This window comes from Microvirga sp. 17 mud 1-3 (genome assembly GCF_003151255.1).
Taxonomy (GTDB): domain Bacteria; phylum Pseudomonadota; class Alphaproteobacteria; order Rhizobiales; family Beijerinckiaceae; genus Microvirga.
The window spans coordinates 288,358-346,028 of the sequence record NZ_CP029481.1; the positions used below are offsets into that span (position 1 = coordinate 288,358).

Consider the following 57,671-nt stretch of genomic DNA (forward strand, 5'->3'; position numbering starts at 1 on the left):
GCCCCCCAAATCTTGAGCGCGCCCAGAAGACGGTGGAGCGTATCATTCGTGATGCAAACTCCGCCGCTGATGTCGTGAGCCGTATCCGCGCTCTGTTCAAACAATCCATGGGAACAAGAACGAGCACGACGCTTTCCAGCCTCATCGCCGAAGCGCACAACCTCATGGCTGAGGAGGCGGCGCGGCGGCGTGTTCGGATCGGCGTTGCTGTCGATAGCAGCCTTCCTCTTGTCGCTTTGGATCGCGTCCAGCTCCAGCAGGTTCTTGTCAATCTTATCCGTAACGGCATGGATGCAATGGATGCAATGAAGGGTGATAAAGCTCTGGAAATTCGCGTTCACCGAGCAGGGGACATGATCCAGGCCGAAATTAGTGATTGCGGCGGCGGCATCGAGTTTCCTGAAAAGATCTTTGAGCCGTTTTTCTCGACGAAGGAGCACGGCATGGGTATGGGATTGGCGATCTGCCGATCGATCATCGAGTCTCATGGCGGACGATTGTGGGCGGAGACGAACGAGCCGCGCGGCGCGAGGTTCATCTTCACATTGCCGATCAACGCGCAGCCAGGGTCCTGACGCCTACCGCATTGTCCTCATAAGCGACAGGCGCGTGCCGGGCTGATACTAGCGAAACCGCAACAGGTTGAGGCAATGCATGGATTTCCATAGGGTGCACCGGGAGAACGACAAGACTAACATGGGATGTGAGTTCAGCAGCCAGGTTGAGATGAAGTTGACAATCTGCTGGTCGAATATCGCGCCTTATGGCGGGCAGTTGTGGTCGGAGGCGAACGAACCGCAGGACATAATGTTCAACTTTGCATCGCCCGTGGGAGTAAAAGCGGCGCTATGACGACGAATGACCATATTGTCTTCATCGTCGATGACGATGAACGCGTTCGTGACGCACTCAGTGAGTTGCTCGCCTCGCATGGCATGCGTTCTATCGCCTTCGGATCAGCCGGTGAGTATGTTAAAGCGGACAAGCCGGATGTTCCTGCCTGCCTCGTCCTCGACGTTGAGCTACCGGATATCAATGGGCTTGAGCTGCAGAGGCAGATTGCCGAAGGCGACCATCCAGTGGTCGTCTTCATAACAGGTCATGGCGACATTCCATCTTCGGTCCGCGCAATTAAGCGAGGTGCGGTGGACTTCCTGACTAAGCCTTTCAGTGAGGCGGATTTTATGGCCGCGATTCAGGTCGCACTTGCTCAGGATCGGACCGTCAGATCGGAGCGCGCCGAATTGAATGCCTTGCGACAACGTTACATAAATCTGACGCCGCGCGAACGTGACGTATTTCCACTGGTAGTAAGCGGCCTTCTCAACAAGCAGGCGGCCGCTGAGCTGGGCATCAGTGAAGTCACGCTGCAAATTCATAGAAGGAATGTGATGCAGAAAATGGCAGCGGCATCCCTCGCCGATCTCGTGCGCATTGCGGAGAGATTAGGCATCCCGATTACTCACTCGCGCTGGACGGGAGGGAGTGGAGTGTGACCAGGCAAAGGCCCGTAATCGCGGTCGTCGACGATGATCCACGGATCTTGGAATCGTTGGAGGATCTTTTGGAGTCGGCGGGTTACGCAGCCTGTGGCTTCTCCTCGGCCCAATTATTGCTCGTCAACGGGCTGGCAGGCGTCGACGTCCTCATCACTGACATTGGGATGCCTGGCATGGACGGCTTCGAACTACGTGACTTGGTGAGAAAGACGCGTCCAGATCTGCCGGTATTCCTGATTACAGGCCGCCACGAGATTGCCGACCAAAGTCGAGTCCAGGGTATCAGCGGGTTCTTCCGCAAACCTTTCGATTCGCACGCGCTGCTGGCGGCGATTGGCGAAGCATTGCCAGAATCGAGAACCGGAGGATGAGCATGAGAGTCGATCAGCCGAATCCACGAGAATTGGCGGTACTGTCGCCCAAACGGATAAGAGATGTAGGGCAGCCGCTCGTTATTATCGTCGATGACGATGCCTCTGTTCGAGAGGCGCTGTCCGACTTGATCCTATCCGCAGGCTTCCAATCAGTCAGCTTTGCTTCGGCGCATGAATTGCTTGACGCGCATGTCTTGGATAATCCGGGCTGTCTGATCCTGGATGTGCGCATGCCGGGAGTGAGCGGACTCGATTTGCAGCATTATCTAGTCCGAAACGGAAGACCGAAGCCGGTTATTTTCCTTACTGGACATGGCGACATTCCTATGTCGGTTCAGGCCATGAAGGCCGGAGCAATCGACTTCCTCACAAAACCGTTTCGCGACCAGACCCTGCTCGACGCCGTGACCATTGCCATCGAAAGGGATATCGCGCAGATGGAAGAAGCCCAGCGTGCCAAGGAGCACTTTGACCGGTTTGCAACGCTGACGTATCGTGAGCGGCAAGTTATGCGTGAAGTAGCGCTCGGTCGCCTCAATAAGCAAATTGCCTTTGATCTCGGCATCAAGGAGATCACAGTCAAGCTCCATCGCAGCAATGTCATGCGCAAGATGCAGGCGGCTTCCCTCGGTGAACTCATCCGCGCATGGGAGACGCTACCTGCCGACCTACGTGGCCAGCGCGGACTCTAATGTTCGTGCGCCGCTAGCACACCCCTCTCACCAGACCAGGGTATCAGCTACGACGCAACATGCTTCGCTCTTCGGATACGAGAGGCCATAGGCTCACAATGAACGCTACGAGGTACAAGGACTGCACTTGTACCCACTTCAGAGCGAGATCCAACTATCACGAACAGGAATCCTCTTGATGGGTGACAGTGTTTTTTCACCACGTGTCGGTTGTGGGGCAGCAGTTTTGCATGAGGGCAAGCTCCTGCTTGTGAAACGCTGCAGGCCACCTGAAGCCGGTCACTGGGGGCTGCCTGGCGGCAAGGTCGATTGGCTCGAGCCCGTTTCTGCGGCTGTTGCTCGAGAGATTTCTGAAGAACTCGGGATCGTCATTAGGCCGCAACAGCTTCTGTGCATTGTGGATCAGATCGACATTCATGGAAACGAGCATTGGGTCGCCCCCGTTTACCTGGTTGAAGATTTCATTGGAGAACCGGAGCTGCGGGAGCCGAAGGCACTGTCAGAGTTCGGCTGGTTCCATCTCGACCAAATGCCAGCGCCTTTGACCCGCGCGACCGAAGTCACGATCGCTGTTCTCAAGGAGAGTCGAACAGAATTATACAGTGGTTGTTCGTCGTAACCGATCGTAGTGGATCTGATTTCTTTCTCGGCTTTCGTGATGCGGTGTTGGCATAAATTATGTGCCGACGCGCATCCTCATTTCCGGTTCCCCTAGTCAGGCGCTGCCAAAGGACACAAAGACGAAAAAGTCACTATAGATAATTCTATGATCGTCGCCCCCAGGTTCAACAAGTAAATCATACAGACTTGAGGGTGCGCATTAATGAAAGTGGTGTCCAATAGGAAGTGACATTTCACAGGCTTAAAGATCGCCCTGAAAAGTTTGGCTGTCAAACTCAGCAGTTCATGAGCGCTTACAAACCGTGTGGTCAGGCAAGACGACATGCGGCCTCGCGTCACCTACGGGTATATCCTCAAAGCGAGACATGCTCGCAGGGCCTTTCCGGGAAGTAGGGAAAGGCCGTGCCTATGCGCCGTAGAGGTCGGCTTATTGCCGCCTATATCCTATCGCCTGCTCGGCTGCAGGGTCATCCTAAACTTCAGTTTAGTCGTCGTAGACTAATCGAGATATCACCCGATCCATCAGGCTAATAGCGCGAACATGCCTGGGACGACATGCTTCGTTGGTGATGTACGGACAATGACGGTTAAGGAAATAGGGCATGGATACCGCGACCCCAGAAAATCTTAAGTCATATCGAGAAAGCGCTCCCGCCCTGCGGGTGAACTATGCAACGCAATCGCCCGACCTCTTCAAGAAGCTGCTCGACCTGACGACTTCCATAAGGAAGAGCGGCCTTGAGGAGGCAATCATTAGCTTGATTGAAATCCGCGCATCTCAGCTCAACGGCTGCAGCTTCTGCCTCGACATGCATGTGAAGCAAGCGAAGCTCCACGGTGAGCGCGAGCTGCGGCTTTACCATGTCGCAACCTGGCGTGAGTCCCCTCTGTTCGAGCCGAGGGAGCGTGCTGCCCTCGCGTGGGCCGAATTACTCACCAAGCTGCCGGATGGTGGCGTGCCTGACGACCTCTATGAGCGCGTCCGCGGTCAATTCTCCGAGAGAGAATTGTCCGATCTGACATTTGCGATCATGGCAATTAACGCCTGGAACCGCGCAGGTGTCGCGTTTCGGGCTGTTCCAGGATCGGCCGACAAGGTCTACGGCCTCGACAAGGCTGGCCTAAACTGAGGCTGGAGACCTCGGCACACGACTACTCGACGTCACGAATGGCGCTGCAGTGGTTCTACGGGAGAATATTTATCATGAAGATCGTTATCAACGGCGGAACCGGCCTCATCGGGTCAAAGACAGTTGGACGGTTGCGCAGCGCCGGGCACGACGTAGTTGCAGCTTCGCCGCAAAGCGGCGTGAACTCCGTTACTGGGGAGGGCGTGGCGGATGCGATGAAGGGCGCGCAGGTCATCGTCGACCTGTCGAATTCGCCTTCGTGGGAGGATGCAGCTGTTCTTGAGTTCTTTCAGAAGTCGACGAGCAATCTTCTTGCTGCCGCTATGGCGAACAATATCAAGCACTACGTGGCGTTGTCGGTGGTTGGAACGGACAGGCTGCAGGCGAGCGGTTATTTTGTCGCCAAGCTAGCACAGGAGACGTTAATCAAGAAGTCCGGTGTCCCCTATACCATCGTTCATGCGACGCAATTCTTCGACTTGTTGGATTTCTTGGTCAGGTCCTGGGGCCTTGGCAATAAAGTGGTTGTGCCCGCTGCACTGATCCAGCCGATCGCCCCCGATGATGTCGCCGACGTCATGGCGGAAGTAGCACTTGCCGCGCCTCGCAACAGTACGCTTGAAATCGCCGGCCCGGAGCGGTTCCATATTCGCGATCTGGTTGTGAAGTACTTGGCCGCGACAGGGGACGATCGAGTTGTCGAGCCCTCGGCAGACGCCCCCTATTCCGGTGCCAAGCTCGAAGAGACGACACTGGTTTCTGACAACAATCCACGCGTTGGCAGGATCGATTTCGATCAATGGTTCCAATCCAGAACTCAAGCCTCCTGACGCGCCGGCCCACCGCGATCTGACTGCGTTCAAACTCGAAAGGTATACGTGATGTTTAGAGGATTATACAATGCCGCGACTGTGCTGGTTCTGAGCGCGACCGCCGTCGGTGCTCACGACAACCGCTCGAGCGGCGAGTCATCGAAGGTTACACTCGTCTACGAACACAAACTCCCAAACGCGCCTGGAAAAAGCATCAAGGGCGTACTGGTGGAATATGGGCCTGGAGCCGCCAGCGAGGCCCATACGCATCCGTCGTCGGCGTTCATCTACGCGACTGTCCTAGAAGGAGCGATCCTAAGCCAGGTTAACGACGGACCGATCAAGACGTACCGCGCGGGCGAAAGCTTTTCGGAATACCCAGGCGATCGTCACGGTGTGAGCGAAAATGCCAGCAGGACAGAACCCGCTCGGTTGTTGGCAGTGTTCGTTGTCGACACCAATGAGACCGAACTAGTTCTCCCAATCAAGTAATGGATCTGCTCAAGGATCACACAGCCTCGGTCTGAGGGGGCAGTTCTCGGGTGGTCGATGACAGTCGTGAGACATAGGGCAAAGGCCCGGTGATCGTTGGACTTTGAGTTTTCAGGGAGCTGAGCCTTTCGCTATTATTCTTCCATCATTGGAGCCGCCGATGACCAAACCAAAAATGTTCAATCCTGCCCGTCGAGACGTGCTCGGGTACGGCCTGGGTGCGGCGCTGATCGCCGGATTGCCCGCTATGCCTGCTGCCGCTCCACAGAAATTCCGCGTTAATTCTCTAGACGAAAAGGACACATCCATGAGTACTGTTACCACAAAGGACGGTGTTGAGATCTTTTACAAGGACTGGGGTCCTAGGAATGCCCAGCCGATAGTCTTCCACCATGGATGGCCGCTGAGTTCCGATGACTGGGATGCTCAGATGCTCTATTTTGTGAGCAGAGGGTATCGTGTCGTTGCCCATGACCGGCGCGGCCATGGCCGTTCGGCTCAAGTCGGCGATGGTCACGACATGGATCATTACGCTGCCGACGTTGCTGCTGTGGTCGAGCATCTCGATCTTAGGGAGACTGTCCATATCGGCCACTCGACCGGGGGCGGAGAAGCGGCGCACTATGTCGCGCGCCATGGACAGGCTCAAGGCCGCGTCGCCAAGCTCGTATTGATCGGCGCCGTGCCGCCGATCATGGTCAAGACTTCGGCTAATCCCGGCGGGCTGCCGCTCGAGGTATTCGACGGGTTACGAGCGCAACTCGCAGGGAACCGCTCGCAGTTCTATGTCGACTTCGCGAGTGGGCCCTTCTACGGCTATAATCGTCCGGGAGCGACACCATCGCAGGGGATCATCCAGAATTGGTGGCGCCAAGGCATGGCGGGTAGTGCGAAGGCTCACTACGATGGCATTAAAGCCTTCTCCGAGACTGACTTCACTCAGGACTTGAAGGCTATTGCTGTTCCGGCACTTGTCATGCACGGCGACGACGATCAGATCGTGCCGATTGCGGATTCCGCACTGCTTTCGATCAAGCTGCTGAAGAACGGCCTGCTCAAGGTCTATGACGAGTTCCCACACGGCATGTGTACCACGCACGCTGATGTGGTGAACTCCGACCTCCTCACCTTCATCCGAGCCTGAAGACTATTGACCGCAGGGACTGCCCGGGTCGGCCGGATATTCGGCCGACCCACAATGGCCAGCAGTGATGTCGTTAAAAAATTGACTCTGCTTTTACAGAGTTTCTTTGACGCTGGGCGCAATGCCAATCCGATACGTGAGGTATGATGATGCCTAGGACGCCTAGCAGAGCGCTTGCCGGTGTTACGGTTCCAGATACACCGATTGTTGATCGTGCACTCGAATACGCTCGGCAGAGATGCGAGCCATACCTGTTCAATCATGTTGTTCGTTCCTGGCTCTTTGCCACCCGGCTCGGACAGTTGCAGGATATTGCGCACGATGCTGAGGTCATCGCTGTTGGAACTTTGTTGCACGACATCACACTCAATGAGCGATTTGCCGGACCACGGCGCTTCGAGGTTGAAGCAGCCGATCTTGCCATTCGCTTCGCAAGGGAAAGCGGATTCGACGAACGCTGCGCCCGATTGATCTGGGATAGCGTCGCCCTTAACTCGACCCCCTCGATCGGCCTCCATAAGGAGGCCGAGGTCGCTCTATGCACCGCCGGCATCTGCCTCGATGTCGTAGGCTGGCAGTTTAACCGCATTCCGCCTGAAGAGGTGGAAAGAATTGTCGCGGAGTTCCCGAGGCTAGGAATGAAGCGGCGAATGACGCGATGCTTCTGCCATATTGCGGAGGTAAAGCCAGAACTGACCTATGACAACTTTGTTCGAGACTTCGGAGAGCGATTTGTCGCGGGCTATAAGGCGCCTTCAGCTGCCGATTTTGTGGCGGATGCGCCATTTCAAGAGTGACGCAGCCGGATCTACTGACGGAGCGCTGTCCAGCCGATCAAGGGAATAGCACGCAGGTCGTCTCGACTGAGATTCATGAGCCCTCATTCATGTTGGGCCGTCGGAGTCGAAGTGTATGGGACGAGACCAAGCGTTCTGTCGGCGCCAACGCTCGTGCCCAAGTTGATAATCGATACGTCACGGCGTGCGAAGGGTTTGCGACCTCCAATGCCAAGCCACGACCCGTGCTCAAACCACTGCGTTGACCGAAACGAGGTGAGCGGTACGCATATGGTTCGCGACGTAGCACGCCAAACACGGCATCGCCGGTCCGAAGCGCCTTGAGGGGAGAGATCAGTGTCTGAACGGATCAATCAGGATCGCCGTCACTTCTTGAGCAGTGCGGCCATGACCGTTGCGGCGGCCGAACTCGCCTCGATTGGTTCGGTGGAGGCCCAACCCAGCCGCGGCGGATTGTCAGAGCTGCCCGCATTCAAGCCGGGGACGAACAGGTCGTTCGGTTCGCTGAAGGAGATCGACGCCGGCGTCCTCAACGTCTGCTATGCGGAGGTCGGCCCTGCCGATGGTCCTGCGGTCCTTCTCCTGCACGGCTGGCCCTACGACATTCAGACCTATGCCGATGTGGCCCCGTTGCTGGCCTCGGCGGGTTATCGGGTGATCGTACCGTATGTGCGGGGCTGCGGCCCGACGTGCTTTCTGTACAGTGAAACATTCCGGAACGGCCAGCCGTCGGCACTCGCCCTCGATGTGGTCGCGTTGATGGATGCGCTGAAGATCGACACGGCCACACTCGGCGGGTGCGACTGGGGCGCGAGGACAGCCAACATCGTCGCAGCGCTCTGGCCGGAGCGGTGCAAGGCCATGGTGTCCGTGAGCGGTTATCTGATCGGCAGCCAGGAGGTCGGCCGGATGCCGTTGTCCCCCAAGGCCGAACTCGAATGGTGGTATCAGTTCTATTTCGCTACGGAGCGCGGCCGGATCGGCTATGACAAGCACCGGCACGATTTTGCCAAGCTCATCTGGCAACTCGCTTCGCCGAAATGGCGTTTCGACGATGCCACATTCGACCGTACAGCAGCATCGCTCGACAATCCGGATCATGTCGACATTGTCATCCATAACTACCGTTGGCGGCTCGGATTGGCGGAAGGCGATCCGAAGCTCGAGGACCTGGAAAAGCGCCTTGCCGCATTCCCGCCGATCGGCGTTCCGACGATCACTCTGGAAGGAGATGCCAATGGCGCACCCCACCCGGACCCAGCAGTCTATGCCCGGAAGTTCTCGGGCCGGTATGAGCATCGGCTGATCACAAGTGGCATAGGCCACAATCTGCCGCAGGAGGCGCCTCAGGCCTTCGCCAGGGCGGTGCTCGAGGTTGCTCGCATTTGAGCGGTGTCAAGTTGATGTTGCCAATGGATCTCTGGCGTAATGCTAGCTGAGCAGCCTGACTGAATCGTGAGCGGAAGCAGGCAGGGTGGCGGAGTTCCGACCAGTAGCCATACCATCAAAGGCGGCGCGGGGCTGCCAGTCGGCCATCGTCTCACAGAAGGATATGAGGAAGTGTCGGAAGGCGCGATAGATATTGCATGATCAGCAGGCCGCTTTAGACCGGGCAACTGACGATAAGCTTAGTCATTTTGCCAATATCGGCCTAGGGATCGAACGCTTCGCAAGACTTCGGGATGCTTCTGCCACATCGCTGAAACGATGCCGGGAGCGGCCTCTGGAAACGTTTTCCGAGATTTCGGAAGGCAAAAGTCACCGGCGATAGGGTTCCTTTAACTGTCCATGTTGTGGCGCATACTTGTTTGCCAGATTCATACGGCGTTGTTGCTGACGTTTGACGCAAGGGAAGTCGGCGCGAGGCGCCTCCCGGCCTGCTCCGAGTGCGCTGGTGGCGCTCACCTCGACGCCGCTTGTCCGGTCGGCACTGCGGTTTTGCCTGACCGCAGTGAGACGTCTTCGCCGAAGCGGGCGGTATACGGAGCCACGTTCTATGCTTCCGATATGTGACACGCGAGAACAAGTGATTGGCTCAATGGAGGACTAACTGCGTCGTTGGAACAGAGCCAAATAGGCCTTTCTATACAGGAGACAAAAATGAAAAAGCTCAAGGACAAGGTTGCGGTTGTCACTGGCGGGAACAGCGGCATTGGGCTCGCCGCAGCCAAGGCATTCGTTACGGAAGGGGCCAAAGTCGTCATCGTCGGACGGCGTGCTGACGCCGTCTCCGCAACCGTCGAGGAACTTGGCTCTGACGCAACAGGGTTAACCGGTGACGTAGCTGAGCTAACCACTCATGATCGGCTGGTGTCGCTCATTAAAAACCAGTTTGGGGGCATTGATATCTATTTCGCAAACGCTGGCACAAACACGATCACACCAACGGAGGCAGTGAGTGTCGAGGAGTTTGACACCCAGTTCGCAACGAACACGCGCGGAGTTTTCTTCGGCGTTCAGCGTGTTCTCCCGCTGATACGTGAAGGAGGCTCCATTATCCTCACAAGCTCAATCGCCAGCGAGAAAGTCCTTGAAGGACATGCGGTTTATGCTGGCACCAAGGCTGCGGTCGAAGCGTTTGCACGAAGCTGGGCGCTGGAGCTGAAGGATCGCCGTATTCGCGTGAACGTGCTTAGCCCTGGGCCAGTTGATACGCCGATTCTCGCTAAACTGGGCGTTGCTGCCGAGGCGCGGCTAGAATTTGAGGCGCAGACGGCGCAGGCTATTCCACTCGGGCGCCTTGGTCGTCCGGACGAACTCGCAAGTGCTGCATTGTTTTTGGCCTCGGACGACAGCAGTTTCGTGACCGGCGCCAACATCCGCGTCGATGGTGGCATAGCGCTAACCTAACAGATGACTCTGCCGACAACCAATGGATTTCCCTTCGGAATAGCGGCGCACGGGACTTCGGCTCCGCTAGCTTAGAAGGGTGCAACGCACCGAAAGGAGACGCGGTGAAAATTGGAGCGCTGAGAGAAATCTCACCAGGCGAGAACAGGGTTGCGATGACACCCGACTCTGCCATTCTATTGAATAAACTGGGACACGCCTGCGTTATTCAGGCTGGTGCTGGCATGGCAGCGGGATTTACCGACGCCGTCTATGCTGCAGCCGGTGTCGAGGTGTTCCCTTCTGCCGAAGCTGTGTTCGCAGCCGCCGATGTGGTCGTCAAGGTACGTGCTCCCGAGATGACCGAGGCTGAAATGCTCCGCCAGGAGCAGACGCTGATCTCTTTCTTCTGGCCAACGCAGAATCCGGATCTCCTGGAGCAGGCACGGGCGCAGGGCGCCACCGTCATTGCCATGGATATGGTGCCGCGCATCTCCCGCGCCCAGAAGATGGATGCGCTCTCCTCCATGGCCAACATCGCCGGCTACCGCGCCGTGATAGAGGCCAGCAACGCGTTTGGCCGCTTCTTGACCGGCCAAGTTACTGCCGCCGGCAAGGTGCCACCGGCCAAGGTGCTGGTGGTTGGCGCGGGCGTAGCCGGTCTGGCGGCCATAGGCACCGCCACATCGCTCGGCGCCATCACCTATGCCTTCGATGTGCGCCCGGAGGTCGCCGAGCAGATCGAGTCCATGGGCGCCCAGTTTGTCTTCCTCGAGTTTGAGGGGGCTCAAGACGGCGCTGCTAACGGCGGCTACGCGGCGCCTTCGAGCCCCGAATTCCGCGAGAAGCAGCTCGCCAAGTTCCGCGAGCTCGCGCCCGAGATCGACATCGTCATCACCACCGCCCTGATCCCGGGCCGGCCGGCGCCGAAGCTGTGGACCCAAGACATGGTCGCGGCGATGAGGCCGGGCTCGGTGATTGTCGATCTGGCCGCCGAGCGCGGCGGCAACAGCGATCTGACCGTGCCGGACGAGAAGGTGGTGACGGAGAACGGCGTCACCATCATCGGCTATACCGATTTCCCCAGCCGCATGGCCGCCCAGGCCTCCACCCTGTACGCCAACAACATCCGTCACTTTCTCACCGACCTGACGCCGAACAAGGACGGCATCATTGTCCACAATATGGACGATGATGTGATCCGCGGCGCAACGGTCACGCACCAGGGCGCGATCACCTATCCGCCACCGCCACCCAAGGTGCAGGCGATCGCAGCCGCGAAACCGAAGGAGAAGGTGAGGGAGCTCACCCCGGAGGAGAAGCGGGCGCGAGAGGCGGCCGCCTTTAGGAGCCAGACCAGGACACAGGTCGGGCTGCTCGTGGCTGGCGGGCTGCTGATCGCCCTGGTGGGGGCTTATGCCCCGGCGAGCTTCATGGCCCACTTCATCGTCTTCGCGCTCGCCTGCTTCGTCGGCTTCCAGGTGATCTGGAGCGTCAGCCACTCCCTGCACACGCCGCTGATGGCGGTGACCAATGCCATTTCCGGCATCGTGGTGCTCGGCGCCCTGCTGCAGGTCGGCTCCGGCCACTGGCTGGTGGTCAGCCTGGCCTCGCTCTCCTTCCTGATCGCCACCATCAACATCGTCGGCGGCTTCCTGGTCACGCGCCGGATGCTCGCCATGTTTCAGAAGTCGTGAGGCTGCTCCAATGAGCACTGGACCTATCTCTGCCGCCTATGTGGCGGCCGCCATCCTGTTCATCCTCTCCCTTGGTGGCCTGTCGGGCCAGGAGAGCGCCAAGCGGGCTGTCTGGTACGGTATTGCCGGCATGGCGCTCGCCGTGGGCGCCACCGTGTTCGGCCCCGGCATCGGCAACTACGCAGTGATCGCTGCCATGCTGGTGATCGGATCTGGCATCGGCTGGTATGTGGCGAAGAAGGTCGAGATGACCGAGATGCCACAGCTGGTGGCAGCGCTGCACTCCTTCGTCGGTCTCGCGGCCGTGTTGATCGGCTTCAACGCCGATCTCGAGCTCACCCGCGTGCTGGCGCTCGACGAGGCTGCGCGGCAGGCGCTCACCGGCTTTGCCGGGGTGCTGGCGCACAAGAGTGGCGTGGAGATCTCCATTCTGCGGGTGGAGGTGTTCCTCGGCGTGTTCATCGGCGCGGTGACGTTCACCGGCTCGGTGATTGCCTTTGGCAAGCTCGCCGGCAAGGTCGACGGCAAGGCCAGGAAGCTGCCCGGTGGGCACGGGCTCAACGCGGCAGCCGCTGTGGGCTCGCTCGTCCTGCTGGTACTCTACGTCAATGGGGCGGGGATCTGGACGCTCGCAGCGATGTCGGCTCTCGCCTTCTTCATCGGCTATCACCTGATCATGGGCATCGGCGGGGCCGACATGCCGGTGGTGGTCTCGATGCTCAACTCCTACTCCGGCTGGGCCGCCGCAGCGATTGGTTTCACCCTCGGCAATGACCTCTTGATCGTCACCGGAGCTCTGGTCGGCTCATCGGGGGCAATCCTGAGCTACATCATGTGCAAAGCGATGAACCGCAGCTTCATCTCCGTGGTCCTCGGCGGCTTCGGCGCCACCACAGGACCGGTCATGGCGATTGCTGGCGAGCAGATCGCCATCGATGCCGATGGGGTTGCGGCAGCGCTGGAGGAGGCTGACAGCATCGTGATTGTGCCGGGCTATGGCATGGCTGTGGCACAAGCGCAGCAATCGGTCTCGGAGCTAACGCGGCGCTTGAGAGCTAAGGGCAAGGACGTGCGCTTTGCCATTCATCCCGTGGCCGGGCGCCTGCCGGGGCACATGAACGTGCTGCTGGCCGAGGCCAAAGTGCCATACGACATCGTACTGGAGATGGACGAGATCAACCAGGACTTCTTAGAGACGGACGTGGTGATCGTCATCGGCTCGAACGACATCGTCAATCCAGCCGCCCAGGAGGATCCGAACAGCCCGATTGCAGGCATGCCGGTGCTGGAGGTGTGGAAGGCCAAGCAGGTGTTTGTGTCGAAGCGTGGGCAGGGGACCGGGTACTCCGGGATCGATAACCCGCTGTTCTACAAGGACAATACCCGCATGTTCTTCGGCGATGCCAAAGCCAGCATCGATCAACTCGTCCAGGCGATCTGAAGCTGCGCTGCTGCTACCAGTTTGGCCCGAGAACAGCCTTTATGACATCGCAACTCCACCAATTGTTACCGCACAGATGGACAGTGGTTGTGATCCAGCCCTGATGGAGAGCAAGCATTAGGTGCGCGATGAGCAAGAGGATGGTTGCAGTGCGATCTGGTGCAACCATTCTCTTGAGATGTACCTCAAACTCTTAAGCGTATCCAATTAAACCCGTTCGTGGCCACAATGTGCAATGTATCTCGATGCGCAGGCTCGTCACACCCCCTTGTGTGTGAATGAAGGAGGCTGTCGTCCCCTCTCTTCGAAAAATTTTCCGGAGGTTGAAGCAAAGTGTTCTTTCTCGAACGGCATACTTCAGGTACGGTTCAATTCAGACGACTATGCTATTCGTTTATTCTGGCTGCCACGAAGTCGAGGAATACACGCGCACGAGATGGCATGTTGCGTCCGAAGGCGTGAAGGACTTGTACGGGGACCGACGGCATCGGGATCTCTGGCAAGACGACGCTTAACAATCCGGTGCTCAATTCCTTATGGATATTGGCGCGCAGTATCTGCGCAATACCCAAACCGTTCACCGCTGCAATCCGGAGAGCATCGCCACTGTCAGCGTCGAGGACACCTTCAGGTGTCAAACTCGTACCGTCTGCGAACGTGATTGGGAACGGACGTCCTGACAGCATATAGCGGACATGAGCATGACGGCGCAGATCGTCGACGCTACGTGGCACTCCTCTGGCAGAAAGGTAGGCAGGAGATGCAACCAGAACCAGTGGCAGCTCTCCCAATGAGCGTGACATCAGACCTGTGTCAGCCACACGACCGACCCGAATGGTTAAATCGAATCCTTCACGGATTAGATCGACATGTCGGTCGGTCAAGCTTACGTCGAGCTTAACATGCGGGTGATGAGGTAGAAATTGCGTAGTGATAGCCTGCATGAGAGACCGCCCGAGATCAGCCGGCATGCTCAACCGAAGGCGGCCTGCGGGCTCGTGACCCGAGCGGAGGCTATCACTTGCCTCCTCTAAAGCGCGCATCAATGGGGCAACATGGTCGAAGTAATCTTGACCTTCGGCAGTTAGGGTAAAAGACCGGGTAGATCGATGAAATAAGCGGACGCCGAGGCGCTGCTCAAGCCTTGCTATGCTTTTCGAGATGGCTGAAGGCGTCGTACCAAGGAGCCTCGCTCCCCCAGTAAACGACCCTGCTTCCACCACACGAACGAAAGCACTTAAGCCCTGCAACCTTTCGATGTCCGCCATTTGTGACTTACCGGAATTTGTGAATGGCCATCTGAAGGACTAACCCTGCCTCATGGAAAGGTCCAGATAAACCTGTCGGATGTGGAGCGACGAATGGAACAATCTGGACGAGCGGGCACCCCAATAATGACAATGACGATTGGAGCACGGCCTTATCTTTTGCGCTCACAACACGGATGGTCCAAGTCGCTCCTATGGAGGTTTGACCACCTCAATGAGACGGCACGTACCGCACGGTTTCTCAGATCCGATGTTAGTAGCGTGATAACTGCCACAAAGATCCAAATGGATAGATTCTTAGTCCCTAAGCTTGGTCATGCAAGGGGCGGTCACGACAGCGGCGGCATATCGAATCCCAGTTGCCGCTTGTCCCACATCATGGAGATGTCACATGAAGTCCTTTGAAGACAGAGTCGTCATTATTACGGGCGGGGGTGCCGGAATTGGGTTAGCTGCGGCGAAGCTTTTTGCAAAGAGGGGGGCGCGTGTCGTTATCACGGGGCGCCGCGCGAACGTCTTGCAAGAGATTACATCAGCGAATCCCAATATTATGGGGTTTGTCGCAGACGCTTCCGACCCAGACGCAGCATCGAAGACGGTCGCAGCAGCAGTTGACACCTGGGGACGGTTAGACGTCCTCATCAATAATGCGGGTGGGGGAGCTATTCAGCCTCTTGGAAGCGTCAACGTCAAAACGATATCAGAGGTTTATTCCGTTAATGTCACAGGTCCTTTTCTTCTCACGGCTGCCGCAGTTCCTCACCTCGTGAAGACAAAGGGAGCCGTCGTGAACATGTCGAGCACGTTCGGAACTAAGGTAGCTTCTGGGTTATCGCTTTATGGGTCAAGCAAAGCAGCCATAGAATACCTCACGCGCGCCTGGGCGATCGAACTTGCGCCATTTGGTATCCGCGTCAATGCGATCGCGCCAGGCCCTGTGGAAACAGACTTCCTGCGGGAAAGGATGCGGCTTTCAGAGAAAGAGATCCAAGCTGTAAAGGGCCAGGAGATCCAGAAAATCCCTCTTGGGCGCCGCGGAGTTCCGAACGATATCGCGCCATGGATGTTGGCTCTTGCCGACCCAGCCACAACTTGGGTCACGGGACAGGTCATCGCCGTTGATGGCGGGCTGATCAACGTGTGACGGTTGCTCGCACTGTGTCATCAGGAGCGCCTCTCGTAGAAAGCTGCAATGCACCGTAGGGTTGGGGCATGACGTCTCCTATGACCGGTGCCATCTATGGCGTACAATCACCGGAAACAACTTATTTGGGACTGTGTCTTTTGTCTAAGCTTCACGCCAGACAATCCGATTCATCACCCATCCAGCCCGGGCTGTGACCGCTAACAGCAATGGCGCAATCGATGAAAACCACCCGAGTCAGGCCGCATGAGGTCCCATGCTTTAGCTAGGCGGTCGAGTGCTCGTGTGCTCCTTCGCATGGGCCGCTCCCGGGTGCTTGCAGACCTACACATTGTCGCCGTGGGTTGCTTGATGCAAGCGACGTGCAGCAAGCTTTGTCCCTGCTCAGAACACTCTTAGTTTGTAGTCGAAATATATCGGTGCAGTCAAAATTTTCGATGTTCCCTTATGCGGCGTGCTTCACCTGGCACTTGGCGGATATTGGGAAGTCGTGCGACTGTCTCTGAAGTATTATGCACCGCATCGCGTCCCGCACGGCAGTTGGAGACGGGTCCTTGAGGATGAGATGACCTTGAGTGGAGATCCTGGCATGAGAAGAGGCAATTACAGCGGCTCGATTAAAATGCCTGTCGTAATACTCATCGGCCAGAATCCATCCATCGATCAACCCAGGTAGTGTTGCGCGGGTGAAGAGCCAGTCAATAGGGCAGCTCCTGTTCCTGATGTGGTGGAACGCCTGCAGTCCGGAATCTGTTGTAATAATTTCAAAGTTCTTGGCCCGGAGTTCAGATGCTATCCTCTCCAGGAATAGTATGTTGTTGTCAACAAGGAGGATGCGTTCCTGTTTCGGCGAGTTCATAGGGTCCTCACAGCAACAAGCGGGGTTCGAAAAGTGCCTTGTAGGAATGCAAGGCGCACCTAAAAGGCACTAAAATAATAGGTTATCTGCTCGTTCTTGCTACTAAGCTTATGGATGTGTGAGCGGCCGTGAAGATTAGGCCATGCTATGCCATCGGCTAGGCTCAGGACTCGTCAATTGAGGTAGAAGGCTACTGAGGCAGCGATGCAGATGGCTGAGAACAAGGTGTGAGCGCAGCGATCATAGCGAGTAGCGATCCGGCCCCAGTCCTTGAGCTTGCCAAACATGTTCTCGACTTTGTGGCGCTGACGATACAGAGCCTTGTCATAGCCAATCGGCGCCTTGCGACTCCTGGTCGGTGGAATACAGGGCGTGATGTCCTCGTCGGTAAGAGCCTCCCGGAACCAGTTGCTGTCATAGCCTCGGTCCGCAATCAGCGTGGAGCCCGACGGCAGCGCCTCCAGGATGAACCGTGCGCCCCTGTGATCGCTCATCTGCCCTTCCGACAGCAGTAGGATGATTGGCCGGCCCGCCTCATCGCAAACGGCGTGGAGCTTGGAATTCAGGCCGCCTTTCGTGCGCCCAATACGACGGGGAACATCCCCTTTTTGAGCAGGCTGGCGGCGGTGCGGTGCGCCTTCAGGTGGGTGGCATCGATCATGATCCGCCCCGGCTTTGGTCCTTCACCTGCCAGGGCCGTAAAGATCCGGTCGAACACGCCGAGCCTGCTCTATCTCATGAACCGGTTGTAGAGCGTCTTTGCGGCCCGTACTCCTTGGGCGCATCCTTCCACTGTAGGCCGTTGCGGGTGATGTACACGATCCCGCTGACCACCCGCGAGTCGCCCACCCGTGGAACCCCATGGGCCAGAGGGAAGTAAGGAGAGATCCGCGCCATCTGACGCTCGCTCAGCAGAAACAGTTCACCCAGTCAGCGCCTCGTCGAAAGGAAGCCCTGAATCACAACTCAGGCCAAATTAATAGGTCCTAACCCTAGGTAAGGGGCCCAACCAAACAACTGACAGTGTTGAGTGATTTCCTCTCGTTCGGGTCTGATGGAGATGGGAGTGTGTTATGCGCGATCTGTTCTGGCTCTCTGATGAAGCCTGGGTGGCGCTTGAGCCGCATCTGCCGCACAACCAGCCGGGTAAGCCCGGCGTTGATGATCGGCGTGTCATCAGCGGCATTCTCCATATCTTGAAAACTGGTGGACGCTGGCGTGGTGTGCCTCCCGAATATGGGCCGGCCAAGACCATCTACAATCGCTACCCGCGCTGGGCGCGACGCGGCGTCTGGCAGCGCGTCTTCGCCAAGGTCGCAGCAGCCGGACCGATCCCTGAGGAGCTCGCGCTCGACAGTTCCAACGTCAAAGCCCACTGCTCTGCATCCGGCGGAAAAGGGGGGAGTTCAGTCAAGCGATCGGCGTCTCGCGCGGCAGCAGAACAACGAGAATCCATTGTCTGGCCCATGGTCGTTGCCGGCTCCTCGCCGTCGCCCTGACACCAGGCAACATGGCTGACATCACGATGGCGGTGCCTCTGCTGGAAGCTTTGTCTCCAGCCAAACTGCTCCTCGCCGATAAGGCCTATGATTCGGATCGCTTGCGCACGTGGCTTCAAGACAAAGGCGTAGAGGCTGTCATTCCGGGCCGTGCCGCTCGGGCTGTCGCCTATCCGCTCAATCGTGCAGCCTGCCGACGCCGCAACACGATTGAACGGATGTTCGGCCATCTCAAAAACTGGAAGCGGATCGCAACGCGGTACGACCGGCTGGCCATCAATTATCTCGCTGCTATCGTCCTCGTCGCGACGGTGACTCAATGGCTTGGGTGAGTTCCCTACCTAGTGCCGCCCGATCGTCGGGCCGTCATAGCGTAGTCCAAATAAGCGCGAAAGCCGTCTCGTGGCTCGATGGCTGGCAAGCCAAGTCCTCCGACGTGACCAAGCGAGCAAGAGCGGCAGAGAGGCGCCCGCTGGAGGAGCCTTGATTGACCGCTTGAATTCAACCTCACTGATAGCGCCCTTAAGGCCATTGCAGTCCGCGCAAGCGGCCGCCAGGTTGTCTCGGCTGTGCTTCCCGCCTTTCGCCTGCGGGATCCGGTGATCGGCTGTCGTCACGCGTACTGTGAGCGGGCAGTAGCAGTAGAAGCAGGTATGCTTTTGAGCCCTTAACGCGTCGCCACGATGCATCACGTAGAATGCGCGGTTGACCCCAGTCGGCTTGTTCGGCGGAGAAGGGGTATGTGCCGGCATTTCCTTGGACTGCATCGGCACCGTAGGCGGGGTGAACGTCTTTGCGTCTTTCGGTCGCTTAGGTAGTCGCTTGATGATAAAACGATCTCCGGCCTCAGCCTGCACGAGATCAAACTCATACGAAGGCTTGTGCCGCTTGACGATATGGGCCCAGAGCGACTGGAAGCCGCCAGCATCAACAGCGCAATACGGGCAGCGGTAGATTGTCATGCTGTCGTGCTCCTCGCGTTACCCGAGCGTCCAGAAGAATTTCATGTCCACTGCCTCTCATTTTAGCCTGATCGGAGCCACCATGCTAACATCCTGCCTCGCATCAACAGCGTCTATCCGTCAGTGAAACACGCCACGGCCTCACCGCAAATGCGAGTCAACAATTCTCTGAGTGGGTATAGATGGGTTTAGTTAAACGAGCTTTCGTCTCCGCATCGCCAAGAGGTCCGCCTGAAGATCAATTTCTCCTCTCCTGATTATCCGCACAACCGATCGGTAGTATCCGCCGGGATTTCGGATGCGGTTTCGTCCGCTCGTAACATCATCGTCATAGAGTTGTAGGGCGTAGATAACGGCGGCTGCCGCTGAAAAATCACCAATGGTCCGGACAGCCTCTTCCCATGTGCTGGGATGGGCTCCTAACGAAGCTCGCAGGTAGCGGCCAGCCGAAACAACATCGACGGCGTCTCTGACTGGATGCCCATAGTAGGAGACCACAGGGCAAGCTTCGGCCACCAATCCTGGTGCGATCTGCGGAGAGCCCGATGAAACGCTTACGGCATGGTCAGGCGTGCGAACAGGATTGTCACAAGTTCTACTAGAAGGCCCATTCTCTGCTTCAATGTGCCGGCATTCTGTGCCGTCACAGCCTGCTTGGTAGAAGGCTTCCTCAGCAAGATTTCGTGCCTCTCTCCATGCTTCGATCAAGCCGTTAGGGAGGGGTGCTCCAGATCTCTTTGGGGTTTTAGCCTTTAGGGTCACCAAGCGATGCTCCAGATCCGACCTATCGACGCCAGGGTAGTGTTGGGCAAGGGCACTCAGGGCCTCTTCGAATCCCCGACGGCAAATTGTGATCTCGTCGAATATTCGTTTGAGAAACTCCTTAAGCCGCTTTTGCTCTGCAACGCTCTCCGCCCATTCTTTGCGCCTAGCATGGAGTGGCGTCAGGTCGAAGCCGAATGCGTCAATGACCGCACCAGCTTCATCGCGGATGGCATAGTGCTTGCCGTTCGGTAAATCCTTTGGGATCACGAGCGGCAGTTCAATCATGGTGCGAATGGCGTTGCAGATCGCACGCTCGATAGGCCAGTGGTCGCCACTAACCGGGCATTGGACGGCCACGCCAAGAGCCGCTCTGCCTTCTGCTCCCCTCAGCATGCCACCAGTTGACCCAATACCATCCGCTGGGTGGCGCTGAGCCTAAGCGCCTTTTCGGCATCCCGGGCCGCGGCGGAGAGTTCCTTGCGCGTCACGGTATGCTCGGTTTCGAGCACGAGTCTTCTCGCGGCCAGAGCAGCATGTCTCAGCCGCCAGCCTCCTGACGATGCGAGCTGTATCGTATCGCTCCAATGTGAGGGCAAAACAGGAGCGTTCACCGAAACTGATGTTCTTGACAGTCAGCTTGTCGGGGTGGCATAAGGAACCTGTTCAATATAACATGGCGCCCACCCCTCGGTGGGTGTCCAAAGGCCCCGAAGTTTCCAGCTTCGAGGGCCTTTTGCTTTGCCCGGCCTTAATCCACGGGTCGCTTCTCCTGTTCGAAAAGAGTTGCGGGAGTTTCGGGAGCAGCCTGCCTAGGCGGACGGAACCTCCAGTAGGACGTTAGTCCCGCCATCGACGTTCGTGAACGCCAACACCTCAGGCTCCCACGGGCCCACCGGGGCGATAGGCCTGTGGGAGCGCTGCTCTTGTGGCGCAAAGAACTGGAGCCTGCGCACCCGCTCTTCTCTCAACCGTTCAAGAGATGTCTGATTCGATGTTGCGTGTGGAGTCGATCTGAAATTTTTGATCGATTGTTAACGCAGTTCGCATTGGAAAACTGATGCCGCAGGATTCTTGAGGTGAAGGCGGCGAGTCGAAAGAAAGATGAAAGCTGCGCTTTGACTCTGCGAGAAGCGACTTTGACTCTGAGTATACCAAGCGTGCAAAAGTTAATTGCCCTCGCGGCTGCGCAAGATAGACTTGAAATCATAATGGATGATCTTGGATACTATCAGCGTTGATGGAAGCCGATTGGGGCTACCAAGCGTCAGGCTGACAGCTATCCCTTGCGAGTGCAGGCGAGGAATTCTGTCCGTCCGCTCGTCTCACTATGGTCACTGTGACGCTAATGGGCCGACACTTTAGGCTTGACCAATACCGAACGCTCAGACGAGTCTCCTAGCAACAAAGCTTCGTTTGAGGGGCTAGGGACGAAGCAAACCAAAGAACATGATGTCTGCACCTGATACCGTCGCACCTGCCGCTGAACGCCTTCACAATCTCCTGGGATACGTCGAGCAGGTGGTCCGGCTGGATGAGCGGCCAGCCCTGCGCCTCTCCGAGCACCGTTTTCCGACCGGGCAGTCCTTTGTGCTGCATCAGCATGAACTGCATGCCATGCCTGGGTTTCGTCACGATCTGGTGGACGAGGATGGCCCGGTGTGGCTTGCCGTGGAGCGTCTCCGGCGCAGTGATCCTCCCGCACCGCCAGAACAAGCCGCAGACTGGCTGGAGATTTCCCCTGATCCCGAGCGAGAGCCGAAACTCCGGGACTATCTGCTTCGGACGGTAACGGAGACGGAGCGGGATGAACTACTGGCCTCCGGAGCCGTGCGACCGGAGGATGTGGCGGAAGCCATCAAGAAGGACGAGACCATTCCCCGCTGGGATGTGCGTCTGCGCTTGGAGGACCGCCCCGACCTCAGGAGCGCCGCCGAGACGTGGATCACCGAACAGTGGTTGCCCTGGTCGATGACGGAACGTCCGGTCCGCCGATCACTGGCGTTGTATCAGAGGCTGTTTGAGGTCACCCAGCTCGCCGAACTCGGAGGAGGCGACAAATCCTTCGAACTTGTTTGGGGCATGGGGCTCTCCCGCTGGCTTAGGGATGGCAATGAGGTCGACCTGCCTCTGGTCGAGCGTCTCGTGGAAATCGAAATTGACGATCTTGCCGGTGGTGAGATCAAGGTTCGCCCCCGGGCCGCCACAGCCAGCGTCAACATGCGCCCGTTTGAGGAACTCGGTGTGGAAGGGGCTCCCTTGGCGTTGGACGCATCCCGACGGGCGATCGCGGCCGTCGATGCGGACGAGGGTATCTCACCTTATCGGCGCGATGGATTCGAACCGGTTCTCCGCGCCTGTCAGGCCCGTCTGGATGCCGAGGGCGTATATTTGCCTGATCGCCAGGCAATGGCGCCCGATCAGCCGATGCCGCCGGCCGGCGAGCGCCTGACCGTCTCGGACCGTTGGGTTCTGTTCGCCCGGAGACGATCCGACAGCTTCATCTTGGCCGACCTCGAGAACCTGAAGAAGTCGGTTGAGAAGGCTGCCGAGGAGGGTTCGTTGCCGGGTCCGGCCCAGACCCTTGTGATGGGCCCCTCCACAGCAGAGCCGTATGATATCTGGGCTCCGCTGGGCAATCGCGTCGGCGAGACCACCGGCGCGACAGCGGAGGCGGCGCCTCAAACTGAGGCTATGGACCTTTTCTTCCCCAAGCCCTTCAACGATGACCAGATCGAGATCGTCCGGCGCTTGGAAGGCACCGATGGCATTGTCGTCCAGGGACCACCCGGCACGGGCAAGACGCACACGATCTCCAACGTCATCTGCCACTACATGGCCACCGGCCGGCGGGTCCTGGTCGTGTCGCATGGCGAGCCCGCCCTTGCAGTCCTGCGAAACCAGCTGCCCGAAGGGGTCCGGGACCTCGCGATCAGCATCACGGCCACAGAGCGGGAAGGATTCAAGCAACTCGAGACGGCCGTGCGCCTCCTGCAGTCCGTCGTCGAGAGCATCAAGCCCAGCGAGCAATCGCGTCTGATCCGTGACCTGGAAGCCTCCGTAGTCGGGCTCCGGACCCGGCTTGAGAAGGTTGACAAGGAGATCGAGCAGTTCGCCCTGTTGCAGCTCGCTCCGACAGCGGCTGGTGAGCGGCCAGCGGAGCTTGCAAAACGAATTGTCTCCTCGGCAGAGCAATACAGGTGGTTCGAGGATCGCCCGGAGCACTCCGCGCAGGACGCTGGTCTTTCAGACGACGAGATCTCCGCCCTTCGAGCGGCACGTCTGACCCTCGGTTCCCGGCTCGAGCACCTGGACGCGGAGCTCCCGTCGGTTGAGGATCTGCCTGACGGGGAGGTCATTGCCCGGCTGCATGAGGACCTCGTCCGGTCTGAGCGCTTCGCGGAGATAGCCGCACGGGATGGCTCGCTGACGATCCATATCGGCTCAGTTGGTGCCATCGGGCAGGCGCTGCGAGGAGCCGAAGCCCTTGGGACCCTCCAGCGTGTTCAGACGCTCGCCAAGGCCAATCCCTGGCTTGAGCCAGTGGCTCAGCATGCGATTGCTGGTGAGCGAGGAGCCGGCGCGCTCGATCTGCTCCTGCGGTTTGCCGAAGACGCGAAGCCGATTGTCGAGGAGCGCAAGCGCTACCTGGCCCAGCCGGTGGAACTGCCTGATACCTTCGAGCCAGCAGCCGCTGAAGCGAGCAAGTTGATCGGCCGCCTTGCCAACGGCGAGGAGGTCTTTGGCTTCTTTGCCTTTCGCGAAAAGGCCCTCCGGCCAGTTGTGCAGGCCATCGAGGTGCAAGGACGCGTGCCGGCTGCTCGGGAGGACTGGGACCACATTCGCCAATACCTCATCTGGCGGGAGCAAGTCAGTTCACTGAGCGTCCGGTGGCGGGCGCTGGCCGAGGAGATTGGCGCTCCGTCTGCAGGATCGGCGCGGGAGATTGAGCAACTCGTCAGCCTCCTTGGTGCCATCCTCGTGGAGGGGACTGGCGCCATGCGCACGCTTGAGGAGGTCTTCGGCCAAGTCGTACCTGGAGCGAGCTCGCCTCGAGATCTCTGGTGCGATCCTGCCCGGATGGAACATGCCGAGGCAGCGCTTCGGAATGCGGCGGCCTCCGCACAGCTCGCCGCTGCGCGCGTTGAAGTGTCCCGGCTCGAGGGACTCTTCTCGGACGCATCAGGCAAGATCGGAAAACTTGCCCGTGACCTGCTGGGCGAGGCGATTGGAAGATCCGACATCGAGGCGGAGACCATTGCCCGGCTCTGGGGTGCCTTGAGGCGTCAGATCGATGACCTGAATCAGCGCAAGAACCATCTGGCGCTTGTCCGTACTGTCACAGGCCGGATCCGCACACTGGGGGCTCCGCTCTGGAGCCGTCGGTTGGCCACAGAACCGGTCGAAGGTGAGACGGATGCCTTGATCCCCGTCGACTGGCGTGAGGCATGGGATTGGGCAGCCGCCTCGGCTTATCTGGCGCGGATCGATGACCGGGATCGGTTGCGCAGCCTGGCCGAGGAACGGGTCCGCCTTGATGCGGAAATCAGGAAAACCTTCGAGCGGGTGGTGCGCGAGCGGACCTTCTATGAGCTTGGTCGGTCCATGTCTGGGCCGGTGCGCTCTGCGCTGATGATGTTCGCCACAGCCCTCCGCAGGACTGGCAAGGGCACCGGAAAGGGCGCGGTCCGGCACCGCCGCGACGCCCGCAGTGCCATGGCGCAATGCTACGACGCCATTCCATGCTGGATCATGCCGACATGGCGGGTTGCAGAGCAGTTGCCTGGTGAGGTTGGATCGTTCGACCTCGTCATCATGGACGAGGCCTCTCAGTCGGACATCCGTGAGGTTCCGGCACTCCTTCGCGGTAAGAAGATCCTCGTGGTCGGTGACGACAAGCAGGTGAGTCCGACAGCCGCCTTCATTGAGAACGCGAAGATCGACCGCCTGGAGCATGGCTTCCTCAAAGGACAACCGTTCAAGACGCTTCTGCTGCCGGGAGCCTCACTCTACGACCTCGCCAAGGTCATGTTTCCGGATAAGCTGGTGATGCTCAAGGAGCACTTCCGCTGCGTCGAGCCGATCATCCGGTTCTCCATGCAGTTCTACTCTGAGCCCTTGGTGCCGCTGCGCGTGCCGACAGGGCATGAACGGCTTGATCCGCCGCTCGTCGACATCTACGTGCCGGATGGGCGCCGCCAGGGCGACAAGCAGAACCCACGAGAGGCCGAGGTCATCGTCAGTGAGATCCGCAAGGTCGTTGAGGATCCCGCCCTTGCCCGCATCGAGGCACAGGACCGCTGGCGCACGATCGGCGTGGTGTCCCTGATCGGAGCAAAGCAGGCAGCGCTCATCAACCGCATGCTTCTCGAGGAACTCGGGAAGATGTGATGATGCGCCACCGTATCGCCTGCGGTGACAGCGCCACCTTCCAGGGCAACGAGCGCGACATTGTCTTCCTGTCCATGATTGCTGATCCCAACAGCAAGCAAGCTCAGACGGCAGCCCAGTTCGAGCAGCGCTTCAACGTCGCACTCTCACGCGCCCGCGACCGTCTTGTGCTCGTCCGCTCAGTCCGCGAAGAGGAACTCAAGCCCGACGACCTGAAAGCGCGGGTGATCCGCCATTTCCGTGACCCGATGGCTGGTGCGGCGACACCGACAGGTGACCTTGAAGCCATGTGTGAGTCGGACTTTGAGCGTGAGGTATTGCGCCGCCTTCTGGAGCGGGGCTACCGGGTCACTCCGCAGGTTGGCGCCATGGGGTACCGCATCGACCTTGTTGTCGAGGGAGCAAATGGGCGGCGCCTGGCCGTCGAGTGCGACGGTGATCAGTACCATGGTCCGGAGCGCTGGGCAGACGACATGCGCCGGCAGCGCATTCTGGAGCGTGTTGGCTGGCGCTTCTGGCGCTGCTGGGCGTCGAGTTTCACGCTTGATCCGGACGGCTGCATGGACGATCTGTTCGCTACCTTGGAGCGTCATGGAATCGAGCCAAGTGATGGTGCTGTCGGTGGTGGGGTTTTCACGGCCCACATCACGGCACCCTCGGCACAGGCTCAAGATGGGTCGGCTGGCTCAGATAACGCTGGCCAGCAATCCTCAGCACAGGCTCACGGACATAACGGGACGAAGCTCAAAGAGGTGGAAAAGCGATCAGCCTCTTCAAGTGGAATCCGTGTCGGTGATCGAGTCATCATCAGGTACCTCGATGATAGCAAGACGGCAACGTTCACCCTTAGCTCTACCCGTGACGATCTAGCAAACGGCTTCCTTGCCGAACACTCCCCGCTCGCGAAAGCATTGATCGGCTTGACCGAGGAAGACGAGGCCGAGTTCGAGGTGAATGGCCGTGTAAGGCGTGTCCTTGTTATGAGGACTGAACGTCCAGCCATTGGTCACTGATCCATTGAGTCGATCTGCTGATACCGGTAATGCTCGATAGTATCAGCCCATTCGGAGATAGTGCCCACCAAGCGTGATTTCTACTCTCCGTCGCTTGCAAGGTCCGTCAATTTGGTGCGGGTTTGCTAATCGTTCCAAAAAAACTCCCTTCCTTGACTTAGTCAGTCGCCGAAGCCAGTTTGATATTTAGGTTTATCGCATGGGACAGCTGACCCAATTCTTCCAACCGCCACTCTATTGGCAGCAGTTCGAGGATCTTACCCAATCAGTTGTTGAATTAGTTTACAACGTGCCTCGGGCTGAGAAGATCGGCCGCCCAGGGCAGGCGCAGGATGGCGTGGATGTGTATGCCGAGCACACTAAGTTCGGCGAACTGGCAGTCCAATGCAAGCGGCTGGACGACCTTGATGAGAACAACCATCCGCTGCCCGGTGGTACAATCAGCGGGAATTTTCTCCGCACTGAAGCGGCGAAGGCCCAGGCATTCGATCCATCACTTGATATCTGGATCTTGGCGACAACGGCGAAGCGGGACGTAAAAATTCAGCGCGAGGCTCGGCTTCTCAGCCAAGAGTATCGACGGCAGGGGCGTTTCCAGATCTTACTCTGGTTCTGGGATGACTACATATCATGGCTTAATGCTTATCCAGAGCTCCAGGAATGGTACTATCGCGACGTAATCCAGATCCGAGGCGCTCGGGACCAAGATCGCCTCATTATTGAAACCATCGCAACCGCTTTCCACCGACCCGCCTTCACCGATCCCTTAGGCAACGAACATTTCGATGATTTCGCCCAAGCGTTGAAGGACACTCAAACCGCCTTGCGAACTGGCGAGTTGGTAGATCGGCAATCTCGCCATGTTATTCGAAAAGCGATCGGTGGATGGCGGTATCTTGACGAGCCTGAATGGAAGGCACGTCTCAAGGAGCTTGATCAGGACCTAGCAGAGCTACGTAATGCTCTGGCAATGGGCATTAAAGATGGGCGCCTGGAACAGCAGCGCGGTTATCTCGAGGTCCGCGACCCCCAACTCGGGCAGAATCTCGACGCCCGACGCCGGAGTTGCTTGAAGCACCTGAATGACCTCCTTGTCCTCGCCGCATTGCCACCAATCTGAATCCATAACCCGATAGCGTCCCCGGTGGTTTGATCTAGAGACATGCCTCAAGACCACAGTGCCTTCGGGGATAGTGATACTGCCCGCTTCGCCTCAAGATCATCTAGAAATGCTGTCCACAACTCACTCCCCATGCGCGTAGCGGAGTAGGCCGCTGCCATCGCGGCGAACCCACTTAAAACCATCACGAGATCATCGATGAAATCGTCGAGTAGTTTGGGGACAGATCGACCGTAGGCAAGATAGATCGCGTCACGATAGTTTGCCTTGCCACGGTAGCGAGCAGCTTCGTGCAGGAACGCAATGCTGCGTCGGGCATAGGCCTTATCGCGCAGGGTACGGGCCGCGCCAGTGCGAAAACTGTCAGTCTTGAGATCTTTAAATTCTCGGGTCTCGCGAACACGCTCGCGAATGTTCCACTGCTCCCAGTCCGCCGTCCCGGCGAGATACTCGGCAATGCAACCCCAGGCCTCCTTCGCATCCGATGGCTTGATCGCCAGCGAATGTTTGCCACGTGCACGAATAGGCGCCAGTTCCAATTCTACGTTCGCGGCCACGAGACTCGAGAGACGATCGCCAAAGGGTGCCATAGCCGAGCCATTAGTCGCAAACTGCCGGTCCCATTGCTGCGCAGTGGCCGCGTGCGTCTCTGGGAAAGATCCGTCAGCAGCGGCGATCATAGCCGAGGCAGCACCGTAGACACCATAATACCACGTCACAATGCCGATTCGAGCAACATCTGCTTTGTTTTGCGTTCCCGCTATTGCCTTTAGCGCCGCTAACTGGTGAAGGGCGAACAGCAACTGCTCGCAAATAGAGTTGAGCTCTCGTTCTGATAGCTTCCGACGTTGCACGTTAGCATAGAATACTCGAGCCGATCTAAACGTAAGGCCGAGCTCTTTGACCAAGATTGCGAGCGCGCGGATCCAATGAATTGTGGAGGGAAGGGCAAAGCGGGCGTCCGGAACATCACTGGGAGCTTCGGTTAGAGTCCCGTGTTCGCGCATCCGATTATAAAGCGAAAACTCTGACATCACACGTTCGTATAGGAAGACAGGGCCAGAGCATTGTCCGGAAATCCGGACCCGATTTTCCGCACAATGCTCTCATTAAGGAAGAAGCGCCGGCCCCAGAAATGCAAGCCACTTTTGGATCTGGTGCTTCAGGTAATATGGATGAAGGGATTCCAACCGTTAAAGGCGCTGGCCCGCTAAGGGGTCGGAAACCGAACAGAGGTTCCGGCAGGGAATGTCCCTCGCCGCCGTCCCTGCTTTGGATTGATCACCTCAAGCTTCCCGCTTCGCTCAAGCTCCCGTAACACTCCTTTGTAGTGGGCCTCCCGGAAAGCAGTCTCAGCGACAACAAACTCTTCGATGTCCTCGACGCGGGCTGACTGTCCGCCAAAACGGTTAACTAGATCACTCTCAAGCCGCTGGAGCGCAACTTCAGGTCCGAACATAACCAGTTGGTCTGGAACCGTTGCGTCTGAAAACGTGTAGCCTCCGGCCGGGTCTGCCTTCCACATGGCCTCTTTCATTTTCTGCAGGCCGCGGAGGCTCTTGGTCGCAAAGAAGAGGTAATAGTCTGTATGTGAGCGCTCATTTCGCATCTCGAAATAGCGAACGTATCTTGCGCCTGCCACGTCCCGGAGCTTCGCGGCATAAAGATCCCGAATCCGCTCGCGCCGCTCCCGACCGGAGAGTTTCACGATATCGCGCCACTCCGGTCCACCGAAGAGATCATCAAAGTTTTCAACCTGATCTGGATGAGCCAAAAATCGGTTGATCTCCTCAAACATGAAGTTGATGAGCACTTCGGAGCTCTGGGTCGACCTCATGATGCTGGCGATGGTGGACATTGGAATCCCTGTCCACCCAAACGGATCTATGAAGGCAAAAACAGGGGTTCTTGGTGAGCAGTTAAAGCGAACTATCGAGAGATAGGCTTCATTGAAGGAACTGCCGCTGTGCACCTGATAAGTCAGCTTCGGATGCGGACCGGCTTGCGCCAGCAACTCTTCAATCGTCTGCCGCAGGAGCGCTGCCCGCTCCTCATCCTTCTCGATGAAGTGGAAGTCAACCTGCGATGGAATAGTCGCAGCCTGCAGCAAATAGGCTCTAAGCGCGATAATCGGCGACCCTTCCGTCCCGTCCGCATAAATTCCCGGTCCGGCGAACCCGTCGATGAAGACAATCCTGGGAAAACCGCCAAGGCTTAGGATCGGCATCCAGGCATCAAGGTATCTTCGGAGGATGGCGTGCTTGGCTCGGGTGTGCTCGTCGAGTTGCCAAGTAGTGGTCTTCGGTGCAGCCATCAACTCTCCTTATTCGGCCGCATGCCGCCAAATTCTGGCTTTGGCCGGCCACTGGTTAAACTCTTCGCCTTCCAGGAGGCGCCCACCCGCTTTAGGTGTCCTACCGCCCCACTGTTTGAAGAAAAACGGAACGCCGGCGCGCTGGCATTGGTCGCGGATATCTATCACCCATTCTGGCTCCATTGGCCGTGCGCCGGGGCCGCTCTCCCCGCCGACAATCACCCAATGAATACTCGTCAGGTCAAGGGGGCCGATGGGCCCGATTAGGGGTTCGATTGAGAGGAAGCGAACTCCGGCGATTGCCTGCTGCAGGTGGCGGACGCGAGAAAGCTTAGTCTCATCCTCAACCGAAACACCGAGCCAAACGTGAGACGGTGGCGACCGATCTCGATAGCGCCGATTCATATAGTCTCGGAGCCTAGAACTCCGCTTAGTCAGAACCTGGTATTCATGCCAGGAAGCTTCCTCCATGGTGTCAAAAACCTGATCGACAAATTCGAACGGTACGCCCTTGTGGAACAGATCGCTCATTGAATTCACAAAAATCATTCGGGGTCGGCGCCAAGTTAGCGGCTGCCGAAGACGTTCCGGACGCAGGGTCAGATCAAAGCCAGTTTCAAACGGATGTCCAGGTACGCCGCGAAAGCGCTCTGCGAGACGCTCAGCGTAGCAAAAATCGCAGCCAGCGCTGATCTTGGTGCACCCGGTTACAGGGTTCCAAGTGGCGTTGGTCCATTCGATGTCTGAGGTCTGAGCCATGCGAACGAAAATAGAACAAACTAGAGACGGAGAACAGCCCTAAAGGAATATCGTCACGGCTTTTGCACAGGTTATCGGGATCCCACTTGGCAACCCAGCTTACGACCTTGCTATCATTAGGCAAGGCTAGATCCGGCGCTGTCCTCCGGACTGTCTCCGCCACATACAACGGCGCCAAGTGGGCGTAGTGCTTCGAAACTATCCGGGTGTCGGCGTGACCGAGCGCCTCGGCTCCTGCAAGGAGTGGCCCGCCGGCCCGAACCATGGTTGCGTTCTGCATGGGAACCTCCATGCCGCCGTTGCGGGCGAGCGCGGCCTGAAAGCGACGAACTGTCCGACGTGATTGGGCGGCCCGACGGGCTCATGCCACTGTGGCCTGTACCATCGAGAATGCACAGGCGCCCCCAGTTGTGACCGCGTTGACCGGACATGGATGGCGATGTGGGACGGCTTGGAACAGCCAGTTTCGGAGTGATGGAACCTGCCATGCTAGAGAAGGGCGGCGCGTTTGGTCCGTGAACGGCAAACGGCGCGCCGACCAGGGCGCGCCGCCGTAAGTCTAATCCCGTGCCAGACGGTTTTCCCGTCGAGGCGTTGGCAATGCGAACAGCAATGCCGCTAACCTTGGACACCCGCGCCGCTTTGCGGATCTGAGTGTTTGTGCCACACTAAGAGAGGAGGGCAGGCTTTTTGGTGGAAAGTTTCGCAATATTTGTCGGTCGGTTTCGCATTTATTGTATGACTGTCCACCAGCAAAAAGCATCACACGTCGAGATTGGCGACCGAGAGAGCATTCTCCTGGATGAACTCGCGCCGCGGTTCCACGACGTCGCCCATCAGCTTGACGAACAGGTCGTCCGCGTCGGTCACGTCCTTCACCCTGACCTGCAGGAGCGAGCGCACATCCCGGTCGAGAGTGGTCTCCCAGAGCTGCTGGGCGGTCATCTCGCCGAGGCCTTTGTAGCGCTGGAGCTGCAGCCCCTTGCGGCCGGTAGCGAGCACTGACGTGAACAGGGTCAGCGGGCCGTCGATGGCCATCGCATCGCTCTTGCGCACGAGTGTGGCGGGCTTTGCATAGACATCCTGCAGAGAGGCCGCGCGCTCGTCGAGCCGCTTGGCTTCCTGACTGGCGATCAGGGCCTGGTCGAGAACCGCGACCTGCGTTACGCCGCGCAGGGTCCGCGAGAAGACATAGCCGCCCTCGCGCACCTCGCCGGTCCAGCCGCGCTCGATCTCCTCGGAGATCGCATCGAGACGCTGGGCGATGTAGGTCGCCGCAGCCGGGCCGCGCTCCGGATCCTCCACCACCTCGGGACGCAGCGCACCGGCAATCGCTGCCTGCTCCACGACCTTGCGGTCGTAGCGGGAATGGAGGTTCGAGAGGACCTGCCGCACGAAGCGGGACTCGTCGATCAGGCCCTTCAGCTGGTCGCCCTGGAACTCCAAGCCGGATTCCAGGCGCAGGATCGCGCCCTCGGTGCCGGCATCGATCAGGAAGTCCTCGAGCGCGCGCTCGTCCTTCAGGTAGATCGCCTGCTTGCCGCGGCTCGCCTTGTAGAGCGGCGGCTGAGCGATGTAGAGGTGCCCGCGCTCGATCAGCTCCGGCATCTGCCGGAAGAAGAAGGTGAGCAGCAGGGTGCGGATGTGCGAGCCGTCCACGTCCGCGTCCGTCATGATGATGATGCGGTGGTAGCGCAGCTTGTCGGGGTTGAATTCCTCGCGTCCGATGCCCGTGCCGAGGGCCGTGATGAGCGTCCCGATCTCCTGGCTCGAGAGCATCTTGTCGAAGCGCGCCCGTTCCACGTTCAGGATCTTGCCGCGCAGGGGCAGCACCGCCTGGAAGGCGCGGTCGCGGCCCTGCTTGGCGGAGCCGCCGGCCGAGTCACCCTCGACGAGCAGCAATTCGCATTTCGACGGATCACGCTCCTGGCAATCGGCAAGCTTGCCCGGCAAGGATGCGATGTCGAGCGCGCCCTTGCGGCGGGTGAGTTCGCGGGCCTTGCGGGCGGCCTCGCGGGCGGCGGCGGCTTCCACCACCTTGCCGACGAGGGTCTTGGCCTCGGCCGGATGCTCTTCCAGCCACGTATTGAGCGCCTCGTTGACCACGTTCTCAACCGCGGGACGCACCTCCGAGGAGACGAGCTTGTCCTTGGTCTGCGAGGAGAATTTCGGGTCCGGCACCTTCACGGATACGATGGCGGTCAGGCCCTCGCGGCAATCGTCGCCGGTGAGCGAGACCTTCTCCTTCTTGGTAAGGCCGGAGGAATCCGCATAGCCGTTGATCTGGCGCGTCAGCGCGGCGCGGAAGCCGGCGAGGTGCGTGCCGCCATCCCGCTGCGGGATGTTGTTGGTGAAGCAGAGCACGCTCTCATGGTAGGAATCATTCCACCACAGGGCGACCTCGACGCCGATGCCGTCCTTCTCGGAGCGGATCACAATCGGCTGCTGAATGAGCGGCGTCTTGGCGCGGTCGATATAGCGCACGAAGGCTTCCACGCCGCCCTCATACATCAGCTCCTCGCGCTTGCGCTCCGCATGGCGGTTGTCGGTCAGGACGATGCGCACGCCCGAATTCAGGAAGGCGAGTTCGCGCAGGCGGTGCTCCAGGGTGGAATAATCGAATTCCACCATGGTGAAGGTTTCCGTGGAAGGCAGGAAGGACACCTCCGTGCCACGCCGGCCATCCGCATCGCCCACCACCGCGAGGGGCGCCACGGCGTCGCCATGGCGGAACTCCATGGCGTGTTCCTTGCCGTTACGGAAGATGCGCAGGCGCAACCAGGTCGAGAGGGCGTTCACGACGGACACGCCGACCCCGTGCAGGCCGCCCGACACCTTGTAGGAGTTCTGGTCGAACTTTCCGCCCGCGTGCAGCTGGGTCATGATGACCTCGGCTGCCGAGACGCCTTCGCCCTGGTGGATGTCTGTCGGGATGCCGCGGCCGTTATCGGTCACCGTGACGGAGCCGTCGGCATTAAGCGTGACGGTGACCTCGGTGGCGTGGCCGGCCAGCGCCTCGTCGATGGCATTGTCGACTACCTCGTAGACCATGTGGTGCAGGCCCGAGCCGTCGTCGGTATCGCCGATATACATGCCCGGCCGCTTGCGAACCGCATCGAGGCCCTTGAGCACCTTGATGGATTCCGCGCCATAAGCATCGGCATTCACGTTGATTGCGGGTTCGGCCATTGAGGATCCTTCGGAGCGCGCGACGGGATCGGGGATATGGGCGCGCCTTGAGTTTGATTCGTTAGATCAATTATTTAGTCATTCTTGCTTGAAATTTCACCCCCACGCGCGTACGCGCGCGTGAAAACACGCCGGAATCCACGGAAATGTGCCGAATCGGCCTCTCCGAGGCCCTCTGCCGCCTCCGGAGAGGCCACTAGCCTAGCGTGCCGCTACGGCAGCAGCGGCACCTGCCATGACAGTGCCGGTGGTCCGGTTGAGGATCCGGATGGCCCTGGGGCTGGTGAAGAGGCGGCGGGCACGGGCCGCGAGCACGATATAGGCGCCCAGCACCACGGCCAGAACGCTCAAGGTCGCCAGAACGAGTTCCGCATAGCCGAGGAGGTTGACCCGGGTCAGGTCGAGGATGGTCGGCAGGAGCGCCAGATAGAACACCATGACCTTCGGGTTGCCCATGGTCACGGCGAAGCCGCCGAGGAACAGCCTGAACGGATGCTCGGCCTTGCCGTCCGCCGCTACTTCCCGGGCCGCGGCCGGGGCCGTCCAGAGCCTGTAGGCGATATAGAGCAGGTAGGCGGCGCCCGCGTATTTGATGACCAGGAAGACCTCATGGAAGGTCTGCGCCAGGGCCGCGAGGCCCACGATGGCGAAGGTCAGCCAGACCACGTCGCCGATGGCGAGCCCCGCTCCGAAGGCGGCGGCGCCCCGGGTGCCGCGGCCCAGGACCCGTGCCACGATGGCGGCGATGCCTGGTCCCGGCGAGGCGGCCGCGATGAAGAGGGCGGTGGCGAAGACCAGGAGGCCCGTGATGTCCATGGAATGGCTCGTCAGATACTTGGGATGGGCGCACAGCGATGATTACAACAGGAGCCCATGTCAGCGCCAGTAGACCATGCTCCAGGGTCTACGTCACGTGCTGCTCCCAAGTGCCTCGACAGCGAGGCCTCGAGCTAAAGACCGAGAGCCGATAGGAGCGGTGTCGCGGTCCAGAAGATCGCATGGGTGGCCATGTGCGCCAGCATGGCATGCTCCAGGCTCCGCGAGGCGTAGAGCCAGCCATAGACGAGGCCGAGAAGCCCGTTGAGCGCGAGGGTGCGCAGGATCAGGACCTCGTCGGGAGGGCCGAGGCTCATCAGCGCCGGCAGGTGCCCGGCCGCGAAGGGAAGGGCCGCCAGGGCGATGGCGATCCAGACGAGCCCGCGGGGGCGACGGCCACGCAGGACGCGCATCCCGAGCCAGAGCAGCAGGGTCATGAGCCCGAAGCGGATCATCAGCTCCTCGGTGACGCCTCCATAGAGCAGGGCTGTGATCCGGCCCGAGAGGGGCACGTCGTCGAGGCGCGGGATATGGGTGAAGGAGCCGGGCGAGAGACGACGCAAGGTCAAGTCAGCCAAGGCCGCCACCGTGCCGGCGATCCCCGCCAGGATGAGGGCGTTAAGCCAGCCGCCGGCCGCCTCCGGCGCGGCCTTCCCGCGACTGCGGCGCAGGAGGATGGACACAAGGCCCGCCCTCTCGGCGAGAAGAACGCCGATGGCGATGGCGACCAGGACGAGGACGGTCGGCTGGATCAGCAGGATGGCCGTCAGCGCCGCGTCGGAGACGGGTGGCGCGTCCGGCAGATGCCGGATCTGCTCGACGGCGGCGTCGAGGCCTGGGACAAGTGACAGGACGCCGACGAGCCCGAGGCCGCCCATGGCCAGAAAGGGTCGGAGGATGGTCACGGGGTGACCAGAGGCTCGATGCGCCCTGGCTGGACCTGCAGCACATCGGCCCGCCCCTTAAGCTCGGCGAAAAGGCCCGGATCCGCGCCGGTCATCCACACCTGCCCGCCAAGGAATTCCAGGGTGTCAAACAAACCAGCGCGGCGCTTCGGATCGAGATGGGCCGCGACCTCGTCGAGGAGGATGAAGGGCGCGATCCCGCTCATGCTGCCGACGAGCCGCGCATGGGCGAGGACGAGGCCGATGAGCAGCGCCTTCTGCTCGCCCGTGGACGCCATGGCGGCCGGGATATCCTTCGGGCCGTGGCGGACCAGAAGGTCCGTGGCCTGGGGGCCGATCAGGGTGCGTCCCGCCGCCCGGTCGCGGGGGCGCGATTCGCGCAAGATGGCCCGGTAACGGTCCTCCGCGTCGACTGCCGGCAGGGTCGCGACCAGGGCATCGATCTCGCCCTCGAGGGTCAGTGTCGCGAACGGGAAGGGCGAGGCTTCGTCCCGGGTCGCCAGGATCAGGGCCGCGAGCCGCTCCGCGGTTTCCCGCCGGGCGGCCGCGACCGCGATGGCGAGTTCCGCCACCTCCCGCTCCAGGGCGTCGAGCCAGAGCCGGTCGTCGGGACTGTCCTCCAGCACCCGGTTGCGCGAGCGCAGGGCCCGCTCCAGGGCGTTGACGCGCGTACCGTGCTCGGCATCCACCGCCAGGACCAGCCTGTCGAGGAAGCGGCGCCGGTCGCCCGCAGGGCCCCGGAAGAGCGCATCGAGATCGGGCGTCAGCCAGACGATGCGCAGATGTTCCGCGAAAGCAGCCGGCGAGGAGGCTGGAAGGCCATCGATGCGGCAGATCCGCGAGGGACGCGTCTCCTCGTCCGGCCGGTCGAGGCCGGTGCCGAGTCGATGCTCGCCGTATGGAGTCTCCAGGGCGACCGAGATCGCGAAGGAGCCGGGCCCGCCCTGGCGGGCCATATCGGCGAGCTCCGCCCGGCGCAGGCCGCGCCCCGGCATGAACAGCGAGATGGCCTCGAGCACGTTGGTCTTGCCGGCGCCGTTCTCGCCCACCAGAGCCACCAGCGGGCGCGAGACTGCGAGTTCCAGGTTCGCATAGGTGCGGAAATCCTGGAGCGTCAGGTGCGTGATGAGGGAAGCGGCGGGGGAGGCGGGGGGCATGGCGGATCCGACGCCCCTTTTCCGGGAGTCCTTCCGAAAGATCAAGCGCCGAAAGAGCAACGGCCGCCGGCGGCACCGTCGACATTTCGGCCGTGAGCGAAATGTTCGGGCGCGACGGCGGGGTCGTTTCATGGAAGGTTCGGCCAGCCAACGGGCATGGGACCAAGGGTATGGGAGGAACCGAATGATCGCCGTCATCTTCGAAGTCGAGCCGCGTGAGGGACATCGCGACGCCTACCTGGAGATTGCCGCATCGCTGCGACCAATCCTCGAAGAGATCGACGGGTTCATTTCCATCGAACGGTTCGAGAGCCTCAGCAGGCCCGGCCGAATCCTATCCCTGTCCTTCTGGCGCGACGAGGAGGCCGTGAAAGCGTGGCGGCTTACGACCGAGCACCGCGCCGCCCAGGCCCGCGGTCGGGCGGAGATCTTCAGCGGCTACCGCCTGCGGGTCGCGGCGGTCCTGCGGGATTATGGAATGACGGAGCGCGAGCAGGTCCCGGCCGATCTACTGCCTGCGCCGGGAGCCGCATCGTGACCTGTCCGCGCGATCCGGTGGCCGCTGTCATGCATCCCGACCCCTCATCGTATTATGCCCTGCTCGCGGCCCGGCAGCCCTTTTACCGGGACGAGAACCTCGGCCTCTGGGTGGCGGCGGGAGCCGGGCCCATCGCTGAAGTGCTGGCAAGCGCGGCCTGCCATGTCCGCCCGGTTCACGAGCCAGTTCCAAATGCCATCGCCGGAACGCCGGCAGGCGAAATCTTCCGGCATCTGGTTCGCATGCGCGACGATCCGAAACGGACAGCGCTCAAGGCCGCCATCGTCAAGGCTCTTGCGATGGTTGAGCCGCGGGACGCGATGGAGGTAAGCGCGACCCTCGCGGCACAGCTCGCGGCCGACCTGTCGGAGGAGAAGCCGGACCTAGCGGGTTTTGCCTTTTCGCTGCCGGTCCAGGTGGTGGCCCGGCTGCTGGGATTCCCAGACGAGGCGCTCACGGGGCTCGCTGCCTCCCTAACGTCCTTCGTGGCAGGTCTTTCGCCGCTTGCCGGGACGCAAACGGTCGAAGCGTCCATAGAGGCCGCATCAGACCTGATGGCGGAGATGCGTGCACATCTCGCCTATGACGGACGTCACAGTGCCTTTTGCAGAACCTTGATTGCGGAAGCCAAGAGGGCCGGATGTCACGATGCCGATGAAATCGCCGCCAATGCCATCGGCCTGATGATGCAGGCGCAGGAGGCGACGGCGGGACTGATCGGCAACGTCCTCGTTACGCTTTGTCGTGACCCGAGCCTGAGGCTTGCGGCCATGCAGGACGCAGCCGTACTTGCATCGGTCGTGCAGGAGGTCCTCTGGCGGGATCCGCCGATCCAGAACACGCGCCGATACGTCGCCCTGGAGACCGTGATCGCCGGTCAGGCGCTGAAGCCGGGGGAGGGGATTCTGGTAATCTTGGCGGCCGCTCAGCAGGATGCCGATGCATCCGGCCGAGGGATGCTGGCCTTTGGGGAAGGACGCCATGCCTGTCCGGCCCGCAACCTCGCGAGTGCGATCGCGGAGGCCGGCGTGGCGCGCCTCCTCGATCGGGATGATCTCGCGGACATGGCGCTGCCGGTCTACCGACGGTCGGTCAACGCGCGGATACCGTTCTGACGGAAAGCCGAACGTGCCCCTCAGACGCGCATAGGCATCAGCACGTAGAGGGCGGAAGCGCCTTCCCGATCCTGCACGACCGTGGGCGAGCCGGGATCGGCCAGCTTGAAGAGGGCGGTGTCGCCGTCGAGCTGGGCCGTGATGTCCAGAAGATAGCGGGCGTTGAAGCCGATATCGATGGGCGCGGAATCGTAATCGACCTCGATCTCTTCGGTCGCGCTGCCCGAATCCGGGTTGTTGACCGTCAGGGTCAGGCGCCCGTCGTTGAGGGCGAGCTTCACGGCCCGGCCGCGCTCGGACGAAATGGTCGAGACCCGGTCCACGGCCTTGGCGAAATCGGCGCGTTCCACGGTCAGGAGCTTGTCGTTGCCGGCCGGGATGACCCGCTGGTAATCCGGGAAGGTGCCGTCGATCAGCTTGGAGGTCAGCACCACGCCGTCGAAGGTGAGGCGAACCTTGGCGGAGGAGAGCTCCACCGTCACGGATTCGCTACCATCCTCTACGAGCTTGACGATCTCGGCCACGGCCTTGCGCGGGATGATCACGCCGGGCATGCCCTCGGATCCCTGCGGGGCCGGCAGCTCCACGCGGGCGAGGCGGTGCCCATCCGTCGCAACCGCGCGCAGCATCGTGGCGCCGGACACATCGATGGTGTGGAGATAGATGCCGTTGAGGTAATAGCGCGTTTCCTCGGTCGAGATCGCGAACTGGGTCTTCTCGATGAGGCGCTTGAGATCGGAGGCCGCCAGGGTGAAGCGGTGCGGCAGGTCACCGGCCGCGAGGTCCGGGAAGTCGCTCTCGGGCAGGGCCTGGAGCATGAAGCGCGAGCGGCCGGAGCGGATCTGCATCTGGCCCGTGTCGCCGGGCGTCTCGAGGGAGACCTGGGCGCCGTCGGGCAGCTTACGCACGATGTCGTAGATCACGTAGGCCGGCACCGTGGTCGAGCCCGCATCCGTGATGTCGGCGGGAATGGTCTCGGTCACCTCGATGTCGAGGTCCGTCGCCCTGAGGCGGAGCATCCCGTCCTCGCCGCGCAGGAGCACGTTGGACAGGATCGGGATGGTGTTGCGGCGCTCGACGACCCGGTGAACATGCCCGAGCGCCTTCAGCAGAGCGGCTCGTTCGACGGTAACTCTCATAGTCCAACACCCATTCTCGTTGGAATTATTGGCCGGCCATCCGGCAGGTGGACGGAAACCCAAGGGGCGGCAAGATTGGCGAAGGTCGGCGGCAAAAGCAAGCGCCGGCCCAGCTTTCCCCAGCCCGGGGCGCCGCCGGAGCGGTGCGTATCCCCGGGGTGCCTGTTGATCTGCCTATTCCTGCAGCATGCGCTTGAGGAGCTCGACCTCGTCGGACAGGGCGTTGTCCTCGCCCAGCGCCTTCTCGATCTTGCGCACCGCGTGGAGCACGGTGGTGTGATCGCGTCCGCCAAAGCGGCGCCCGATCTCCGGCAGGGAGCGCAAGGTGAGCACCTTCGAGAGATACATGGCGATCTGTCGGGGCCTGACCACGGCGGCGGTGCGGCGCTCGGACAGGATGTCGGAGCGGGAGACGTTGTAGCGGGAGGCCACCAGCTTCTGGATGTCCTCGATCTTGACCCGCTTCGGCTCCCGGTTGCGCACGAGATCGCGGATCGCGACCTCGGCGGTCTCCAGGGTGATGGCCGAGCCCGTGAGGGTGGCATGGGCCAGAAGGCGGTTCACAGCGCCTTCAAGATCGCGTCCATTGGCCGTGATGGCGCGGGCCACGTAGGCGATCACGTTCGGGCTCACCTCGAAGGCCGGGTGAATGGCCCGCAGGGCCTCGATGCGGGTCGTGAGGATCGAGGCGCGCAGGGCCTCGTCCAGGCCGCCCACCTCGACCACAAGGCCGCCGGCGAGGCGGGAGCGCACGCGCTCGTCCAGGCTCTCCAGATCTGCCGGGGGGCGGTCCGCCGCGACCACGATCTGGCGGCCCGCATCGATCAGGGCATTCAGGGTATGGCCGAATTCCTGCTGAATCTGCTTGCCCTGGATGAACTGAACATCGTCGAGGATGAGCAGGTCGATGCCGCGCAGGCGCTCCTTGAAAGCCAGCGAGGTCTGAGCCTTCAGGGAGGCCACGAAGCCGTACATGAAGCGGTCGGCCGTGAGGTAGATCACCCGACGACCCTGCATCCGCACCGCATGGCCGATGGCATGAAGGAGATGGGTCTTGCCGAGGCCGACCCCCGCATGGAGATAGAGCGGATTGTAGATCGCCTGGCCGTTCTGGGCCTGGGCCACCCGGTCGGCGGCCGCATGCGCGAGGGCATTGGAACGCCCGACGATGAAGCTCTCGAAAGTCAGGCGTGGATCGAGCGGGGCGCCGCCGAGATCGGACGCATCGCTCCGGTCGTCCGAGTGAGGTGCCGCAGCAGGCTTGGCTTCCTGGATCGCGGGCATGCCCATCGGAATCGAAGAGGGGTTGGTGCTGGCGCTCGGGCGAGGCGCCTCGGGCAGGCGCCGTGACGCTGCGCCCTCGCGGCCGGCGGTGCTGCGCACGCCGATCACCACGCGCTCCACGTTGTTCGCTTCGGTCCTGTAGAGGGTCAGGACCCGGTCGGTATAGTGGGACTCGATCCAGCTCTTCAGGAAGCGGGTCGGCACCGTCAGATAGGCGCAGCCATCGATCACTGCATCGAGTTCGAGGCGGCCGAACCAGCTGGCGAAGATGTCCTCGCCCAGCTCCGCCCGGAGCCGCCGCTTGACCCTGGCCCAAATGTCGGGCGCGCTCTGCTCTCCCGAGGCCTCGATGCCGTTCTCGTTCGGGGCCGCATAGGTGCGATGATCCTCGCTGCGATACATCAAAATCCCTCCAAGAGACTCCCTCCGCTGAGGCAGAGAGTCCCTACGCCATGGCCTGCCCCAATGTCAGGGACAGACTTACACCAGGTTCCTTTGAAACCCGGCGCCCCCAATACTACTAATGATTATCGTTTTACGCTTAAGTACAGATGACCAAGACAGGTCATCTTCCGACTATCCTCTCAAGGTTCTCCAAGTGGAGCCTCGAAAATGTGCAGAGCTTTCTCTTGCTTCTTAATTCCTGAAACAATGCTCCGTCCCCATTATCGAGCGCTATGACCTTGTGACTTGAGTGGATGACTTCGCGGCGGGCCGCCGAAGTGGAATTGACCTTACACAGGGGGGTGGGGTGGGGCAATACGGCCGAGTCGGGCCACGGGCCCTCCGACAGGGCTTGCGGCACTCACAGGCCCGTCCACAGCTTTTCCGCAGACGCCATAAAGTCCTGACTCTCCAATTGATTCACAGTTCCACCACAGCTCGGCCACGGGTTCGGAAAAGAGTTTTTCCGCAATGTTGATTCAGTGGTGATTCGCGTGCCGGATCCGCCGGATTCCGATGCTTCGCGAAGCTTTGCCTGCTAAGCTATTGATGTGCGTCGTATTTTGCTGCGCGTTTCAAAGTCGGGATTGGCCGCCTGACACCCCTGGAACGGGCCCTGGAGTCAAGGGGCAATGTGGATAAGCTTGAGCTCTGCTGAGGTGCGGCGGGCATGAAAAAACCCGGCGCAAGCGCCGGGTTTCGAAAGCCTGTTCTGAGACGGGCGGGCGGCCTGAATCAGGCGCTCAGCGTCTTGATCCGCAGGGCAAGGCGGGAGACCTTCCGCGAGGCCGTGTTCTTGTGCACGATGCCCTTCTGGGCAGCGCGCATGAGCTCGGGCTCTGCGGCCCGGAGGGCGGCGACGGCCTCGGTCTGGTTGCCGGAGGAAATCGCCTCCTCGACCTTGCGGAGGAAGGTCCGCATACGGCTGCGGCGCGAACGGTTGACCGCGGTGCGCTTCGCGATCTTGCGGGTCATCTTCTTGGCCGACACGGTGTTGGCCATGGCCTGTCCTCGTTCTCTAAAATCCGACGCGGGCGAGCCGGTTGTCCGGCTTGAGACGGCGGTCGGTTGATTGCATGGAAACCGGAGAGCCCGCGGGATGCGCGGGCTCGTATGGGGCGGCTTATAGCGACGGACGGGCCGAGCGTCAACGCTTGCGGGCGTTTGCGCGTCAAAAAAGCGCCGGGAGCAGCCGCGAGAGCCCCTGGTGCCAGGGATTGGCGGGGTCGAGGAGAAGCTTGAGCGCCATGAGGCTCGACACCAGGACCAGGAGCGGGCGGATGATCCGAGCTCCGTGGCGGAGGGCCAGCCGGGAGCCGATCTGCGCGCCGATCAGGGAGGCGCCCGCCATCAGGAGCCCTATCGGCCAGACCACCGCGCCGGTCGCCGAATAGAGAAGAAGACTGCCGAGATTGCTGGAGAGGTTGAGCAGCTTGGTGTGGGCTGTTGCCCGCACGACCCCGTAGCCGAGGAGGGTCACGAAGGCGAGCATATAGAAGGAGCCGGCGCCGGGACCGAAGATCCCGTCATAGAAGCCCACCGCCACCGGGGCCGTCAGGCCGAACGTGGTGGCGGTCATCCGCGCATGGGCATCCTCGTTCCCGACCTTCGGCGAGAGGGCGAAGAAGAGCGCGATGGCGATGAGGAGCAGGGGGATCAGCCCGTCGAGGACGGGGCGGGGCAGGAACCTGACGCAGAGCGCGCCCGCAATGCCGCTCACGAAGGCGATCAGTGCGAAGCGCCAGGCCGAGGACCAGGCGATCATGCCCTTTCGGCCGAACGTATAGGTGGCCGAGGCGGCCGCGACGGCGCCCTGGACCTTGTTGGTCGCGATGGCCTGGGCCGGGTCGAGCCCGGCGATCAGCAGGGTCGGGACCGTGAGGAGCCCACCGCCTCCGGCAATGGAATCGACGAAGCCCGCCAGAAGCGAAACGGCGGCCAAGGCCGCCATCGTGTCGAAGTTCTCAAGAAGCACGGATCAGCGGTCCGTGAACCGGGGGGCTCGCTTTTCGACGAAGGCGGCCATGCCCTCCTTCTGGTCGGCGGTGGCGAACATGGCGTGGAACACCCGCCGCTCGAAGCGGATGCCCTCGGCAAGCCCCATCTCGTCGGCCCGGTTGATGCTCTCCTTCGTCATCATGACGATGGGCTGGGACATGGACGCGATGGTTTCGGCGGTCTTGAGCGCCTCGGCGAGGAGATCCGCCGTCGGCACCACGCGGGCGACGAGGCCGGAGCGCTCCGCCTCCTCGGCGCCCATCATCCGGCCCGTGAGGCACATCTCCATGGCCTTGGCCCGGCCGATGAGGCGGGTCAGGCGCTGGGTGCCGCCCATGCCGGGCATGACTCCGAGCTTGATTTCGGGCTGGCCGAACTTGGCGTTCTCGGCCGCGATGATGAAGTCGCACATCATGGCGAATTCGCAGCCGCCGCCCAGCGCGAAACCCGCCACTGCGGCGATCATGGGCTTGCGCCGGTTCGCCACCCGGTCCCAGCCGCCGAACTGATCGTCCGAATAGATCTGCGGATAGGTGAGGGACGCCATTTCCTTGATGTCGGCGCCCGCCGCGAAGGCCTTCTCGGAGCCCGTGATCACGATGCAGCCCACCTCCCGGTCGGCCTCGAAGGCATCGAGCGCCCGGTTGACCTCGCCGAGAAGGGCTGCGTTGAGAGCGTTCAGCGCCTGCGGGCGGTTGAGGGTGATGAGCCCCACCTTGCCGCGGGTCTCGACGATGATCGTTTCATAAGCCATGCCGTCGCCTCCTCGATGGAGGCTCACCGGTAGGCGAGGCGCAAAGGCCAGGCAAGAGAAATCCGCCGGGGGCGGAGGCTCCGCTCCCGACGCAGGCGCTCTCAGTCGGCCACCACTCGGCGGTAGAGATGCCAGGTGGCGTGGCCGAGAATCGGGATCACCACCGCAAGGCCGAAGAAGAACGGAATGAAGCCGACGAACAGCATGACGGCGACGATCAGCCCCCAGAGGACCATGGGTCCCGGATTGGCGCCGACCGCCTGGAGCGAGGTCTGCACCGCCGTGGCGACGCTCACGTTGCGGTCGAGCAGCAGCGGGAAGGACACGACGCTGATGGACAGGACGATGGCGCTGAAGGCGAGGCCGATGGCGTTGCCGATGAGGATCAGGGTCCAGCCCTGCCGGGTCGTGAGGACCTCCTGCAGGAACCCGGTCAGGGACACGGGGCGGTAATTGCCGAAGATCGTATGGTAGAGCGCCTGCGCGGTGGCGAGCCAGAGGAACAGGATGAGCAGGAGCAGCGCCCCGAGGGCCGCGATGGAGCCGATGGAGGGCGAACGCAGGACCTGGGAGGCGCGCGTGAGGGCGATCTCCTCCCCGCGCTCCCGGCGGCGGCTTAGCTCATAGAGGCCGACGGCCGCGAAGGGGCCCACCAGGGCGAAGCCGGCCACGAGGGGGAAGAGGAGCGGCAGTACGTTGTTGCCGAAAATGGCACCCGCCAGCACGAGGCCGAGGACGGGATAAATGAGGGCGATGAAGAAGGCATGGGTCGGCATTGCCAGGAAATCGTCGATCCCGCGGCGCAACGCTTCCTTGAGATCCGCGACGCCGATGGTCCGGACGACCGGACCCTCCAGCGCGGAGCCCACGCCGGGCATCGTATGAATTTTCGCCATGGCCTTAACCTCCGAATCAAGTTCGGGCGGTCCGGCGCCGGCTTATGCCATGGGCCTTGCCCCCGGGAGGCCGCTGGCGACGCGAAGCCGCAACCTGCCCATCGAGCCGTCAGTGTAATCCCGTTCGCGCAGGCTGTCTCGCGAAGCGGAGACACATTCTCGGGAGCGGCCGCATCGATGTCCTGAAGGCCGGACCCCTACCGCTGGCAGGACGGGCAGTAGAAGGTGGAGCGGCCCCCCTGGACCAGTCGCGAGACCGTGCCCTTGCAGCCCGGCGTGACGCAGGGTTCACCCTCCCGATCGTAAACCTGGAAGGCATGCTGGAAATAGCCCAGGGTCCCGTCCACGCGGGCATGGTCTCGGAGGGTCGAGCCGCCGGCCGCGACGGCCTCGTTCAGGACGTCGCGGATCACCTCGGCGAGCCTGTGCGCCTTCGCGGTGGGCCGCCCCTTGGGAGACACAAGGGAGCCGGCCGGCGCCTCCGGGTGGAGGCCGGTCCGGAACAGGGCCTCGCAGACATAGATGTTGCCGAGACCCGCGATCAGGCGCTGATCGAGGAGAGCCGCCTTGAGCGGCGTGCGGCGGCCGGCGAAGAGCTGCGCGATGGTCTCGCCCGAAAGGGCATTGCCGAGGGGCTCGATGCCCATGGTCTTGAAATGCCGGCAGGTCTCGATCTCGGCCCGGGTAACGAGGTCCATGAAACCGAATCGGCGGGCGTCATTGTATGTGACGGTAGCGCCGTTCGACAGGGAGAAGACCACGTGGTCATGCGCGCCCGCGGCCCCATGTTCATGGTGGAATGCCCCGGGCCTGACCTCCTGGCCCCCTTCCGAGACGAGAAAGCGCCCCGACATGCCCAGATGCATGACCAGAACCTCTCCGGACGACAGGTCCGCCAGGAGATATTTGGCGCGGCGCCCCAGGGCGGTGACCTCCTGGCCCTCCAGGCGCTCGGCGAACCGCTCCGGAAAGGGGAAGCGCAGATCCGGGCGGCGCTGGGTCACTTTCGTGAACCGGGCCCCCACCATGGCAGGCTCCAGGCCCCTGCGGACGGTCTCGACTTCGGGAAGTTCGGGCATCAACCATCTCTCGGCATCGGCAGGCTCCTTACATAGCCATCCGGGCCCGGTTCCGCTATGGATCGCCGGAAAAGGCGACGGAAGGATGGACAGATGAGCGACGAAACGACCCATTTCGGGTTCCAGTCCGTGCCGCTCGGCGAGAAGCAGGGCCGGGTCAACGAGGTCTTCCATTCCGTCGCGGGCCGGTACGACCTCATGAACGACCTCATGTCCGCAGGGCTCCATCGGCTCTGGAAGAACACCCTGGTCGCCATGCTGCGGCCGCCCCGGGACCGCGCTTTCCGGCATCTCGACGTGGCCGGCGGCACGGGGGACGTAGCCTTCCGCATCCTGGAGGCCGGAGGACCCGCGACCCATGTCACGGTCCTGGACATCAACGGAGACATGCTGTCGGTTGGCCGAGAGCGGGCGGGCCACGCCTATGAGGGACGGATCGATTTCGTGGAGGCCAATGCAGAGGCCCTGCCATTCGAGGACGGGTCGTTCGATGCCTATACGATCGCGTTCGGCATCCGGAACGTGCCGCGCATCGATGTGGCCCTGCGGGAGGCGCACCGCGTGCTCAGGCCCGGCGGGCGCTTCCTATGCCTGGAATTCTCGAAGGTCGACGTGCCCGGCCTCGACCGGATCTACGATGCCTATTCGTTCAACGTGATCCCCCGCCTCGGTCGGATGGTCACGGGGGATTCCGAATCCTACCAGTATCTCGTCGAATCGATCCGCCGCTTCCCGACGCCGGCCGCCTTTGCGCGCATGATCGAGCAGGCCGGGTTCCGGTGCGTCAGCCACCGGCCCCTCACGGGCGGGGTCGTGGCCATTCATTCCGGCTGGAAGATCTGACGTGATCGGTAGTCTCGTCCACCTTTCCCGCAACCTGCGCGCCGGCTTCGTGCTGGCGCGGGAGGGCGCGCTGGCTCTGATCGATCCGAATGTCCTGCCGCCCGCGGCTCGCCTCGGCCTGCGCCTTGCGCGCCTCATCGAGCGGCGACAGGCCGGAGACGGCGCGGCCCGCCTCTCGGCGGCGCTGACCCGGCTCGGACCGTCCTATGTGAAATTCGGCCAGTTCCTGGCGACCCGCCCGGACATCGTCGGCGCAGCCGCGGCCCATGACCTGGAACGCCTGCAGGACCGCATGCCGCCCTTCCCGCGCAAGGAAGCAGTGCGCATGGTGGAGCTCGCGCTGGGCCGCCCCATCGACGAACTCTTCCTGGAATTCAGCGAGCCGATTGCGGCCGCCTCCATCGCCCAGGTCCACAAGGCGGTCATCCGTACGCCGGAAGGCCCCCTGACCGTGGCCGTGAAGGTGGTCCGGCCCGGCGTGCGCGAGGGCTTCGCCCGCGATCTCCAGGCCATGCGCGCAGCCGCCCGCCTGTTCGAGCGCCTGGTGCCCGATGCGAAGCGTCTCAAGCCGGTCGAGGTGGTCGAGGCGCTCGCCCGCTCTGTCTCCGTCGAGATGGACCTGCGCCTCGAGGCGGCGGCCGTCTCGGAGCTCGGGGAGAACACGAAGGACGACCCCGATTTCCGCGTGCCGAAGCCCGAATGGGACCTCACGGCCCGCGACGTGCTGACCATTACGTGGATCGACGGCATCCGCCTCAACGACATTGCCGGGATCGAGGCGGCGGGCTTCGACCGGGTTGCCCTGGCGCGGACGGTGATCCAGTCCTTCCTGCGCCATGCGATCCGCGACGGGTTCTTCCACGCGGACATGCATCCGGGCAACCTCTTCGTGGATCCCCAGGGGCGCCTCGTAGCGGTGGATTTCGGCATCATGGGCCGCCTCGGCATGAAGGAGCGACGCTTCCTGGCCGAGATCCTGCTCGGCTTCATCCGTCGCGATTACCTGCGCGTGGCGCGGGTGCATTTCGAGGCCGGCTACGTGCCGCCGCATCATTCGGTCCAGGATTTCGCGCAGGCCCTGCGCGCCATCGGCGAGCCGATCCACGACCGGCGTGCCGACGAAATCTCGATGGCGAAGCTGCTCTCCCTGCTCTTCGAGATCACGGCGCTGTTCGACATGGCGACGCGCATTGAGCTGGTGATGCTGCAGAAGACCATGGTGGTGGTGGAGGGTGTCGCCCGCAATCTCGATCCGCGCCTCGACATGTGGACCACGTCCGAGCCCGTGGTGCGGGACTGGATCGAGCGCCATCTCGGCCCCATCGGCCGCATTGAGGAGGCGGGTAACGGTCTCGCGACGCTCGTAGGCGTCGCCTCGGACCTGCCGGACATGGCCCTTCGCGGCAAACTGCTCCTCGGCCGGCTGGAGGAGATGGCCGACAAGGGGCTGCCCTTGCATCAGGAGAGCGTCTCGGCCATCGGGCGCGCGGAGGCGCGGGGCAACCGGTGGAGCACGGCGGCCTTGTGGATCATTGCGCTGTCGCTGATGATCCTCGCGATACGGGGTTTCTGAGAAACCATGGCGCTGACGGGCAAACGGATCCTTCTGGTCATCGGCGGCGGGATCGCAGCCTATAAATCCCTCGACCTGATCCGGCGCCTGCGGGAGCGCGGCGCCTCCGTGCGCTGCATCATGACCGCCGGGGCGCAGAATTTCGTCACGCCGCTGGCAGCATCCGCCATTTCCGGACAGCGCACGCATACGGACCTGTTCGACCGGGAGGATGAAGCCGATATCGGCCATATCCGGCTCGCCCGGGATGCTGATCTCATCATCGTCGCACCCGCGACCGCCAATCTCATGGCCAAGATGGCGGGCGGCCATGCGGACGATCTCGCCTCCACGGTGCTGCTCGCCACGACCCTGCCGATCCTGATCGCGCCCGCCATGAACGTGCGCATGTGGCTGCACCCGGCGACGCAGCGCAACCTCGCGACGCTCCAGGCGGATGGAATCCGCACCGTCGGGCCGAACGAGGGCGCAATGGCGGAGGCCGAAACGGGTCCGGGCCGGATGGCCGAGCCCCTGGAGATCGTTGCGGCCGCCGAGAAGCTGCTCGCACCGGCCACAGGCCCCCTCTCGGGTCGGCATGTCCTCGTCACGTCCGGGCCGACCCACGAGCCCATCGATCCGGTGCGCTACATCGCCAATCGCTCTTCCGGCAAGCAGGGTCACGCCATCGCGCGTGCGGCCGCGGAGGCGGGAGCGCGAGTGACGCTGGTCTCCGGTCCGGTTGACCTTCCCGACCCGCCGGGGGTCGCGACGATCCGCGTGGAGAGCGCCCGGGAGATGCTCCAGGCCGTAGAGGCGGCGCTGCCCGCGGATATCGGGATCTTCGCAGCCGCGGTCGCCGATTGGCGCGTCGCCAATGCGGGAGAGCAGAAGCTCAAGAAGAATGCCGGCGCCATGCCGGACCTGCGGCTGACCGAGAATCCCGACATCCTCGCGACGATCTCCCGGCGCAACAAGGGTCGCCCGCCGCTCATGGTCGGCTTCGCGGCCGAGACCGAGAACGTGGTCGAGCATGCCCGGCAGAAGCTCGCCAAGAAGGGCTGCGACCTCATCGTCGCCAACGACGTATCGGTCGGGACCGGCGTCATGGGCGGCGACCGCAATTCGGTGCACCTGGTCAGCGCATCCGGCGTCGAGACCTGGCCGACTCTCTCGAAGACCGAGGTGGCCCGCCGGTTGGTCATGCGCTTAGGCGAGATGGTGAAGGCTGCAGGCGGATAGCGCTTATCCGCCTGTCCAGCTCTCACCTATGCGCGATCAGGCTCCTTCAAGGCGTCTCTGATGCGTCGAATCACGACACCCTTGGATTTCCTGTCCGCTGCCGCCGCGATGGCGTTGTCGATGTCGAGAAGCAGTTCCGCGTAATCGTTGTGCCAGTCCCGCCGTCCGGTGCTCGAAGCCGGCAGGCGCTGGCCTCCGCGCTCGATCCGCGCCGCCGTCTCGCCCGCCAGATCGTAAACGTCGTCGATCTCGGGGATCACGGCACCAGGCGCATGTTCGAGACCCGCGAGGGACGATTGCAGGGCCTTCAGGGCTGGATCCTCGCCGTGAACGAGGAAGATTCCGCGTCGGACCGGAAGCCGGTCGGACAACCAGGCCTTCAGCTCGGGACCGTCCGCATGACCTGAATAGAGATCGAGCGTTCGCATGCGGGCGCGAACCTGGATCTCCTCACCATGGATCCTGACCTTCGATGCGCCCTCCTGAAGGATGCGTCCGAGGGTCCCTTGAGCCTGGAAGCCGACGAACAGCACCGTGGCCTCGTCCCGCCACAGCCATGATTTCAGGTGATGCCGGATCCGGCCCGCCTCGCACATCCCGCTGGCCGCGATGATGATGTGAAAGCTATGGATGCGATCGATCGCCTTGCTCTGCTCCACGCTCTCGGTGAAGCGCACCCATCGCGACTCCAGGGCCTGGATCAGGTCGGAGCCGTTCTTGAGCTCTCCCGCGTGCCGCTTGAAGACGGCGGTCGCCTTCGAGGCGAGCGGGGAATCGATGAAGACCGGAATATCCGGCAATTCGCCGGCCTCCATCAGCTCCATGAGATCGACCAGGAGCTCCTGGGTTCTCTCGACTGCGAAGGATGGAATGAGAAGAGCCCCGCTCGGACGCATCGCCGCGCGCACCTCGTCGCGCAGCATCCGCCGGCGGCGCTGAATCGTCGTGCCGTCACGATCCGTATCGCCGTAGGTAGATTCGAGGATGACGTAATCGAGATCGCGCGGTCCGTCCGGATCGGGTTGCAGGAGCTTGTGATCGGGCCCGATGTCACCGGAGAACAGGAACCGGACCGGCTTCTCGCTTCCGTCGGACGATACCTCCATCTCGATGGAGGCCGAGCCCAGGAGATGGCCGGCGTTCCAGTAGCGCGCCCGAAAGCCAGGAGCCACATTCTGCCATTGGCCATAGGGCACAGGCCGGAAATGCGAGAGCGACGCGACCGCATCCTCTTCGGTGTAGATCGGCGACACTCTCTCCAGCCCCCGGCGACTGTTGCGGCGGTTGAGCTGCTCCACCTCCATTTCCTGGATATAGCCGGAATCCGGAAGCATGATGGATGCGAGATCCGTTGTGCCTGACGTCGCATAGATCGGGCCGTCGAAGCCTGCCTTCACGAGCTTCGGCACAAGTCCGCTATGGTCGATATGCGCATGGGTCAGGCAGAGCGCACTGACGCCGGCTGGCCGGAACGGAAAGTGCTGATAGTTGAGTTCCCGTTCGGTTTTCGATCCCTGGAACATTCCGCAATCGACCAGGACGCGGGCCGCATCCGTCTCGAGCAGAAAGCACGAGCCCGTGACGGTCCGGGCGGCGCCATAGAAATGAAGGCGAAGCGACAAGGGGATCTCCTCGGCAGGGTCCGAGCCCGCAGGATTGCATCTCGGCCAGTTATCGTCGAGCCATTAAGCACGAACCGCGCCAATGATCGCGAGGGCGAACATGTCCTCCCGCGCCGCTAGGATGGGCATTCCGTCATGAAGCCCTGGGTCCCCACAGGGCTCGCAGGGCGTTCAGGATCACGGCAACGTCGATGACCTCCTGGATCAGCGCGCCCTGAACGGGGCCCAGATAGCCCAGCGCGGCGACGATCATGCCGATGACCGAGAGGCCGATGCCGGCATAGACGCTTTGGAGCGCGATGCGCCGCGACCGGCGCGCAGCCTCCATGGCCAGAGGGATCTTGTCCAGCCGGTCCATCAGGACGACCACGTCGGCCGCCTCGGCGGACGCCGCGGCTCCCTTTGCGCCCATGGCGATACCGAGATCGGCGGCCGCAAGGGCCGGTGCATCGTTGACGCCGTCGCCGATCATCATGACAGGACCGTTCCGGCTTTCGGTCTTTACGATCGCAATCTTCCGGTCCGGCGTCAGTTCGGCGTGGACCGCGTCGAAATGCAGCCCCACCGTGACGGCCTCCGCCACGTCCTGGCGGTCGCCCGATGCCAGAATGATCCGAGCGATGCCCAGGTGACGGAGGCTGTCGAGGACCTGGGCGGCTTCAGAGCGCAAGGGATCCGCCAGGACCAGAAGACCGGCAGGTTCGCCATCGACGGCCAGGGCCACGACGACCGACCCCACCGCATAGTCATCGCGAGAAAACGATCTGGCGCCTTCTGGCACGCGCTGCGACACGAACCGGATTCCGCCGACGACAACGCGCCGACCATCGACGGTTCCAACCAACCCTTCGCCGGGGACATCCTCGACCTCGGCGGGAGGGGACAGGCGAAGGCCCTTTGCCCGCGCGTCCGTGACGAGAGCCTGTGCGATGACATGCTTCGAGGCCTGATCGAGCGAAGCCGCCAGTCGGAGGATCTCGTCGGCCGGCAATCCGGACAATGTCCTGATCTCGACGATCCGGGCCTGTCCATGCGTAAGGGTGCCGGTCTTGTCGATCACCAGCACTTGAACACGGGCGAGCATCTCCAGAGCCTTGCCGCCTTTCACGAGCACCCCGATCCCGGCCGCGCGCGAGACGCCGGACACGATCGCGACCGGCACGGCAAGGATCAGCGGGCAGGGTGTTGCGATGACGAGCACGGCCAGGGCCCGGATGGGGTCGCCGCTCCAGAGCCAGGCGCCGCCGGCAAGCACGATGGTCAAGGCAAGGAAGACCATGGCGAAGCGGTCTGCGAGGCGGGTCATCGGCGCCTTCGAAGCCTGAGCGGCTTGGACCAGGCGAATGATCCCCGCATAGGTACTCTCGGCCGCGCGATACGTGGCGGTCAGCTCGAACGCGTCGCCGACATTCGTCGCTCCGCTCATGACCGCCTCCTGGCTGACCCTCTGGACGGGAAGGGACTCGCCGGTGAGCGCCGACTGGTCCAGAATCGCCACGCCTTCCGCGACCGTCCCGTCCACGGGCACGACATCTCCCCGGCGGATCAGCAGACGGTCCCACGGTTCGATGGCGTCGAGGCCGACTTCCTCGAGCAGGCCGTCCCGATAGCGGAGTGCCGTCCTCGGCACCCGGGCGAGGAGGCTCGTCATCTCGCGGCTCGCGCGCCGCTCCGCAAAGCTTTCGAGATATTGCCCGCCGGCATACATCAGCGCCACGATGACGGCCGCCAGGTTCTCCCCGAAGAGCAGCGCGCCGGTCATCGAGAGCGCAGCGACGATGTCGAGCCCTACCTCCCCACGCCGGAGGCTAGCGATGATCTCGATGAGCAGGGCGCCCAGCACGGGAACGGTCGCGACGGCCCAGATCGTTCCGGCCCATGGAGCCGCGCCGGTCAGGTGAAATCCGAGTCCGAGCAGCAGACCCAAAGCGGGCAGAACGACGAGAGCCGGACGGATGAGCCTGTGGAGGGCCTGCAGGGAGATTGTGCTCGCTCTCCCGGGTGGCTGAGGTGGCGAGAGGCTCGCCGTTCCAGGGTTTTCCGACATCCCGCCGTTCCTCGTCATCATGTTGACCATGACCCTTCGGGGGCTGGACGATGGGGAACAGGAAGGATCCGCGAGGGCCCGTGCTCCCCGGTGAGAGCCTGCCCTGGATCGGCGGCTTCCGCCTCTCGTGTCTGGATTGTCCGGATCTGTGCCAATCGCGCACCTCCTCTGGCTCGGAACCAGACTAACGTCAGGATCTCCCGCTGCCTTGATCACGGTCAAGAGCGGGGACCCGTCCGTCGGACCGGAAGTCGGCTGAGGCAATGGCCTGGAAGAGAGGCATCTAGACGTAATCTCCATTTCGGGACGACCGGTGGAGGATTATGATCTCCGTAAGGATCGGGCGTGTTTGCTCCGACGCGCCAAGGACAAGAGTGTCCGATCCGATGCTGTCCAGTCCCAGTTGCCCCTTCCGGGGCGCGATGGCCATCCGCCCCGGATCTCTGGTCTACAAGGAGGAACGCACGATGGCCCGTAATCCTGTGACCCCCTTCCGTCCCGCCGGCGGCATGTTCCCGGGTGATCCCTTTCTCTCCCTCCATCGTGAGATGAACCGGCTCTTCGACGATACTTTCCGCGGCATAGGTCTGCCGGTTGCGGCGGGCGGCCAGAGCCAGGGAGAGCTCGGCAATTTCGTCCATGCCAGCATGAATGTGTCCGAAACCGACAAGGAGATCTCCATCACGGCGGAGCTGCCGGGCGTCAAAGAGCAGGACATCGATGTCAATCTTGACGATGACGTGCTCACCATCCGGGGCGAGAAGAAGTTTGAACGTAAGGACGAGAAGGAGAATTTCCACTTCGTCGAGCGCTCCTATGGGACCTTCCAGCGCTCCTTGAGGCTCCCCTTCGCGGTCAATCCCGATCAGGTTCAGGCCCGCTTCGAGAACGGTGTTCTGACCGTCGTCGTGCCGAAGAGCGGGCGGCAGGAGCGCTCTCGCCGTATCCAGGTTCAGGGACAAGGCCCGACTAGCCAGGGCACGATTTCCAAAGGAGAAGGGCAGGGGCAAGCCGGTAGGCCGGGTGGGTCGAGCGACACGAAATCAGGCTGAGGCACGCACAACCTGGGCCATGCACTGAGGTGGAGGATGATGGGCGGGTTTCGAGGCGGGCCCGGGACAGGACGGCGTTAGAGTGCGCCCATGCCGGCAGAAGCCCATGAAGCCCACGACGAATTCTGGTCCCTCACCGTTGAGGAAAGCTGCGCCCGGCTCGGGACCAGGCGCGAAGGGCTTTCGGGCCGTGATGCGGCCCGGTTGCTATCCACCACAGGCTTGAATGTTGCGGTCGAGCCTGTGCGCCGCAGGCTCGTGGCCAAGATCGGCAAGCGTCTTGCCGAGCCGCTGATCGCCATCCTGATCGCAGCAGCCTTGATCTCGGGCGCGACGGGGGATTGGACGAGCTTCGGCATCATCCTCACCATTCTGAGCCTTTCCATCGCGCTCGATGTCACCCAGGAGCATCGCGCCGAGGTGGCCGCCGAACTGCTCAAGCGGTCCGTCGCGATCCGCTCGCACGTCCGGCGCGACGGGAACCAAATCGACGTGCCGGTTGAAGAGATCGTCCCCGGCGACATTGTGCTGCTGCGGGCCGGCGACCTCGTCCCGGCCGACGGGATCGTCGTCGAAAGCCAGGGAGCCCATACGAACGAGGCGCTCCTGACCGGCGAGCCGTTCCCCGTCGAAAAGCGGCCCGGCCCGAGTACGGCGACGATTCCGGCGGACGCCTTTAATGCCCTGTTCGGCGGAACCACGCTGGTAAGCGGCGAAGCAACCATGCTTGTGACCGCCACCGGGCCCCGCACGCGCTTCGGCGGCATCGCCGCAGCCCTCCGATCCGAGGAGCCTCCCACATCCTTCGAACGTGGCCTGCACGCGCTCGGAGCACTGATCCTGCGCATGACGGCGTTCCTGATCATGGTTGTGCTTCTCGCCAATCTGGCTCTCCAGAGGCCCGCCCTCGAGTCCTTTCTCTTCGCGGTGGCGCTGGCGGTCGGGCTGACGCCCGAATTGCTGCCCATGATCATGACCGTGACCTTGTCGCGCGGGGCGGTGCGCATGGCGGCCCGGAAAGTCGTGGTCAAGCGCCTGGCGGCGATCCACGACCTGGGGGCCATGGATGTCCTGTGCACCGACAAGACCGGCACTCTCACGGAGGCCAGCATTGCGCTGGTCGGGCATCCGGGTTTCGACGGTGCGGATTCCGAGAAGGTGATCGAGCTTGCCGCGGTCAACAGCCGCTTCGAGAGCGGTGTCAGAAGCCCCTTGGACGATGCCATCCTGGCTCACATGCAGGAGAAGCCTCTCCCGTCGTGGCGGCGGATTGCCGATGTGCCTTTCGACTTCGAGCGTCGCCGGGTGTCCGTCCTTGCCGAGAAAGCCGGCGAGCGGTTCCTGATCGTGAAGGGAGCGCCGGAGGAAGTTCTGTCCCACTCCGCCCATGTGGATCTTGGATCGGCAGCGCCGGCTCCGCTCGATGCGGAGAGGCAGCAGGCACTGACGAAGCTGCTCGATGAAAAGTCCGCCCAGGGGCTCCGATGCCTGGGAGTGGCCTGGCGGAAAATGCCGGCCGACCGTGACAGGCCGGTCGCCGAGGACGAGCAGGATCTCGTCTTTGCAGGCTTTTGCGTCTTCGTCGATCCGCCGAAAGCGTCCGCTGCCGAGGCCATTGCCCGGCTCGAGAGTGCAGGCGTGAGAGTCAAACTCGTCTCGGGGGATGCTGCTCCGGTCCTGCGCCATATTGTCGAAGCGCTCAAGGTTCCGGCGCGGGGCATGCTGACGGGTGCGGAAATTGCCAAGCTTAGCGATACCGCCCTCGCCGTCAGGGTGGGCAAGGTCGACCTGTTCGCTCGTGTGTCGCCGGATCAGAAAACCCGGATCGTGCGGGCGCTCCAGGCCCATGGTCACACGGTCGGCTTCATCGGAGACGGGATCAACGATGCGCCTGCCATCAAGGCTGCCGATGCGGGCGTGTCGGTGGATGGCGCCTCAGACGTCGCGCGTGCCGCGGCTGACCTGATCCTGCTGGAGCACGATCTTCAGGTCGTGGCGGATGGCGTGGCCGAGGGGAGGCGCACCTATGCGAATATCATGAAGTATATCCGCATGGGGACATCTTCGAACTTCGGCAACATGCTGTCGATGGCCGTCGCTTCGCTGTTCCTTCCGTTCCTTCCGCTCACCCCCATCCAGATCCTGCTCAACAATCTGCTCTACGACCTGAGCGAGACCGGCATCCCGTTCGACAATGTCGATAAGCAGGAGACGATGCGCCCTCATGTCTGGAACATGCGGGACGTGCTGCGGTTCTCCTTGATCATGGGACCGCTTTCGTCCGCGTTCGATATCGCGACCTTCATCGTTCTGCTGCACGGGTTCGGAGCCTCGGCGGAGGGGTTCCGGACAGCGTGGTTCGTCGAGTCGATGGCGACCCAGATCCTCGTCGTATTCCTGATCCGGACGGGGATGCCGATTTGGGTCAGCAGGCCGAACCCTGTCCTGGTCGCAAGCTCCCTCACGGCTTTGGCTGGCGCTCTGGCGCTTGCCTTGACGCCGGCCAGACGGGCCCTGGGGTTCGAGTCTCTGCCTTGGCCGCTGCTGTGGACCATCGTCGCCCTGGTCGGAGGCTACCTCGTCTTGGCGGAGACCTTTAAGCATGTGGCTTTCGCGGGCGAGACGAAGCGACGGCGCCGTCCGAAGTCATGACGCTCAGAACACTCATGGGATCAATTCGCGAAGCCGAAAAGAGAAGATGGCTCAGCAGTAGACCATGGGCTCGAACCTGTCAGTCGCGCAGGTTCTTCACGGCACGACTGATCAGGTCGTATTTCGTCTGAGTGACCCTCAGATCGCGAAACCAGTTCACGAGATCGCCCCACGGCTCATTGAGCTGGCCAAGTCCCGATATGAATGCGACGACCGTGCCGACCTCGGTCTTGCCTTGGACAACATAATAGCCGCCGAGGGCGAGGATCGACGCAATGCCCAGGTGGCTCATGAGATTCATCAGGAAGTTCATGGAGAACTTCAGTCGGATGACTCCCATGTTGAGGACGAAGACCTCCTGGATGCGCGCCTGCTGGGCGCCGCTTGTAGCATTCCTGTCTCGGGGCTCTTCGACAATGCCGACGCTGATCTGACGAAGGGTCGTAACCCGGTCGGCCACCCGGCGGTTGATGGCCCGCTGCATCAGCGGAACGAAAACGAATTGCGGTGAGAAGACAGCCAGGGCGATCAAAGCCATCAGCGGCTGCAGATAGGCCATATAGGTAAACAGGCCGACGAGCAGGCCCCCCTGGAGAAGGGGTTCGGATACGCTCGTTCCCACAAATCCCCCGATAGGATCCGCCTCGTCGATCACGAGAGAGACTTCCACGCCTTTGGCAACCGCCTGCCGGTGCTCGGATGTGCTGGATCGTAGATCGTCCAGAAGA

The 57,671-nt window shown here is 61.7% G+C and carries 48 protein-coding genes and 2 pseudogenes (2 of these 50 only partly in view); 26 read left to right on the forward strand and 24 right to left on the reverse strand.

Features of this window, described 5'->3' with window-relative positions:
* The 14 genes from C4E04_RS01350 to C4E04_RS01420 all read left to right on the forward strand — a co-directional run.
* Window positions 1-575 carry the end of a PAS domain-containing sensor histidine kinase gene (locus C4E04_RS01350; protein ID WP_109594236.1) on the forward strand. 2,944 nt of this gene lie to the left of the window's left edge, so 575 of the gene's 3,519 nt are visible here — the last part of the coding sequence; its start codon lies off the left edge, out of view; the stop codon is at window positions 573-575.
* Window positions 576-848: 273 nt separating this feature from the next.
* A complete protein-coding gene (locus C4E04_RS01360) occupies window positions 849-1,496 on the forward strand; it encodes a response regulator transcription factor (RefSeq protein ID WP_109594240.1) in 648 nt (215 codons plus the stop codon).
* The gene (locus tag C4E04_RS01365; RefSeq protein ID WP_109594241.1) at window positions 1,493-1,870 is read left to right on the forward strand and encodes a response regulator transcription factor; all 378 of its coding nucleotides are present in this window, start codon (window positions 1,493-1,495) and stop codon (window positions 1,868-1,870) included. Before C4E04_RS01360 ends, C4E04_RS01365 begins: the two co-directional genes overlap by 4 nt.
* 2 nt (window positions 1,871-1,872) lie before the next feature.
* A complete protein-coding gene (locus C4E04_RS01370) occupies window positions 1,873-2,565 on the forward strand; it encodes a response regulator transcription factor (protein WP_109594243.1) in 693 nt (230 codons plus the stop codon).
* A gap of 178 nt (window positions 2,566-2,743) precedes the next feature.
* Window positions 2,744-3,184 (forward strand): NUDIX domain-containing protein, encoded by a 441-nt coding sequence (locus tag C4E04_RS01375; protein WP_109594245.1) that lies wholly within the window; start codon window positions 2,744-2,746, stop codon window positions 3,182-3,184.
* A gap of 604 nt (window positions 3,185-3,788) precedes the next feature.
* On the forward strand, window positions 3,789-4,316 hold the full coding sequence (locus tag C4E04_RS01380) for a carboxymuconolactone decarboxylase family protein (RefSeq protein WP_109594247.1): 528 nt from the start codon (window positions 3,789-3,791) through the stop codon (window positions 4,314-4,316).
* 74 nt (window positions 4,317-4,390) lie between these two features.
* Window positions 4,391-5,146 (forward strand): SDR family oxidoreductase, encoded by a 756-nt coding sequence (locus tag C4E04_RS01385; RefSeq protein WP_109600645.1) that lies wholly within the window; start codon window positions 4,391-4,393, stop codon window positions 5,144-5,146.
* Between the two features lie 51 nt (window positions 5,147-5,197).
* Window positions 5,198-5,620: a cupin domain-containing protein gene (locus tag C4E04_RS01390; RefSeq protein ID WP_109594249.1), complete on the forward strand. Its 423-nt coding sequence runs from the start codon at window positions 5,198-5,200 to the stop codon at window positions 5,618-5,620.
* Window positions 5,621-5,927: 307 nt separating this feature from the next.
* The gene (locus C4E04_RS01395) at window positions 5,928-6,764 is read left to right on the forward strand and encodes an alpha/beta fold hydrolase (protein ID WP_109600647.1); all 837 of its coding nucleotides are present in this window, start codon (window positions 5,928-5,930) and stop codon (window positions 6,762-6,764) included.
* A gap of 302 nt (window positions 6,765-7,066) precedes the next feature.
* Entirely contained in the window at window positions 7,067-7,561 is a 495-nt protein-coding gene (locus C4E04_RS01400) for a hypothetical protein (RefSeq protein ID WP_245416198.1), read from the forward strand.
* Between the two features lie 336 nt (window positions 7,562-7,897).
* Window positions 7,898-8,950 (forward strand): alpha/beta fold hydrolase, encoded by a 1,053-nt coding sequence (locus C4E04_RS01405; RefSeq protein WP_109594251.1) that lies wholly within the window; start codon window positions 7,898-7,900, stop codon window positions 8,948-8,950.
* Between the two features lie 711 nt (window positions 8,951-9,661).
* Complete coding sequence (locus tag C4E04_RS01410; RefSeq protein WP_109594253.1) at window positions 9,662-10,411, forward strand: SDR family NAD(P)-dependent oxidoreductase; 750 nt, start codon at window positions 9,662-9,664, stop codon at window positions 10,409-10,411.
* 104 nt (window positions 10,412-10,515) lie between these two features.
* Window positions 10,516-12,087 carry a Re/Si-specific NAD(P)(+) transhydrogenase subunit alpha gene (locus tag C4E04_RS01415; protein WP_109594255.1) on the forward strand — a complete coding sequence of 524 codons (1,572 nt, stop codon included), beginning with the start codon at window positions 10,516-10,518 and terminating at the stop codon, window positions 12,085-12,087.
* Between the two features lie 10 nt (window positions 12,088-12,097).
* Window positions 12,098-13,528, forward strand: coding sequence for an NAD(P)(+) transhydrogenase (Re/Si-specific) subunit beta (locus tag C4E04_RS01420; protein ID WP_109594257.1), 1,431 nt, complete (start codon window positions 12,098-12,100; stop codon window positions 13,526-13,528).
* A gap of 386 nt (window positions 13,529-13,914) precedes the next feature.
* On the opposite strand, the gene C4E04_RS21265 is transcribed toward C4E04_RS01420, so the two are convergent.
* Together C4E04_RS21265 and C4E04_RS21270 are read right to left on the reverse strand one after the other, a co-directional pair.
* Window positions 13,915-14,472 (reverse strand): substrate binding domain-containing protein, encoded by a 558-nt coding sequence (locus tag C4E04_RS21265; RefSeq protein ID WP_245416378.1) that lies wholly within the window; start codon window positions 14,470-14,472, stop codon window positions 13,915-13,917.
* 186 nt (window positions 14,473-14,658) lie between these two features.
* Window positions 14,659-14,796 (reverse strand): annotated as a pseudogene (locus C4E04_RS21270) (LysR family transcriptional regulator); the annotation flags it as partial.
* Window positions 14,797-15,187: 391 nt separating this feature from the next.
* Between C4E04_RS21270 and C4E04_RS01430 the strand changes: the two are divergent.
* The gene (locus C4E04_RS01430; protein WP_109594261.1) at window positions 15,188-15,940 is read left to right on the forward strand and encodes an SDR family NAD(P)-dependent oxidoreductase; all 753 of its coding nucleotides are present in this window, start codon (window positions 15,188-15,190) and stop codon (window positions 15,938-15,940) included.
* A gap of 445 nt (window positions 15,941-16,385) precedes the next feature.
* Here the strand turns inward: C4E04_RS01430 and C4E04_RS01435 are convergent, their stop codons facing one another.
* Both C4E04_RS01435 and C4E04_RS01440 read right to left on the reverse strand, forming a co-directional pair.
* Complete coding sequence (locus tag C4E04_RS01435) at window positions 16,386-16,799, reverse strand: response regulator (protein ID WP_109594263.1); 414 nt, start codon at window positions 16,797-16,799, stop codon at window positions 16,386-16,388.
* 173 nt (window positions 16,800-16,972) lie between these two features.
* Window positions 16,973-17,729: pseudogene (locus C4E04_RS01440) on the reverse strand (IS5 family transposase).
* 143 nt (window positions 17,730-17,872) lie between these two features.
* Here C4E04_RS01440 and C4E04_RS01445 point away from each other — a divergent pair.
* Window positions 17,873-18,630, forward strand: a protein-coding gene (locus C4E04_RS01445) for an IS5 family transposase (RefSeq protein ID WP_109594265.1) whose coding sequence is annotated in 2 segments (ribosomal slippage) — window positions 17,873-18,206 and window positions 18,206-18,630 — 759 coding nt in all. Because the reading frame shifts where the segments join, the coding sequence is not laid out codon by codon here.
* Window positions 18,631-18,639: 9 nt separating this feature from the next.
* On the opposite strand, the gene C4E04_RS01450 is transcribed toward C4E04_RS01445, so the two are convergent.
* From C4E04_RS01450 to C4E04_RS21545, 3 genes are all read right to left on the reverse strand, one after another.
* Window positions 18,640-19,260, reverse strand: a complete 621-nt coding sequence (locus tag C4E04_RS01450) for an HNH endonuclease (RefSeq protein ID WP_109594267.1) — start codon at window positions 19,258-19,260, stop codon at window positions 18,640-18,642.
* A 192-nt stretch (window positions 19,261-19,452) separates the two neighbouring features.
* Window positions 19,453-20,310 (reverse strand): replication initiation protein RepC, encoded by an 858-nt coding sequence (gene repC, locus C4E04_RS01455; RefSeq protein WP_245416199.1) that lies wholly within the window; start codon window positions 20,308-20,310, stop codon window positions 19,453-19,455.
* 101 nt (window positions 20,311-20,411) lie between these two features.
* Window positions 20,412-20,534: a hypothetical protein gene (locus C4E04_RS21545; protein WP_256385768.1), complete on the reverse strand. Its 123-nt coding sequence runs from the start codon at window positions 20,532-20,534 to the stop codon at window positions 20,412-20,414.
* A 937-nt stretch (window positions 20,535-21,471) separates the two neighbouring features.
* Between C4E04_RS21545 and C4E04_RS01460 the strand changes: the two genes are divergently transcribed.
* The 3 genes from C4E04_RS01460 (at window position 21,472) to C4E04_RS01465 (ending at window position 27,546) form a co-directional block, all read left to right on the forward strand.
* Complete coding sequence (locus C4E04_RS01460; protein ID WP_245416200.1) at window positions 21,472-25,413, forward strand: AAA domain-containing protein; 3,942 nt, start codon at window positions 21,472-21,474, stop codon at window positions 25,411-25,413.
* Window positions 25,413-26,426, forward strand: coding sequence for a GreA/GreB family elongation factor (locus C4E04_RS21275; RefSeq protein ID WP_245416201.1), 1,014 nt, complete (start codon window positions 25,413-25,415; stop codon window positions 26,424-26,426). The genes C4E04_RS01460 and C4E04_RS21275 overlap by 1 nt, the downstream gene beginning before the upstream one ends.
* Window positions 26,427-26,625: 199 nt before the next feature.
* The gene (locus C4E04_RS01465) at window positions 26,626-27,546 is read left to right on the forward strand and encodes a hypothetical protein (protein ID WP_109594269.1); all 921 of its coding nucleotides are present in this window, start codon (window positions 26,626-26,628) and stop codon (window positions 27,544-27,546) included.
* A gap of 47 nt (window positions 27,547-27,593) precedes the next feature.
* Here C4E04_RS01465 and C4E04_RS01470 read toward each other — a convergent pair whose 3' ends face one another.
* The 7 genes from C4E04_RS01470 to recF form a co-directional block, all read right to left on the reverse strand.
* Entirely contained in the window at window positions 27,594-28,580 is a 987-nt protein-coding gene (locus tag C4E04_RS01470; protein ID WP_109594271.1) for a hypothetical protein, read from the reverse strand.
* Window positions 28,581-28,756: 176 nt separating this feature from the next.
* Window positions 28,757-29,860 carry a three-Cys-motif partner protein TcmP gene (locus tag C4E04_RS01475; RefSeq protein WP_109594273.1) on the reverse strand — a complete coding sequence of 368 codons (1,104 nt, stop codon included), beginning with the start codon at window positions 29,858-29,860 and terminating at the stop codon, window positions 28,757-28,759.
* A gap of 9 nt (window positions 29,861-29,869) precedes the next feature.
* A complete protein-coding gene (locus C4E04_RS01480; protein ID WP_109594275.1) occupies window positions 29,870-30,619 on the reverse strand; it encodes a DUF5131 family protein in 750 nt (249 codons plus the stop codon).
* Window positions 30,620-31,381: 762 nt separating this feature from the next.
* Complete coding sequence (gene gyrB, locus C4E04_RS01490; RefSeq protein ID WP_109594279.1) at window positions 31,382-33,808, reverse strand: DNA topoisomerase (ATP-hydrolyzing) subunit B; 2,427 nt, start codon at window positions 33,806-33,808, stop codon at window positions 31,382-31,384.
* Window positions 33,809-34,009: 201 nt separating this feature from the next.
* Window positions 34,010-34,624: a LysE family translocator gene (locus C4E04_RS01495; RefSeq protein ID WP_109594281.1), complete on the reverse strand. Its 615-nt coding sequence runs from the start codon at window positions 34,622-34,624 to the stop codon at window positions 34,010-34,012.
* 134 nt (window positions 34,625-34,758) lie between these two features.
* Window positions 34,759-35,529, reverse strand: a complete 771-nt coding sequence (locus tag C4E04_RS01500) for a CPBP family intramembrane glutamic endopeptidase (protein WP_109594283.1) — start codon at window positions 35,527-35,529, stop codon at window positions 34,759-34,761.
* Window positions 35,526-36,686: a DNA replication/repair protein RecF gene (gene recF, locus C4E04_RS01505; RefSeq protein WP_109594285.1), complete on the reverse strand. Its 1,161-nt coding sequence runs from the start codon at window positions 36,684-36,686 to the stop codon at window positions 35,526-35,528. The genes C4E04_RS01500 and recF overlap by 4 nt, the downstream gene beginning before the upstream one ends.
* A gap of 184 nt (window positions 36,687-36,870) precedes the next feature.
* On the opposite strand from recF, the gene C4E04_RS01510 reads away from it, so the two are divergent.
* A complete protein-coding gene (locus C4E04_RS01510; RefSeq protein ID WP_109594287.1) occupies window positions 36,871-37,224 on the forward strand; it encodes an antibiotic biosynthesis monooxygenase in 354 nt (117 codons plus the stop codon).
* Complete coding sequence (locus tag C4E04_RS01515; RefSeq protein ID WP_109594289.1) at window positions 37,221-38,339, forward strand: cytochrome P450; 1,119 nt, start codon at window positions 37,221-37,223, stop codon at window positions 38,337-38,339. Before C4E04_RS01510 ends, C4E04_RS01515 begins: the two co-directional genes overlap by 4 nt.
* A gap of 20 nt (window positions 38,340-38,359) precedes the next feature.
* Here C4E04_RS01515 and dnaN read toward each other — a convergent pair whose 3' ends face one another.
* The 7 genes from dnaN to mutM form a co-directional block, all read right to left on the reverse strand.
* On the reverse strand, window positions 38,360-39,478 hold the full coding sequence (gene dnaN, locus C4E04_RS01520; RefSeq protein WP_109594291.1) for a DNA polymerase III subunit beta: 1,119 nt from the start codon (window positions 39,476-39,478) through the stop codon (window positions 38,360-38,362).
* Window positions 39,479-39,652: 174 nt separating this feature from the next.
* The gene (gene dnaA / locus C4E04_RS01525; RefSeq protein ID WP_109594293.1) at window positions 39,653-41,164 is read right to left on the reverse strand and encodes a chromosomal replication initiator protein DnaA; all 1,512 of its coding nucleotides are present in this window, start codon (window positions 41,162-41,164) and stop codon (window positions 39,653-39,655) included.
* 777 nt (window positions 41,165-41,941) lie between these two features.
* Window positions 41,942-42,208, reverse strand: coding sequence for a 30S ribosomal protein S20 (gene rpsT / locus C4E04_RS01530; RefSeq protein WP_109594296.1), 267 nt, complete (start codon window positions 42,206-42,208; stop codon window positions 41,942-41,944).
* A gap of 169 nt (window positions 42,209-42,377) precedes the next feature.
* On the reverse strand, window positions 42,378-43,157 hold the full coding sequence (locus tag C4E04_RS01535) for a TSUP family transporter (RefSeq protein ID WP_109600651.1): 780 nt from the start codon (window positions 43,155-43,157) through the stop codon (window positions 42,378-42,380).
* A gap of 27 nt (window positions 43,158-43,184) precedes the next feature.
* Window positions 43,185-43,958: an enoyl-CoA hydratase gene (locus tag C4E04_RS01540; protein WP_109594297.1), complete on the reverse strand. Its 774-nt coding sequence runs from the start codon at window positions 43,956-43,958 to the stop codon at window positions 43,185-43,187.
* Between the two features lie 101 nt (window positions 43,959-44,059).
* Entirely contained in the window at window positions 44,060-44,854 is a 795-nt protein-coding gene (locus tag C4E04_RS01545; protein WP_109594299.1) for a DUF2189 domain-containing protein, read from the reverse strand.
* 197 nt (window positions 44,855-45,051) lie between these two features.
* Window positions 45,052-45,933, reverse strand: coding sequence for a bifunctional DNA-formamidopyrimidine glycosylase/DNA-(apurinic or apyrimidinic site) lyase (mutM, locus tag C4E04_RS01550; RefSeq protein WP_109594301.1), 882 nt, complete (start codon window positions 45,931-45,933; stop codon window positions 45,052-45,054).
* 93 nt (window positions 45,934-46,026) lie between these two features.
* On the opposite strand from mutM, the gene ubiE reads away from it, so the two are divergent.
* From ubiE to coaBC, 3 genes are read left to right on the forward strand one after another with little or no spacing between them, the layout of a single operon-like run.
* Window positions 46,027-46,776 (forward strand): bifunctional demethylmenaquinone methyltransferase/2-methoxy-6-polyprenyl-1,4-benzoquinol methylase UbiE, encoded by a 750-nt coding sequence (gene ubiE, locus C4E04_RS01555; protein ID WP_109594303.1) that lies wholly within the window; start codon window positions 46,027-46,029, stop codon window positions 46,774-46,776.
* A 1-nt stretch (window position 46,777) separates the two neighbouring features.
* Window positions 46,778-48,349, forward strand: a complete 1,572-nt coding sequence (gene ubiB / locus C4E04_RS01560; protein WP_109594305.1) for a 2-polyprenylphenol 6-hydroxylase — start codon at window positions 46,778-46,780, stop codon at window positions 48,347-48,349.
* A 6-nt stretch (window positions 48,350-48,355) separates the two neighbouring features.
* Complete coding sequence (gene coaBC, locus C4E04_RS01565) at window positions 48,356-49,570, forward strand: bifunctional phosphopantothenoylcysteine decarboxylase/phosphopantothenate--cysteine ligase CoaBC (RefSeq protein ID WP_109594308.1); 1,215 nt, start codon at window positions 48,356-48,358, stop codon at window positions 49,568-49,570.
* Window positions 49,571-49,596: 26 nt separating this feature from the next.
* Here coaBC and C4E04_RS01570 read toward each other — a convergent pair whose 3' ends face one another.
* Both C4E04_RS01570 and C4E04_RS01575 read right to left on the reverse strand, forming a co-directional pair.
* Complete coding sequence (locus tag C4E04_RS01570; RefSeq protein WP_371682071.1) at window positions 49,597-51,198, reverse strand: MBL fold metallo-hydrolase; 1,602 nt, start codon at window positions 51,196-51,198, stop codon at window positions 49,597-49,599.
* Window positions 51,199-51,325: 127 nt separating this feature from the next.
* On the reverse strand, window positions 51,326-53,239 hold the full coding sequence (locus tag C4E04_RS01575; RefSeq protein ID WP_109600653.1) for a heavy metal translocating P-type ATPase: 1,914 nt from the start codon (window positions 53,237-53,239) through the stop codon (window positions 51,326-51,328).
* 467 nt (window positions 53,240-53,706) lie between these two features.
* On the opposite strand from C4E04_RS01575, the gene C4E04_RS01580 reads away from it, so the two are divergent.
* Window positions 53,707-54,291, forward strand: a complete 585-nt coding sequence (locus C4E04_RS01580; RefSeq protein ID WP_109600655.1) for an Hsp20/alpha crystallin family protein — start codon at window positions 53,707-53,709, stop codon at window positions 54,289-54,291.
* A 90-nt stretch (window positions 54,292-54,381) separates the two neighbouring features.
* A complete protein-coding gene (mgtA, locus tag C4E04_RS01585; protein WP_109594313.1) occupies window positions 54,382-56,943 on the forward strand; it encodes a magnesium-translocating P-type ATPase in 2,562 nt (853 codons plus the stop codon).
* A 79-nt stretch (window positions 56,944-57,022) separates the two neighbouring features.
* Here the strand turns inward: mgtA and C4E04_RS01590 are convergent, their stop codons facing one another.
* On the reverse strand, window positions 57,023-57,671 hold the 3' portion of the coding sequence (locus tag C4E04_RS01590) for an ABC transporter transmembrane domain-containing protein (protein ID WP_109594315.1). Its footprint extends 362 nt past the window's final position; 649 of the gene's 1,011 nt are visible here — the last part of the coding sequence; its start codon lies off the right edge, out of view; its stop codon occupies window positions 57,023-57,025.

Bases quoted from the DNA above. Each gene is read 5' to 3' on its own strand.
- C4E04_RS01360 (WP_109594240.1), top strand. From the start codon at position 849: ATGACGACGAATGACCATATTGTCTTCATCGTCGATGACGATGAACGC.
- C4E04_RS01370 (WP_109594243.1), top strand. From the start codon at position 1,873: ATGAGAGTCGATCAGCCGAATCCACGAGAATTGGCGGTACTGTCGCCC.
- C4E04_RS01375 (WP_109594245.1), top strand. From the start codon at position 2,744: ATGGGTGACAGTGTTTTTTCACCACGTGTCGGTTGTGGGGCAGCAGTT.
- C4E04_RS01380 (WP_109594247.1), top strand. From the start codon at position 3,789: ATGGATACCGCGACCCCAGAAAATCTTAAGTCATATCGAGAAAGCGCT.
- C4E04_RS01385 (WP_109600645.1), top strand. From the start codon at position 4,391: ATGAAGATCGTTATCAACGGCGGAACCGGCCTCATCGGGTCAAAGACA.
- C4E04_RS01390 (WP_109594249.1), top strand. From the start codon at position 5,198: ATGTTTAGAGGATTATACAATGCCGCGACTGTGCTGGTTCTGAGCGCG.
- C4E04_RS01395 (WP_109600647.1), top strand. From the start codon at position 5,928: ATGAGTACTGTTACCACAAAGGACGGTGTTGAGATCTTTTACAAGGAC.
- C4E04_RS01410 (WP_109594253.1), top strand. From the start codon at position 9,662: ATGAAAAAGCTCAAGGACAAGGTTGCGGTTGTCACTGGCGGGAACAGC.
- C4E04_RS01420 (WP_109594257.1), top strand. From the start codon at position 12,098: ATGAGCACTGGACCTATCTCTGCCGCCTATGTGGCGGCCGCCATCCTG.
- C4E04_RS21265 (WP_245416378.1), bottom strand. From the start codon at position 14,472: ATGCAGGCTATCACTACGCAATTTCTACCTCATCACCCGCATGTTAAG.
- C4E04_RS01430 (WP_109594261.1), top strand. From the start codon at position 15,188: ATGAAGTCCTTTGAAGACAGAGTCGTCATTATTACGGGCGGGGGTGCC.
- C4E04_RS01435 (WP_109594263.1), bottom strand. From the start codon at position 16,799: ATGAACTCGCCGAAACAGGAACGCATCCTCCTTGTTGACAACAACATA.
- C4E04_RS01450 (WP_109594267.1), bottom strand. From the start codon at position 19,260: ATGACAATCTACCGCTGCCCGTATTGCGCTGTTGATGCTGGCGGCTTC.
- repC (WP_245416199.1), bottom strand. From the start codon at position 20,310: ATGATTGAACTGCCGCTCGTGATCCCAAAGGATTTACCGAACGGCAAG.
- C4E04_RS01460 (WP_245416200.1), top strand. From the start codon at position 21,472: ATGATGTCTGCACCTGATACCGTCGCACCTGCCGCTGAACGCCTTCAC.
- C4E04_RS21275 (WP_245416201.1), top strand. From the start codon at position 25,413: ATGATGCGCCACCGTATCGCCTGCGGTGACAGCGCCACCTTCCAGGGC.
- C4E04_RS01465 (WP_109594269.1), top strand. From the start codon at position 26,626: ATGGGACAGCTGACCCAATTCTTCCAACCGCCACTCTATTGGCAGCAG.
- C4E04_RS01470 (WP_109594271.1), bottom strand. From the start codon at position 28,580: ATGTCAGAGTTTTCGCTTTATAATCGGATGCGCGAACACGGGACTCTA.
- C4E04_RS01475 (WP_109594273.1), bottom strand. From the start codon at position 29,860: ATGGCTGCACCGAAGACCACTACTTGGCAACTCGACGAGCACACCCGA.
- C4E04_RS01480 (WP_109594275.1), bottom strand. From the start codon at position 30,619: ATGGCTCAGACCTCAGACATCGAATGGACCAACGCCACTTGGAACCCT.
- gyrB (WP_109594279.1), bottom strand. From the start codon at position 33,808: ATGGCCGAACCCGCAATCAACGTGAATGCCGATGCTTATGGCGCGGAA.
- C4E04_RS01495 (WP_109594281.1), bottom strand. From the start codon at position 34,624: ATGGACATCACGGGCCTCCTGGTCTTCGCCACCGCCCTCTTCATCGCG.
- recF (WP_109594285.1), bottom strand. From the start codon at position 36,686: ATGCCCCCCGCCTCCCCCGCCGCTTCCCTCATCACGCACCTGACGCTC.
- C4E04_RS01510 (WP_109594287.1), top strand. From the start codon at position 36,871: ATGATCGCCGTCATCTTCGAAGTCGAGCCGCGTGAGGGACATCGCGAC.
- dnaN (WP_109594291.1), bottom strand. From the start codon at position 39,478: ATGAGAGTTACCGTCGAACGAGCCGCTCTGCTGAAGGCGCTCGGGCAT.
- dnaA (WP_109594293.1), bottom strand. From the start codon at position 41,164: ATGTATCGCAGCGAGGATCATCGCACCTATGCGGCCCCGAACGAGAAC.
- rpsT (WP_109594296.1), bottom strand. From the start codon at position 42,208: ATGGCCAACACCGTGTCGGCCAAGAAGATGACCCGCAAGATCGCGAAG.
- C4E04_RS01535 (WP_109600651.1), bottom strand. From the start codon at position 43,157: ATGGCGGCCTTGGCCGCCGTTTCGCTTCTGGCGGGCTTCGTCGATTCC.
- C4E04_RS01540 (WP_109594297.1), bottom strand. From the start codon at position 43,958: ATGGCTTATGAAACGATCATCGTCGAGACCCGCGGCAAGGTGGGGCTC.
- C4E04_RS01545 (WP_109594299.1), bottom strand. From the start codon at position 44,854: ATGGCGAAAATTCATACGATGCCCGGCGTGGGCTCCGCGCTGGAGGGT.
- mutM (WP_109594301.1), bottom strand. From the start codon at position 45,933: ATGCCCGAACTTCCCGAAGTCGAGACCGTCCGCAGGGGCCTGGAGCCT.
- ubiE (WP_109594303.1), top strand. From the start codon at position 46,027: ATGAGCGACGAAACGACCCATTTCGGGTTCCAGTCCGTGCCGCTCGGC.
- coaBC (WP_109594308.1), top strand. From the start codon at position 48,356: ATGGCGCTGACGGGCAAACGGATCCTTCTGGTCATCGGCGGCGGGATC.
- C4E04_RS01575 (WP_109600653.1), bottom strand. From the start codon at position 53,239: ATGTCGGAAAACCCTGGAACGGCGAGCCTCTCGCCACCTCAGCCACCC.
- C4E04_RS01580 (WP_109600655.1), top strand. From the start codon at position 53,707: ATGGCCCGTAATCCTGTGACCCCCTTCCGTCCCGCCGGCGGCATGTTC.
- mgtA (WP_109594313.1), top strand. From the start codon at position 54,382: ATGCCGGCAGAAGCCCATGAAGCCCACGACGAATTCTGGTCCCTCACC.